The following is a 57,671-nucleotide window of genomic DNA, read 5'->3' on the forward strand; positions in this document are numbered from 1 at the left end:
TAGACAGTCTTTTAAATCGGGCACAATTTACTAAAAAATATGAGTTCTTTTCTAATTTCTTTGAAAAGAAAACGCAACCCAACACTTTTATGCTTGTTTAAATTCTTTAAGCTTCGCGATTAATTGGGGAACTACTTCAAAAGCATCTCCTACAATACCGTAATCTGCAGCTTTGAAGAATGGCGCATCAGGATCGGTATTAATAACTACCTTAACCTTAGATGCATTCACACCAGCAAGATGCTGTATTGCTCCAGATATACCAACCGCAATGTACAAATTAGAAGCTACCGGCTTACCAGTTTGCCCTACGTGTTCGCTATGCGGTCTCCAACCTAAGTCTGAAACTGGTTTAGAACAAGCTGTAGCCGCTCCTAGAACACCCGCTAACTCCTCAATCATTCCCCAATTTTCAGGACCTTTTAAACCTCTTCCTCCTGAAACAACTACATCTGCATCGGCAATTGTTACGGTTCCTGAGGCTTTGTCAATCGCTTCGGATTGCACACCTAAATTTGGTAAGGCAGCTTCAAAACTCTCCACGCTTGCAGATCCCTGATTTTCGTGCGCTCCAAATGAATTTTTTGCAACACCCACAACTTTGATTTCTGTTGAAATTTCAGTGTTGTTAAACCCTTTATTTGAAAAAGCTTTTCGTTTAACCACAAACGGTGTCGTACTGCTTGGTAGTGCAACCACATTAGAAGCATATCCTGCGTCTAATCCAGCAGCAACTAATGGCGCTACTGTTAACCCGTCGATACTAGAATCAATTACGATCACTTTTGCTTCTTTTGCTGCAGCCACTTGTTGTATTATTGCAGCATAGGCTTTTGCATTAAAAGAACTTAAATCGTTTTTAACTTCAACTACAGCCTCTGCTCCGAAAGCGGCTAGCTCTGCGGCATCGGCTCCATTAATAGTTAGGGTAACTAAATTCAACCCTAACTGTTCTGCTACTTTTTTTCCGTATGATACAACTTCAAACGCTGTTTTTTTAAATTTTCCTTCCGATGAATCGGCAAAAACTAATACAGACATATTTACTATTTTTTTGATGTAAGTTTTATAAAATTACTCCCATTTATGATTCGGTATCGCAACTATAAACTCACTTGTTTTACTTACTTTTTTTAAATTGCTTTTGCTTCGTTATGCAATAAACTAATTAGCTCATCCACATTGTCCACTAATTTTACAGCACCTTTTGGAGCTGGTTTCTCAAAAGATTGTGAAACAGATCCAGTGGCAGCACCAGCTGGTTCTACAACAGTTAAAGGTTTTTTACGTGCCATCATAATACCCCTCATATTTGGTATACGAAGATCTTTTTCTTCAACAATCCCTTTTTGTCCTGCAACAACCATTGGTAAGGAAGAGGAAACTTTTTCTTCACCCCCGTCAATTTCTCGCTCTAAAGATACATTAGTACCTTCTACTTCCATTCCAACACAACCATTTACAAAATTAAAATCCAAAAGAGAAGCTAACATCCCAGGAACCATTTGTCCATTGTAGTCTGCAGATTCTTTCCCTGCTAAAACTAAGTCATACCCCCCGTTTTTTACAATCTCTGCTAACTCTTTTGCCACCATTAAACCATCTGTTGGAACCGCATTTACGCGTATTGCATTGTCTGCACCTATTGCCAAAGCCTTTCTCAATGTTGGCTCTGTTGAAGGATCTCCAACATTTACAACCGTTACAGAAGCTCCTTGCTTTTCTTTAAACCACATTGCTCTAGTTAAACTAAACTCATCGTATGGGTTGATAACAAATTGTACTCCGTTTGTATCAAACTTGGTATTGTTATCCGAAAAATTAATTTTTGAAGTGGTATCAGGAACATGACTGATACATACTAATATTTTCATATATTGTTGTTTTAAAGAAACTTATTTTTTGAGCTACGAAGTTAAGACTTTTTTTCTAATTTACTATGCGTGCATAGTAAATTAATTACTTTTTTTACTGAAATTACGATAACAGTAAAATTTATGTTAAAAATTTAATACATACTCATAAATAAAGACTAGTAATCGTAAATACCACTACTAGTTACATAAAATAGTGCGTTATTGTAATTATTAATTTCTACACAATGAGATAATACATCTTTGCATAGCTCTCCTTCACTGCGCCACAGTAAGAAGCTTTTAATTGCTACAATCCTAGATTTAGTAAAAATCTACCTTTTAATTAGCACCAATTTTACTATTTTTGCACTCTTGATAAACAACTACTTTAAAATCATATGAAAACAGTTCAATTTAGAGAAGCCGTTTGCGAAGCAATGAGCGAGGAAATGCGTCGCGATGAAAGCATTTACTTAATAGGTGAAGAGGTTGCCGAATACAATGGTGCCTACAAAGCTAGTAAAGGTATGCTAGACGAGTTTGGTGAGAAACGTGTTATTGACGCCCCTATTGCAGAATTAGGTTTTGGAGGGATTGCAGTAGGTTCAGCGATGAACGGCAATCGTCCTATTGTAGAATATATGACCTTCAACTTTTCTTTAGTTGGAATCGACCAAATTATTAATAACGCCGCAAAAATAAGACAAATGAGCGGTGGTCAATTTAACTGTCCAATTGTATTTAGAGGACCTACGGCATCAGCAGGACAACTTGCCGCGACACATTCACAAGCATTCGAAAGTTGGTTTGCAAATTGCCCAGGTTTAAAAGTTATTGTTCCTTCCAATCCATACGACGCAAAAGGATTACTAAAAGCTGCTATTCGCGATGACGATCCGGTGATTTTTATGGAATCAGAACAGATGTATGGCGATAAAATGGAAATTCCGGAGGGAGAGTATATAATTCCTATTGGAGTAGCAGATATTAAAAGAGAAGGTAAAGATGTAACTGTTGTTTCTTTTGGTAAAATTATCAAAGAAGCCTATAAAGCAGCTGATGTTCTTGCTGAGGAAGGAATTTCCGTTGAAATAATAGATTTGAGAACTGTAAGACCAATGGATCACAATGCAATCTTAGAATCTGTTAAAAAGACAAATAGATTAGTCGTTTTGGAGGAAGCATGGCCTTTTGGAAGTGTAGCGTCTGAAATAACATTTAGAATCCAAGAAGAAGCGTTTGATTATTTAGACGCTCCAATTAAGAGAATTACAACTGCGGACACACCTGCACCGTATTCACCCGTTTTATTAGAAAAATGGTTACCAAATAGCAAGGATGTTATTTCCGCGGTAAAAGAGGTGATGTATCTAAAATAGTAGAACTACTAAAATATCCTGAAAAGCCCATGTAGTCTCAAACTATATGGGCTTTTTAATGTGTAAATTACAACCGCATTGGTAGTAGTACTTTTACATTACCCTGTAGACCAGAAAATGCCCCACATTTACGCTTCACCATAACATCCAAAGACAAACATAAAAGCCCATAAATCGCATTCCTTAATAACTATAACTTAACACTAAAAAAGTACTAATTATAGGCGAATTATGTTAAATTTTAGCTACTTTTGCAATCCGTTTTAAGAATTGAAGTTTTACGTTAAGAATATGACAGCAAAAGAGAAAAAAACAGTAGATGTTTTAATAGAGATACCAAAAGGAAGTAGAAATAAGTATGAATACGATTTTGAATTGGGGAAAATTCGATTTGATCGTATGTTATTTTCATCCATGATGTACCCGGGTGACTATGGGTTTATTCCAGAAACACTTGCTTTAGATGGGGATCCTTTAGACGTTTTAGTATTAGGAGCGGAACCTACGTTTCCAATGTGTGTTATGGAAGTAAAACCTATTGGTGTTTTTCACATGGCAGATGAAAAAGGGCCGGACGAAAAAATACTATGTGTACCAGTTTCAGATCCTATCTGGAACAAGTATAACGACATTACGGATTTAAACCCGCACCGAAAAGAAGAAATTACGCATTTTTTCCAGGTATATAAAGACTTAGAAAAAAAGAAGTAGATGTTGGAGATTGGGGTGATGCCAATGAAGCATACGATATTCTTCAAAAATGCTTAGACCGATACGAAGCTAGCGAACACAAAAAGAATGCTAACTTTGTAATCTAATAAGTAAAAAAGTTACCCTGTAAAAAATGTTTTTGGAATAAACAAAAGAAATTTTTTTTTAAAAGTCAATTAAAAAAGCCTCTTTTAGTAAGAGGCTTTTTTTATACGTTCTAGAAAACTACTAGTATCTGTAGTGTTCTGGCTTAAATGGTCCTTCTACGGTAACACCAATATAGTCTGCTTGCTCTTTACGTAGCTCTGTAAGTTCTACTCCAATTTTTGCCAAATGCAATTTAGCTACCTTTTCATCAAGGTGTTTTGGCAGCATATACACTTCATTTTTATAAGCATCTGCATTCGTCCATAATTCAATCTGGGCTAACGTTTGGTTTGTAAAAGAATTAGACATTACAAAACTTGGATGCCCGGTTGCACATCCTAGATTTACCAGACGTCCTTCTGCTAGAATGATAATATCATTTCCGTTAACAGTATACTTATCTACCTGAGGTTTTATCTCCACTTTAGTACCGCCATGATTATCGTTTAACCAAGCCATGTCAATTTCATTATCAAAATGACCGATATTACACACGATAGTTTTGTCTTTCATTGCTTCAAAGTGTTGCGAACGAACAATATCTTTGTTTCCTGTAGTCGTTATAACAACATCAGCATTAGCGACTACCGATTCTAACCTCTTTACTTCAAAGCCATCCATTGCCGCTTGTAAGGCACAAATTGGATCAATTTCTGTTACGGTTACAATACTACCAGCTCCTCTAAAAGAGGCTGCAGTTCCCTTACCAACATCACCATAACCACAAACCACAACACGCTTTCCTGCCAACATTACATCCGTTGCTCTACGAATGGCATCTACTGCAGACTCTTTACATCCGTATTTATTATCAAACTTAGACTTGGTGACAGAATCGTTAACATTGATTGCCGGCATTGGCAATGTTCCGTTTTTCATACGCTCGTACAAGCGATGTACACCGGTTGTTGTTTCTTCCGATAATCCTTTAATATCTCCTACTAAATGTGGGTATTTATCTAAAACCATATTGGTTAAGTCACCTCCATCGTCTAGAATCATATTCAAGGGTTTTTTGTCTTCACCAAAGAATAAGGTTTGCTCGATACACCAATCAAACTCCTCTTCATTCATTCCTTTCCAAGCATAAACAGCTGTTCCAGCGGCAGCGATTGCAGCGGCAGCTTGATCTTGGGTTGAAAAAATATTACAGGAACTCCAAGTTACCTCAGCACCAAGAGCTTGTAATGTTTCTATAAGTACCGCAGTTTGTATTGTCATGTGTAAACAACCAGCTATTCTAGCACCTTTCAAAGGTTGCTCCTCTTTATACTCTTCACGTAAGCTCATTAAACCTGGCATTTCAGCTTCGGCCAATTCAATCTCTTTCCTTCCCCAATCTGCCAAAGTGATATCTTTAACTTTAAAAGGAACGTATGTTGCTGTATTTGCACTCATATTTTTTGTATATTTATTATCAACTTTCGAACTGCAAAGTTACGGAATAACTTTTTAATTTATGCCGCTATATAAAACTGTAACCGTTAATAAAAATACAAACTTTTGGTATGGAAAATTACAGAAACCTCAGAGGAACTTTTTGAGGGTATTGTACTGACAGAGCAAAGTTTAAACAGGGTAAATAGCATGAAATCTGAACTGCATCAGAAAGGTTTTTTAAGCATTCGCCATTTGTTAAAATTAGCAGGTTATTCCGACGCAGATGTTGTATATGACACCTTCGGTAAACCGCACCTAAGCAACGGAAAATTTATTTCCATTACGCACTCTTTTGAATATACGGGAATTATCATTTCTGAAGACAGTCCGGTTGGCATAGATATAGAGAAGCGCAGGGATAAAATAGTGAAAATCGCAAGGAAATTTACACCGCTTGAAGAGTATAAAACCATTGCCAATCACAGTGCATTAGTAAGTAAGTTAACTATTGTTTGGGGGGCAAAGGAAAGCTTGTATAAAATTTACGGAAAAAAACAGTTACTTTTCAAAGAACACATATATATCGAAGACTTTGCTTTTAAAGATGAAAAAACAATAGGGACTATAAACTTCAACGGAACGAAATCATCGTATACCATTCATTTCTTCGAATTTGACGATTTTACATGTGTCTACGGATATGCCGCCTAAAAAGTTAGGTTTACATCGCACATAGTTTTTGTAATTTTATAAAAATTAGTAGTAAATACCTAAGACATCTAAGATTAGAAACTATCTTTGTTTTTGGAAAACATAATTCGATGCAAACCATGATAGATTTCTTATTCGGTCAGTATACCAACGCTTCTCCTCTAGACATTGGCATGGAAATTACTGCTGTTATCTTTGGTTTTTTATCGGTTTGGTGCTCTAAAAAAAATAGTATTTGGGTCTTTCCTACAGGTATGATTAGTACCGCTATTTTTGTGTATTTATTGCTAAAATGGAGTCTTCTCGGAGACATGATGATTAACGCTTATTACTTTATAATGAGTGTCTATGGCTGGTATATTTGGACAAGAAAAATCAATGAGAATGAAGTAACTCCAATAAGCACAACATCAAAAAAGGAACAAAAAATCAGTGGTGCTATTTTTATTACCACCTTGCTTTTCGTGTACACAGTCTATGTAAGCTTCGACAAATGGAACCATTGGACTGCATATGTGGATACTGTAACAACAGCAATATTCTTCGTGGGTATGTGGTTAATGGCAAAACGAAAAATTGAAAATTGGATCTATTGGATTATTGGAGATATTATCTCGGTTCCTTTGTATTTTTACAAGGGATTTACCTTTACTAGTTTTCAGTATTTACTATTTACTATTATCGCCATTTCAGGATATTTATCATGGAAAAAAATCGTGTATAAAAAAACACTACTTACATAAAATTTGTTAGTCTTTAACAAAGTGAACAAGGGAATTCTCAAAAAAACCACGGACAAAAACTCATCCGTGGCAATGCTTAAAAAAAGCAGTAAACGTTAAAAATAGGGTATTGTACTTAAAAATTACAACGGAATATTTCCGTGCTTTCTATTGGGTCTTTCTATTTTTTTACCTTCCAACATCGCAAAGGCTTTAATTAACTTTCTGCGCGTTTCTTTTGGTAAAATTACTTCATCTATAAAACCTCTTTCTGCTGCTACATATGGATTTGCAAACAAAGAGGCGTATTCTGCTTCTTTCTCTGCTAACTTTTCTTCCTTATTTACGGCATTTGCGATTTCTTTTTTAAATATAATTTCACTTGCACCCTTGGCTCCCATAACCGCAATCTCTGCCAATGGCCAAGCAAAATTCATGTCAGATCCAATATGCTTTGAATTCATCACATCATAAGCACCTCCGTAGGCTTTTCTGGTAATAACGCTAATTCTAGGCACAGTTGCTTCACTCAATGCATACAATAATTTGGCACCATTAGTAATTATTGCATTCCACTCTTGATCTGTTCCTGGTAAAAACCCTGGAACATCTACCAATACTAATAATGGAATATTAAAACAATCACAAAAACGTGTAAATCGAGCCGCTTTTTTAGAACTGTTAACGTCCAAGCATCCTGCAAGACTAATCGGTTGATTGGCAACTATTCCAATACTTCTCCCTGCGATTCTTGCAAAGCCAACGATTATATTATCAGCATAGTCTTTATGAATTTCAAAAAAAGAGTTTGCATCTACGATTCCATGAATAACCTGATGCATATCGTATGGTTTATTTGCATTCTCTGGAACTATGTTATTCAATTCTTCCCGAAGTTCATTTCCAAGCTCGTAGGGCTGCTGTAGGGTAGTTTCTTGATTATTTTGAGGCATGTAGCTTAAAAGACTTTTAATATCCTCTAAACATTGCACATCATTTGCAGCCGTGCGATGTGTAACTCCAGATTTCGTTGCGTGTGTACTTGCTCCTCCTAACTCCTCTGAGGTTACCTCTTCATTCGTAACTGTTTTTACCACATTCGGTCCTGTTACAAACATATAACTGGAGTTTTCAACCATAACGGTAAAATCTGTCATTGCTGGAGAATACACTGCTCCACCGGCACAGGGCCCCATGATTGCAGAAATTTGGGGAATGACACCGGAAGACTGCACGTTTCGATAAAAGATATCCGCATATCCTCCTAAAGATCTAACACCTTCTTGAATTCTGGCACCACCTGAATCATTCAAACCAATTAAAGGAGCACCAACTTTAACTGCTAAATCCATAATTTTACAAATCTTTTCAGCATGTGTTTCAGACAAGGAGCCTCCAAAAACGGTAAAGTCTTGTGCAAAAACATATACTAATCTACCATTTACTGTTCCGTATCCTGTAACTACACCATCTCCATAAAATTTTGGTTTTCCATACCAAAATCATTGGTTCTATGCGTAACCAACATACCTACCTCTTCGAAAGAGCCCTCATCTAATAAATAAGCAATACGTTCTCTAGCGGTTAACTTACCTTGTTGGTGTTGTCTATCAATTCTTTTTTGCCCTCCTCCTTCTTTAGCGGTATGAATTTTAGCTTGTAATTGTTGTATTTTAGATTTCACGAGTTGGTACTTTTAAAATTTGTTTTTCTTTTAAATATAGTTGCAATGCTACTTTAGCAGCAATCTCTGCTTCTCTTTGATAAATGGCTTGTAATTTATCGGTAGCATAATACTTTTTTACAAAATGCGTATCGAAATTCCCTGAAATAAAGGCTTCGTGTTCACAAACGAACTTACCAAAAGATAAGGTAGTTTCGATCCCTTTGATAGTATAAGCAACAATTGCTTTTTTCATTAATTCTATTGCCTCCTCACGTGATTTACCATAAGTTATAAGTTTTGAAATCATCGGATCGTAATAAATTGGCACTTCCATACCTTCCTCAAAACCGTCGTCTACTCGGATGTTCTCTCCTTTTGGAGTCTGGTAAGTTTCTAAAACACCTATACTTGGTTTAAAACCATCTAAAGGATCTTCCGCATATACACGAAGTTCAAGAGCATGACCAGTAATGGTAAGATCTTCCTGTGTAAAAGACAAGCGCTCCCCTCTTGCTATTCTAATTTGTTCTTCGACCAAATCAACACCAGTTATCATTTCCGTAACAGGGTGCTCCACCTGCAAACGTGTATTCATTTCTAAAAAATAAAAATTCATATTTTCATCCAATAAAAACTCAACAGTTCCGGCTCCAAGATAATCACAAGCCTTGGCAACCTTTATTGCCGCTTGTCCCATTTTTTGACGTATCTCTGGTGTTAGAACAGAAGAAGGCGCTTCTTCCACTACTTTTTGGTGCCGTCTTTGCACAGAGCATTCTCGTTCAAACAAATGCACCACGTTTCCATGGCTATCTGCTAAAACTTGAATTTCGATATGGCGAGGAGATCCAACGTACTTTTCTATAAATACAGCTCCATCTCCGAAAGCAGAAGTGGCCTCCGAAATCGCTCGTTGCATTTGTTCTTTTATGTTCTCCACTTTATCTACAACTCGCATTCCTTTACCGCCACCTCCAGCCGATGCTTTTATCAAAATAGGGTATCCTATTTTAGCAGCAATCTCTGTTGCATATGCGATATCTGTAATAGAATGGTCTATTCCTGGCACCATCGGTATGTCGTACTTTTTGACAGCCTCTTTTGCTGCCAATTTGCTTCCCATTACCTGAATAGCCTCTGCCTTTGGCCCAATAAAAGTAATACCGCTTTTAGTAACTGCCTGGCTAAAATCAGCATTTTCACTCAAAAAACCATACCCAGGATGAATCCCATCAACATGCAAGTCTTTGGCTATCTCAATAATTTTATCTCCTAATAAATACGATTGATTCGAAGGAGCAGGACCAACACAAACCGCCTCATCTGCAAAGGCTACATGCGGTGAATTCCTATCTACTTCTGAAAAAATAGCAACTGTTTTTATGCCCATCTTTTTAGCTGTTCGCATGACACGAAGTGCAATTTCTCCTCTATTGGCTACTAATATTTTTTTCATTCTACCCCTCTAATTCAATTAAAATTGTGTTCTTCTCGACCCGATCACCATTTGCTACAGCAATTGATTTTATTACGCCATCTTTAGGAGACACAAGGGTGTTCTCCATTTTCATAGCTTCTAACACCAACAAGCCATCGTTTTCTTTAACCTCTTGACCAACTTCTACGTTTATTGCAACAATAAGCCCAGGCATAGGTGCTTTCAAATCGTTTTCTTTCTTTTCTGCAGTAACCTCCATTCCGAGATCACTAATTAATAAATCTAAAGCATCGGAAATAGCTACATCATAGACGTTGCCATTTATTGCGATAGCATATTTTTTTTTATTAAAATTCTCATACACGACTTCTGCTTTGTACGAGGTTTTATTCTCAAGAACATGATACTCAGAACTAGATTGCGGTACAATGTCGAGTTGTTCAATCTGGTTTTCATCAAAATGAAAATCATAGGATGAATTTACCGTGGTTTTAAAGGATGTTTTCATATGTATTGATATTGCGGTTACTAAATTATTAAAATATTTTAGTACTACACAACTCTAAACTGCATATAAAAACACAAAACGATAATTAAAAAAAGAGAAAATAAAATAAACAATTAAGCTAGAATTCTTCAGGCCAAAAGCTATGGAAATTATATCCATACAATAATTAGATTATTTACTTTTTATAAAAGGAAAGCTCAATAGTACAGAGAAATAACTCGATCTGTTCGTGTTGGCACTAAAGGCATCGGAAAAAGCATCGTTCCAACCATAGTAATAACGCAGGTGAATATGAATCTCCTTATTCGGCTTAAAATCCTTTAATATGTAGGCTATATCGGTGATAAAACCAAAATCTTGCGAATTCATATTCGATTTAAAATTTTCCGTAAATTCTCCTTCTTCCCCAAAATAAACCATATTAGCACTTTGTAAAAATGAAAATTGAGGACCAATACTGTATTTAAAATTCCCTTTTTTATTCATGTAAGAGAACAAGATAGGGATGTCTAAATAATTTAGATTCAAATCGGTAGGAACATTTTGGAAATTTGAGTTCAGACTTGAAGATCCAGTATTTAGGGATAAATTTTCAAATTTCATTTTTCTATTTCCTAGGAAAAAATTGCAGGACTGATATAAAAACGTTCCGAAACCTTAACATTACCGGCAATACCAAAATTGATTCCTAACTTAGTTCTGTCGTAGTTATCTAGGCTGGAATAATGGTTAAAATTACCTCCGATTTCCATACTCAGATTAAACTTTTCAGAGGCTACTTTATCTCCAAAAATAAGTGCTAGTATTGCAGCTTGTCCTTGAACGAGCGAAGGTGCTGCAAATAAAAATAAAATACCAATAACAATTTTTTTCATAACTTTTTTTATTTAATTCCAAATCTGTATTGTAAGCCTGTTAAAATAAAACGTTGGGAACCAGAAATACCATATTCTCCGCGCAACATAAAATGTTTATTCATTTGTAAATTAAATCCAAACTGAAAAGTATAGGTTTGAATCATCTCTTTTTTGATAAAGTAATTTATGGAAGTTGAAAATACATCATTGTCATTTACGGTACTTTGTATTTCTCGTAATGCTAAATTTTGTGCTTTTAACTTTATAATACGATCTGCATCTAAAATGGGGTTTAAGCCCTGGATTTCTTGATTATTACTCTCCACTTTAGAGTTTATTTTTTCATTAAAAACCGTATCAATCTCAGGAAAAACTTCATTGAATTGAATAGATCCTCTACTGCCCTTTGCTCCAACGAAATCTCTATTCATAATACCCACATACGGCGCTAGAAAGAAATCTGGATTCTTTTTAGACAGATCAAACTTATACCCTAACCTAGCCGATAGATTTAAAATTCCTATTTGATTTTCTAACAATTCGGTATCTGTAGCAGAATAATTAAGATCAGTACTTAAAAAATAATTTTGATAACCAAATACAAGTGTTGTACCAATACCGTAGGCTTGTGCTTTAAAATCTACATCCGCACTAAATTCAGGTAATTGCAGAATGATGTTCCCTAACTCATCTCTCCAAGTTGGTTGTAAACTTACGTTTGTACCACCAGAAACATTAGAATATAAACCATAAATATTCATAAATGGAAATAGCCAAAAATCTGCTCTAAGATTAATACCATTAGACAACGCAGAAACTTCTGTAAAATTTAGGGTCTCTATATTGATTATATTAGATACATCTGTATTCCCTACATTAAGCTCAAACTCCGTGATTTTCATATCAATAAACGTATTGACATAATTCAGATTAACACCTAATGGAAGTTGTAATTGGTCTCCATAACCTTTTTCAAAAGCTTTTTGACCCCAAATCGGTAATTTGTATGGGTAGGTTTCTTTTGGAATGGAATCATTAATCTTTGCATCTAATTGAGAATAGCTGAAATAACTAACTAAAAGGACCAAAAAACACAAATATTTTGTCTTATTCATATTTATTTCTTTTCATTTTTTTAAAGATAAAAAAAATATAAAATCCAAGAATTAAAAATCATAAAAAATTAACCATAGATTTATCCTAGTAATTCTTTAGAATCTCCTAAATGCGAAGTATCTTTGCATTGTTCTCAAAAAGGGGTGCCTAAAAGAGGATTTTAATATAGTTAACCTATCAAAATTCAATTGGCTGAGATCATACCCGTAGAACCTAGAACAGGTAATGCTGTTTAGGGAACGCTATATTTTTACTTACATTAGTTGCTAGCGATTGGCGTGTCGTATTATACACGGGTTATAATTATTAATAGTAAAGAATAATAGCCTCTTTTATTCCAAAAAAATTAAAAGAAAAACATGAGTAACCAGTCTTTAATTAGAAAAGTGAAGAAAGTAACTTTTCTAGTGGCCTTATTCACTTGTATTCATGCAAATGCTCAAAAATATTCTATTTCGGGTTCTGTTGTAGACCAAAACCAGGAGCCATTACCGAATGCAAGTATTCGTATCACCGCATTAAATAAGGGAGCAAGCAGCGATTTTAATGGTACTTTTCAGTTTAAGATTCCCAAAGGAACATACCTGATAGAAGCTTCCTATGTGGGGTTTAAAACAGAAAAAAAGCGTATTGAGGTTTATAATAATCAAACGATTAATTTTGTGTTAGTCGAAGGAGACACCATGCTAGATGAAGTTTTGGTTTCTGCAGTTAGAGTAAAGGCGGATGCACCAGTAACCCACTCTAACCTCACAAAAAAAGAAATTGAAAAACGGAATCTTGGTCAAGATATTCCTATTTTACTGAATTATTTACCTTCTGTTACTACTTCGTCTGATGCAGGAGCAGGTATTGGATATACCTATCTTAGAGTTCGTGGTTCTGATGCAAGTAGAGTTAATGTGACAATTAACGGAATCCCATATAACGATAGTGAAAGTCAGGGAACTTTTTGGGTTAATTTAGGAGACTTTGCATCTTCCACAGAAAGCTTACAATTGCAACGAGGAGTTGGAACCTCTACCAATGGATCGGGAGCATTTGGAGCAAGTTTGAATATTTTAACAGACGGCATCTCCGAGGAGGCAGGTGGTGAAATTGCAAATTCTTTTGGTTCTTTTGGAACGAGAAAGCACACGGTGAAATTTACTACTGGGAAAATAAACGATAATTTTGAACTTGCAGGACGGCTGTCTAAGATCTACTCCGATGGGTATGTAGACCGCGCCTTTACCGATCTAAAATCTTATTTTCTTCAAGGTAGTTATACCGATGACACTACTTTAATTAAGGCTATTGTTTTTGGAGGCTCGGAAAAAACCTATCAGGCGTGGGCAGGGCTTACAAAAGAACAACTGGAGGAAGACCGGAGGCAAAATCCATACACCTACGACAACGAAACTGATAATTATTGGCAAGATCATTTTCAATTGCATTGGAATGAAAAACTATCGGAGAACTGGAACAGTATGATTAGTTTAAATTATACTAGAGGTAAGGGATATTTTGAACAGTATAAAACAGAAGAAGCAGCGAGTGATTACAACGACCTAATTAACGAGGATAGTGATGTTATTGTGCAACGGTGGTTAGACAATCATTTTTATGTTATCAATGGAACTTTAACGTATGACGACAAAGATAATTTGGAAGTTATATCTGGAGTTTCATACAACACCTACGACAATGATCACTATGGCGAGGTGATTTGGGGAAGTGACCTATCGGCAGGAACTAGCTGGGGAGATCGATATTACTTTAGTCAATCTAAAAAGACAGACTTTAGTATATTTTCCAAAGCATCCTATAGTATTTCCGAAAAGTTAAAGGCGTATTTAGATCTTCAAGGACGCTTTGTACACTATGAAACTGCAGGATTAACCTCTGATAGAAGCCCAATAGATGTAAATCAAAATTACAATTTTTTCAACCCAAAAATTGGGGTAACTTACTTTATAGATGGCAATCATAGCCTATATGCATCGTATGCAAGAGCGAATAGAGAGCCTAATAGAAGTGATTTTGAAGGAGGAAACTCACAGCACGAGAGCCTCGACGATTTTGAAATCGGATGGCGATTTGCCTCAGATAATTTTAAAGTAAATACGAATGTGTATTATATGGACTATCAAAATCAATTAATTTTAAGTGGAGCCATAGACCCATTAACAGGAGAACCGCTGCGAACTTCTAGCGGAAATAGTTACCGCTTAGGATTAGAAATTGATGCAGATTTAAAATTGGCAGAAAATCTTTCTATGCGTCCTAACATCGCTCTTAGTAAAAACAGAAATCAAGACTACTATCAAAAAATAAATGGTGCGCTTATTAACCTAGGAGATACACCTATTGCCTTTTCACCAGACATTATTTTCGGAAATGCATTTGTTTATGAGCCTGTAGAGAATTTACAAATTGGATTTTTATACAAATACGTCGGCAAACAATACATGAGCAACTTGAATAGCGCCATTTCGGAAAATGATGTCTTGGAGGATTTCTTTACCAGTGATTTAAATCTTATCTATGAAATTCCACTTAATAAAGTTTTTAAATCTATTGTATTTACCACGACTATTAACAACATATTTAACAAAGAATACGTAGATCGAGGCTATTACTTTACCTATGACGATACTTGGTCTGACCCAAATTTTGTAACCACTTTAGATGGCGCTGGGTATTACCCACAGGCTACCATAAATTTCCTAAGTGGTATAACCCTAAAATTTTAATAAAAAATCCGAGTATTAACTCGGATTTTTAATTTTGCCTACTCAATTCAAATACTTTCTCTAGGAGCTTTTGCAAAGGAACTGGTGGTGCTCCTGCATCAAAAGCCTGAGACGAATACGTGCTGTCTCTTAGGTACACGGAAACATTAGCCTGCATAGCTTTGTCTCTAGCCCTTTCGTTTGTAGGTGCTTTAAAGCTTGGTATTTTCGATGCATCAATTTCATTTAATAAATCGGAAAGCTCTTGGTAATCGTTTGCAGTGATTGGATGATTTTTATAGCTATCTCCATTTACGTAAATAATTTTGTCTGGAAATACCGTTAGTTGCGAAAAACTGCCTCTTGCCTTAATTTTATATACAAGTTTATCAAATTTTGGAGTATCTGTTTGAGTATAGCCCATTGCTGTGACTATAAATGTCAAAATAAGTAAATAAAAATATCTCATATCTGTAACAATAGTAAAAATAGAGAAAAAGATTCATATTTAATCGAACTAATAACCATTAAAATTATTTTTTATATGTTGTTGTTAAAAGATATATTTACCAAAACAATAATCAAATATGGAAAACACAATTAATACTAAAGTATTAGTTTCAGAAGTTTCTGAAACGGAAAGAATCGCTTTTTACAAGAAAACTTATGCACATGTTGCAGGAGGGGTTTTACTATTTATTCTCTTTGAATATTTACTCTTACAGAGTGCCACTATAGTAGAGTTTGCCCTTTCAATGACACAAGGCTATCGATGGCTTTTACTTTTAGGAGGATTTATGCTTATTACTAATTATGCGGAAAGCACTGCTTTAAAAACTACCGATAAAAACTTGCAATACCTGGCCTATGCAGGTTATATTTTCGCAGAGGCTTTTATTTTTATCCCATTAATATACATGGCAATCGTATATACCAATAGTGTTGAACTTTTACAACAAGCAGCAATAGTGACCATTGGATTATTTGCGGGTATTTCTTCAATAGTATTCCTTACTAAAAAAGATTTTTCGTTTCTACGAGCAGGAATCACCATAGGATTTTTTATTGCTCTCGGACTTATTATTGCAGGTACTTTATTTGGATTCACACTTGGATTGTGGTTTTCTGTTGGAATGTGTGTTTTGGCTGCAGGATCTATTTTATACCAAACCTCTAATTTAGTCCATAAATTTTCTACCGATGACTACATTCCGGCTGCCTTAGGTTTATTTGCCTCTCTAATGTTGTTGTTTTGGTATGTCATTCAAATATTTATGTCTCGAGATTAATCGTATAAATTAAAATCTCAATAAACTAAAAAAGCAACCTTTTAGGGTTGCTTTTTTAGTGATATAGTTTTTTAACACAACATCATTTGGGCCTTCTTGACGGCATTAACAAATACATCAATCTCTTCTTTGGTATTGTAAAAAGCAAAGGAAGCTCTTACTGTACCAGGTATTTCATAATAATCCATAATGGGCTGTGTGCAATGTTGGCCTGTTCTTACAGCGATCCCTAATTTATCTAAAATAGCCCCTATATCGTATGGATGTACACCATCTATGTTGAAAGAGATTACAGAAGTTTTTTTCGATGTTCCGTATATTTTTAGTCCTTCAATTTTTTCTAATTGCGCAGTTCCGTAGGTTAACAATTCATTTTCTCGAGTTGCAATAGCATCAAATCCAATAGAATTCATATAATCTAAGGCTACGCCAAAGGCGATTCCACCACAAATATTAGGCGTACCTGCTTCAAATTTATGTGGTAACCCAGCATAAGTGGTTTTTTCAAAGGTGACAGTTTCGATCATTTCGCCACCTCCTTGGTATGGCGGCAACATTTGCAACAATTCCTCTTTACCATACAGCATACCAACTCCTGTTGGCCCACACATTTTATGAGCTGAAGCGACATAAAAATCTACGTTAAGCTCCTGTAAATCTGGTTTTATATGGGGGCAAGCTTGAGCACCATCAATTAAAACATAGGCACCAAAGCTATGTGCTGCCGCAATTATTTCCTCAATTGGGTTAATGGTTCCTAGTGCATTGGAAATATGATTACAGAATACTAGTTTTGTTTTTTCATTCAACAAGCTATGAAATACTTCCATCTGCAAAGAACCATCTTGCTGCATTGGAATAACCTTCAGAATAGCTCCAGTTTTTTCACATAGCATTTGCCAAGGAACAATGTTAGCGTGATGTTCAAGAGCAGACACCAAAATTTCGTCTCCTTCGTTTAGTAAAGTAGAGAATCCTGAGGCAACAATATTTATACTATTGGTAGTGCCTGCGGTTAAAATTATTTCATAGGAATGTTTTGCATTAAAATGCTTCTGTATTTTGATACGAGCTTCCTCGTATTTATCAGTTGCTTCCTGACTCAACGTATGTACTCCACGGTGGATGTTTGCATTGTAATTAGAATAATAATCTACGATTGCGTCAATAACCACCTTTGGAGTTTGTGAGGTAGCAGCATTGTCAAAATACACTAAAGGTTTCCCGTGTACTTTTCTATTCAGTACCGGAAAATCTGCTCTAATTTTATCTATTGCAAACATTTTCTATAATTTACTACAAAGATAATACTTGGTTTATTAAAAATCATGTAAACAATTAAATTATTACATTTGTGAAAAATGAATTTCATGAAGTTATTTAAAAGACTAATCCTGCTAATACTTATTGTTATTGGAATTGTAGTTTACCGCAACTATCCTAGACTAAATCTACTAGCTGGATATGCCGCTAAAAACACCGCCTCCTCTGTTTTTCTTGCCAACAGAACATTAACTTTTACAGATAGCACTGACAATAACTTCTCCCCTGTAAACCTGGCTTCTAATACAATTAATACCGAGGAAGAATCTGCCACTAGTTCTGCTTTTGGATTGCTTTCCAGAAAGGCAATTTACAGACGAGGTTTAGGAGCTGTTTTGGTGCCAAAAAACGCAGATGTTTCCAAATCTTATCGAACTCCAAATCGAAATACAAAACCTAAAAATATCCCATATCCATATGGGAATGGAAAACAAAAAGACACTTTATTTCAAAATATTAACTACGATAAAGTAAATAAGGCTGTAGCAAACATGTTTAACGATACCAACAAAACTAGAGCTGTTATCGTAATTTATAAAGATCAGATAATTGCTGAAAAATACGATACTGATTTTACGAAAGAATCTAGAATTTTGGGCTGGTCTATGACAAAAAGTATCACTGCTACTATGTTTGGTATATTACAACACAAAGGTAAAATAAATGTAAAAGACACTCCAAATTTTCAGGAATGGCAAAACGATGCTCGTAGAGATATTACCATTCATAATTTGCTACAAATGAATTCTGGGCTAGAATGGGAGGAAGATTACAATACTATCTGTGATGTTACCGAGATGTTGTTTCTTTCGGAAGACATGACCAAAACGCAAATAAATAAACCATTAATAGGTGAACCAAACAAAACATGGAATTACTCTTCGGGCACTACTAATCTTTTATCTGGTTTACTACGCGAGCAATTTAACAGTCATCAAGAGTACCTTGATTTTTGGTATACTGCCTTATTAGACAAAATTGGTATGCATTCTATGGTTTTAGAGGCAGATATGTCTGGAAATTATGTTGGTTCTTCTTATGGTTGGGCAACACCAAGAGATTGGGCAAAACTTGGTTTACTCTATTTACATAAAGGAAATTGGAACGGAGAACAAATCTTTGCAAAAGAATGGGTCACCTATGCCACTACGCCAACACCCAGCTCAAACGGTTGGTATGGTGCGCAAATTTGGCTTAATGCTGGGAAACGCTATCCCGATGTTCCCGAAAACATGTATTCCTTTAATGGTTATCAGGGGCAAAATGTTTTTATTTTACCCGATCAAGAAATGGTAATTGTTCGAATGGGCTTAACTAAAAATGCAGATATTAATGTATTTTTGAAAGAAATTATTTCTGGTGTAAAAAATTAGCATATGAATCCTTTTTACTACGTACTATCTATCAATGGTTTACTTTTTATTTTCAGTATTCTCTTTTATTTTTTTCCTCCTAAAAACATAAATTCTTTTTATGGATATCGCACCAATAAAACAATGAAAAATGAGACGATTTGGAATTTCGCCAATGATTTTTTCACAAAACAGTTACTAAAGTATGCAGGGTTTTCATTAGCAGCTGCAATTCTTTTCGTTTATCTCGGAAAAGAGGTAACATGGCAACCTATGGCTATTATGCTACTTTCTTTAGCAGTAGCCGTTATAAAAACGGAGCAAGAACTCAGTAAAAATTTTGATGATGATGGAAACAAAAAATAATAACTGCTTACTTATATTCTTCTTTTAATGTTGTAATATCTGCAATAATTTTCTGCATGTTCTCTTTTTTAGTACCGTCATAGATACCTCGGATTCTTCGGTCTTTATCGATGAGTACAAAATTTTCTGTATGGATAAAATCGTTTTCATCACCATTGCCCTCATCTAAAACTGCAAAATAACTTTTACGTGCTAAATCGTAAATATCTTTTTTGTTCCCTGTAGTAACATTCCATTTTCCATCGATTACACCTTTTTATCTGCGTAAGCTCGTAACACGGAAACACTATCTATATCAGGAGTAACCGAATGTGACAAAAACATTACATCCTCATCATTTTTAAAGTGCTCTTGTAGTTCAGCCATATTGTAGGCCATGACAATACAGATAGACTGGCATCTTGTGAAGAAAAAGTCTGCGATGTAAATTTTACCTTTATAGTCATTTTGCGTGACAGTATCACCGTTTTGATTAAGCAAGGTGAAATCAGCAACCGTATGATTTTTGGCTTTATTTCTTACCGAAGCATCCACTAACTTTGGGTTCACATCAATGGGATTATATATTGGTAAACGGGTATCTACTTTTAATAAGTAAAAAAAGATCGGTAATACAACAATTGTAAAAACCGCGAAAAACCGAAGGGTATTTTTAGACTTTTTGAAGAATTTTAAATCCATTTAAGCTAAATTTTAAACAAAAATACAACTTATAAAATCTAATATTTACAGGAAGATTAAAAAGTTTGTTAAATCAACAGCACTCGTGACTTACAAACTTTTAGAACTCTTATGAAAAGCGTACATTTGCAACATTGAAAATTAGAAAAATACTATATGGAGATTTTAATAAAAGCATCTCAATTTATTTTAAGCTTATCGCTTTTAATAGTTTTACACGAGCTCGGTCATTTCATACCTGCCAAGCTTTTTAAAACTAGGGTAGAGAAATTCTACCTATTTTTTGATTATAAGTTTTCGTTATTTAAAAAGAAAATCGGAGAGACGGTTTATGGAATCGGTTGGATACCTCTTGGTGGCTATGTAAAAATATCAGGTATGATTGATGAAAGCATGGATACCGATCAAATGAAAGAGGAACCAAAACCTTGGGAATTTAGATCCAAACCTGCATGGCAAAGACTTATTATTATGCTTGGTGGTGTTACTGTTAATTTTATCCTCGGTATACTTATTTACATCTTATTAATGTATACCTACGGGGAAAAGTACTTACCAAATGAAAGTGTGAAAGATGGTATTTGGGCACAAGATGAACTGGCCACAGAATTAGGATTGGAAACTGGTGATAAAATACTTAGTATCGATGGTAAGTCGGTGCAAAAATTTAGAGAACTCCCATTAGAATTTATTAACGGGTCGGAATACACAGTAGAGAGAAATGGAGAAAACGTACAAAAGAAAATTCCCGTTGACTTTATCTCAAAATTAGTAGATCGAGGTAAAAGTGCTGGGGCTTTTTTATTACCGAGATATCCTTTTATAATTGCAGAGGTAAGCCAAGATTCTATTAATGGTGGAGCAGACATTCAACCAAAAGATATCGTTGTAGGCATTAATGGAACTCCCATAAAATATTACGATGAAGCCAAACCTATCATAGAAACTTTGAAAGGGCAAGACATTACCCTAACTGTTCGCAGAGGAGAAGAAACAAAATCAATACCTGCTAAAGTTTCAAAGCATGGTAATTTAGGCGTAGTTTGGTCGGCAGTTTCCTTACCTGATTTGGAAAAATTAGGATACTATCAATTGGCCGAAAAATCCTATTCCTTTGCCGAAGCAGTTCCTGCAGGAACAAAGAAAGCCTGGACAACACTAACCAATTATGTAAAACAGTTAAAAAAAATAGTTAATCCAAGTACAGGAGCATACAAAGGTCTCGGTGGGTTCATCTCTATTGGAAGTATATTTCCATCGCAATGGAGCTGGCAAACATTTTGGAGCATTACCGCATTTTTATCCATTATGCTTGGTTTTATGAATCTACTTCCAATTCCTGCTTTAGATGGCGGACATGTTGTATTCACCTTATGGGAAATGATCACGGGTAAAAAACCTAGCGATAAGTTCTTAGAATATGCACAAGTAACTGGTTTTGTAATTCTTGTTGCATTACTGCTGTTTGCCAATGGAAATGATATTTTTAGAGCTTTTAAATAGGCATTAATCTAAAAACCATAAAAGGAATCTCCCAAGTTAACAATTGCCTCGGTAGTTTTTTTAATTTCAAAATTGTGCTGTATTTCGTAATTTTGTAGGATGGAATTGCAGCCCCCATTTAAGAAAATTATTCATGTGGACATGGATGCTTTTTATGCTTCCGTAGAACAACTAGACCATCCAGAACTTAGAGATAAACCTGTGGCTGTTGGGGGAAATGGAATTCGAGGAGTGGTGTCTGCTGCAAGTTACGAAGCAAGAAAATACGGTGTCCGTTCAGCCATGAGCGGTACCCTTGCAAAGCAAAAGTGTCCGGAGCTTATTTTTGTCACACCGAGGTTTGAAAGGTATAAAGAAATTTCAACTAAAATAAGAGCTATTTTTTTCGATTACACGGATTTAGTAGAGCCATTATCTTTAGACGAAGCATATTTAGATGTCACACAAAACAAAAAAAAGAATCCTTCTGCAAATGCCATAGCGCGTGAGATTAGACAGCGAATTTGGGACGAATTGGAACTGCGAGCCTCTGCAGGAATATCGATTAACAAATTCCTCGCTAAAGTAGCCTCAGATATCAATAAACCTAACGGACAAAAAACTATTCACCCTTCTGAAGTAATTTCATTCTTAGAAGAATTACCCGTGCATAAATTTTACGGTGTAGGAAAGGTGACTGCTGCAAAAATGCATAATAATGGAATTTTCAAAGGCAATGATTTAAAGCAAAAACCCCTTGCGGAACTTACCAAACTTTTCGGAAAAACTGGCGTACACTATTACAACATAGTTCGAGGCATTCAACGCAGTGCCGTAAAACCAAATAGAGTTCAAAAATCAATAGCAGCAGAAAGAACATTTCAAAAAAATATATCTTCAGAAATATTTCTTCTAGAGCGTTTGGAAATCATAGCAGAAGAACTAGAACGAAGAATGGCAAAAACAAGAACTAAAGGAAAAACCATTACCCTAAAGATAAAATACAGCGATTTTACCCAACAAACAAGAAGTAAAACTACTACGAATTTTATGAGTCAAAAGAAAGAGTTTTTCCCGCTCGTAAAACAATTATTATACCAAGACAACTTACACAATTCGGTTCGATTACTAGGCCTTTCTTTTAGTAACTTAAACACCAAAAAACAAGCCCCTTTATGGGTTCAATTAAAATTTGAATTCTAGTTAAACTATTGGTAATCTCAAAGTAACCTTGGTACCATTGGCATATTGGCGTCATCATACAAATCGGTATATTCTAAGAAAAACTTATTCTCGAATTCATAGGAAAATATTTGGAGTCGTTGCTTGGTAAGCTCAATTCCGATAGACTCCCTTTGTAAAGATTTACTATTTTTTATTTTGAGAGCCTCTTCCCTTCCGATTCCATTATCGGTGATTGTTATCTTTATGAATCCTGACCCTATTTTTGTTACTGCTAAAGCTACTTTTTTTTCTCCTTTTTTAGAAGATAATCCATGCCATATCGCATTCTCTAAAAATGGCTGCAGAATTAATGGTGGTACCTTAATCTTATCTAAATTTATAGTTTCATCAATGGATTCTGTGTATTGAATTTCGTTCAAAAATCGAATGTTTTCAATACTCATATATATATCCATAGTTTTGAGTTCTTCTGAAAGAGATATCTCTTTAGCCTTTGAAGATTCAAGTATACTTCGAATTAACTTCGAAAATTTATTGAGATAATAGACTGCATTTTTTTGTTCATTGTTAATAATGTACAATTTTATCGAATTTAAAGCATTAAACACAAAATGTGGATTCATCTGCGTTTGTAATGCCTCCTGTTCCAGCATAAGTATTTTCTTTTCATTGTTTAGTAATCTTTGCCCATAAAAAGCATATAACAACACCCCAAATAACGCGATAGAAACCAATGCGATTGTTAATACATTTCTGTTTTGGGTTAGCTTTAACTTCGTAATTTCATTTTCTTTGCCTAAGCTCCTTTTCTGATTTGTTTTTACCTCATCGTCGAACCAATTAATTAAATTATTTACATATGCTGAGTTTTGACTATTAATTTTATCATTTTTTCCTTTCACAGATTTTTCATAATACACATAGGCATTTTCAAAATCCTGTCGCTCTCGATACACTTCTGAAAGATATTCATACGATTGGCTCACATTGTCAGCAATATTATATTTTAGTGCAACAGTTAATGCGTTTTCAATAGTTACTTGAGCAGAATCAATCGCACCAACTTTTAATAGAGAGTACCCTAATGTATTCCCTACTAGAGACCTGTAATAATTATTCCCAAGCTTTTGCGAGGCTTCCTTTACCTCTGAAATAAAGCGAAGTGCCTCGTTGAATTGTCCTTTCAAAATTAACACGCTACTAATTCTGTTGTGACATATAATTTTACCCAAATCAGAACCAATTTCGGTGTTGTAATTAAGAGACTCAAAATAATGTTTTAATGCTTTATCTAAATCGTCTAAATTTTGATGTACAACCCCAATACTTTGGTGTACTATTGCCAATCCTCTATTGTCTTGAAGTTCCGTTTGAATCTCCAAAATTTTCGTAAATTTTTCCAAGGCAAGTGGATACTGTTGCAAATCCATATAGATATTTGCTATCCCACTCTCTGCAATAACCTTACTCTTTTTTAAATCGATAGTCTTTAACTTATACTTACTAATTAAATCTAAAGCATATTGATGGTAATTTAACGCCCTTCTAATTTTATCTTGACGCCGATATACAACGGCTATTTGGTTTAGAGTAACAATCTCTGCAAAAACAAGTTTCTCCTTACGAGAAATTTCTAAAGCCTTAAAGTGATAAGTTAAAGCATCCTCATACAACAAGTTAGTTCTGTTCAATCTTCCCAGAAAGTTATACGCATATATTTGTCCAAAATCATTAGAGGTAACTTTACTCTTTGACAATAATAAATTAATGGATGATTCGTCTAAGTCGTACTGTCTAAAAAATGATTTTACTTGGTAAAAGTTATTATAATTAATATATAAGAAATCATTAATTACGGAAGGATCTTGCTGCGAATACTCCTTTCCAAAAGCAAACGAAAATGATAAAAAAAACAAAAGTGTATACAAAAAACCTTTCATACACTTAAAATTTATCGAGAAAGTCTGCCTTTTTTTGCCTAGATACAGGAATCTTATAATTACCTTCTAAAATCACATAGCCGTCCGATTTCAAAAATTCTTTTATTTTATTAAGATTGATAATGAAGGAATTATGAATTCTAAAAAAATGATCTTGTGGAAGCAATAAGTTAACTTCTTTAAGCTTTTTGGTAACTACTATTTTTTTTTGACTAGAGGTATGAATAGAGCAATAATTGCCATCCGATTCGACATACAGTATTTCTCCTTCTTCTAGAAAGATAAGTTTTCCGTCTGTGTTAATAGTGATTTTTCGTCGATCAAACTTTTCATTAAAACTATGTAGTATTTTATCGAACTTATTTTTACTACTATTTTTATGGAAGTACTTTTTTACACGAGTAATTGTATCGGCTAAGTCATCACTGTCAATTGGTTTTAGCAGATAATCAATAGCCTGACTTTTCAATGCTTTAATTGCGTATTCATTATATGCTGTTGTTATTACAATTGCAAAATCTTGAGCATCAATTTGTTGTAACAATTGAAAACCATCTATTGTAGGCATCTCAATGTCTAAAAATAAACAATCGAATTCATTAGAATTAATAAATCTAATTGCCTCATCAGCATCGTTAAAGGTTTGGATAACCTCTATGTCTTCTTTGAAACTTGATAATTCCCACGATAGAATTTGAATAGCTTTTGGCTCATCATCAACAATAACTGCTTTTAACATGATTGGTACTTTATTTCAAAAATAAACTTTATAATTATAAAATTGCTACACAACATCATAAATATTAACACAGCCCTGTATCATAACGTAATATACCAAAATATAAACTATCTATACAAGATTTAAGACCAATTACACATAAAGCATTGAGTAATAGTTTATTTGTTTACATATTTGCACCGTAGTACACATAAAAAAATCATTATGATGATTGGGGGATTTAATCAGTAATGATGATTACAAATAAAAGCACTTTATATTAAAGTGCTTTTTTTATAAAAATAGATATAAAGTATACTACTATTAACACTACTTTATTCCATTATTGTATAAAGTTCTACAACATAGAATTTCTATGTGTTAATGACAAGGTAATTTAAATCCTTTAACGTATTTTATGAAATAGTTTTAGATTTAAAATTATGAGTTTGTATATATAAAAAAACTGCCTTTAAAAAGGCAGTTTTTTATTTTTCTAAATCGAGTTAGTATTAAGCCTGAAACGGTTCAATAGAAACATATGATTTATTATCTCTTTTCTTTTGGAATTTAACAACACCATCAACTTTAGCATGCAATGTGTGATCTTTACCCATGTAAACATTTTCACCTGGATTGTGTTGTGTTCCTCTTTGACGAACAATTATATTACCTGCAATAGCAGCTTGTCCTCCAAAAATTTTTACTCCTAATCGTTTCGATTCCGATTCACGACCGTTTTTCGAACTTCCGACACCTTTTTTATGAGCCATCTTAATTGAGTTTTATATGGTTAAACTTACGGATTTATTTTTCAACGCCTCCGTCTAACTTGTCTTGTAATTCTTTTAATTCATCCCACTTTCCAGCAGCAGCTAATCCAGCTTGCATTGGCCAAGTATCTGTTACGTGGTTTCCACGAACATTTGCAATAATTTCAGCAATTTTTGCAGGCTCAGATTTAGCTAAAGCAGCAAAGGTTTTAATTCCCGCTTCTGCCAATGTTTCAGCAATTTTAGGACCTATACCCTCAATTTTCTTTAAATCGTCCCCTTTTTTAGTCGCTTTTTTTGGCGCAGCTTTTTAGCTTCTTTTTTGGTTCCGGCACCTGATGCAGCGATATCTTCAATCTGAATCTCTGTTAGGTACTGTCTGTGACCATTTTTCTTTTTGTAACCTTTCCTTCTTTTTTTCTTGAAAACGATTACTTTGTCACCTTTTAGGTGTCCTAATACTTTTGCAGTTACTCCTGCTCCTTTTATAGCTGGGGCGCCAATAGTTACATCACCACCATTGTCAATAAGCATCACTTTGTCAAAAGTAATTTTTGCTCCTTCTGCTTCTTGTAAACGGTGTACGTATACCTTTTGGTCTTTTGCTACTTTAAATTGCTGCCCTGCTATCTCTACGATTGCGTACATACTTTTTGTTTTGCGTTTATACTTTTTGCAATAACTTAGTGAAATTGCGGGTGCAAATATAACAAATAATAATCATTAAACAATTCAATTACAGGTAAAAATAAAAACAAAAGGTAGCATTTTAATCTAACTCCGCACAATTGTTCATTTTTAACAATTTTTATGACATATTTTCGTAACGAATAGTAATTTTAAACGTCCAAACAAAAACTAAATATTAACCAATGAAAAATCAAATATTAACTCTAACAACTTTAGTATTGTTCGCATTTTCTTCTAATGCACAAAAAGTAGAGTTTGAAGAGTACGATCTCAACAACGGAATGCACGTTATTTTGCACCAAGATAATACAGCGCCTGTGGTAACAACATCAGTGATGTATCACGTAGGAGCCAAGGACGAACAACCAGACAGAACTGGTATGGCTCACTTTTTTGAGCACCTTTTATTCGAAGGAACAAAAAACATCAAAAAGGGAGAATGGTTCAAAATTGTTTCTTCCAATGGAGGAACCAATAATGCAAATACAACCGATGACAGAACCTATTATTACGAAGTTTTTCCTTCTAACAACCTAGAGCTTGGTTTGTGGATGGAATCGGAGCGTTTATTACATCCAATTATAAAGCAAGGCGGGGTAGACACCCAAAACGAGGTTGTCAAAGAAGAAAAGCGTCTTCGCGTAGACAACCAACCGTATTCTCGTTTCCTAGAGAACGTAAAGAAAAACATGTTTAAAAAACATCCGTATAAAGGCACCACCATCGGGAAAATGGAACATTTAGATGCTGCAACCTTAGAAGAATTCTTAGCCTTTAACAAAAAATTCTACGTACCCAATAACGCTACTCTAGTAGTTGCTGGTGACATTAATATAGGAAAAACTAAAAAGCTGATTGAATCTTATTTTGGTCCAATTCCAAGAGGTAAAGACATCGTTAGGAATTTCCCTAAGGAAGATCCTATAACGGAAGAGTTTTTTGCAAAAGCTTACGACCCAAATATACAGATTCCTGCTATTGTACAAGCATACCGAACTCCTTCGATGAAAACTCGTGACGCGAGAGTTCTTGATATGATATCTTCTTACCTAACAAGTGGAAAAAGTTCTGTATTGTACAAAAAATTAGTAGACACAAAGAAAATGGCCCTTCAAGCAGGTGCATTTAATCTCAGTCAGGAAGATTATGGAACCTATATCGTCTTTGCACTTCCATTAGGAGAAACTAAACTAGACGAAATCACCAAAGAGATTGATGCCGAAATTCTTAAAATGCAAACGACGCTGATATCTGAAAAGGACTATCAAAAATTGCAAAACAAATTTGAAAACGACTTTGTAAATTCCAATTCCAGTGTAGAGGGAATCGCAAACTCGCTCGCTAGATACAACGTATTATACGGAGACACCAACTTGATCAATAGTGAAATTGAAATATACAGATCTATTACACGAGAAGACATTAGAGCAGTAGCAAAAAAGTATCTTAACAAAAACCAACGTTTGGTGATGGAATATTTACCAGAGGCAAAAAAATAATTCAGTAACAAGACAATATGATGAAAAAAATAATAGTATCAGCAATCGCAATTGTAACCATGTCTTTTGCTGCAATAGCACAAGAAATTGATAGAAGTGTGCAACCAAAACCGGGTCCTGCACCAAAAATAAAAATGGGAAAAGCTGAAAAATTCAACTTATCCAATGGTTTGCAGGTTATTATGGTTGAAAACCACAAATTACCTCGTGTGTCCGTTTCGTTAACTATCGATAACGATCCAATTTTAGAAGGAGACAAAGCGGGTCTTTCAAACCTAACAGGAAGTCTCATGGGGAACGGAACTATTTCGATGTCTAAAGATGAATTTAACGAACGAATTGACTTTTTAGGCGCGTCTTTATTCTTTAGTAGTAGAGGTGCCAATGCTAATTCCTTGACCAAATATTTTCCTGAAATTTTAAGTTTAATGGCGAAAGGTGTAAAAGCGCCGCTATTTACCCAAGAAGAATTCGACAAATCGGTGAAGCGGACCTTGGACGGGATAAAATCAGATGAGAAAAGTGTAACTGCAGTAGCGGGAAGAGTTGAAAATGCTTTAGTGTATGGTAAAAACAATCCTTTCGGTGAATTTATCACCAAAGAAAGTATAGAAAACATTACGTTAAACGATGTTAAAAACTTTTACAATACTTATTATAAACCTAACAATGCCTATCTAGTAATTGTAGGAGATATCAGCCCGAGAACCACCAAAAAAATGGTGAAATCACTTTTTGGAGATTGGAAAAAAGGAAACATTCCTGCTACCAATATTAGTACGCCTACCAATGTAGTAACTACAGAAATTGACTTTATCAACATGCCAAATGCAGTACAGTCTGAAATCGCAGTAGTAAATACTGTTGATTTAACACTTGGTGATAAAGATTACTACGCTGCCTTATTGGCAAACAATATTTTAGGTGGTGGTGGAACGGCACGTTTGTTTATGAACTTGCGTGAAGACAAAGGATATACCTATGGTTCCTACTCACGAGTCTCTCAAAATAAAATGGAAGGATTTGGTAAATTTAAAGCAAGTGCAGCAGTAAGAAATACAGTAACCGATAGTGCGGTAGTTGAATTACAGAAAGAAATCAATAAAATACGCTATCAAGAAGTATCGGCCGAAGAACTCAAAAATTCTAAGGCACAATACATTGGTGATTTCGTAAGAAATGTCCAAAAACCAGAGACTGCAGCAAGATTCGCACTTAATATTGCGAGATACAACTTACCGACATCTTTTTATGAAAATTATTTAGAAAACATAAATGCCGTAACTGTAGAAGACGTTCAAAATGCTGCGATGACCTATTTCCGTGGAGACAAAGCAAGAATTATAATAACCGGTAAGGGAATCGAAGTGTTGGATAACCTGGAAAAAACAACAGATTACAAAATCAATTACTACGACGCCTATGCAAACCCAACCAATAAGCCAGAAATGACAGCTCCAATTCCGGCAGGTATAACGGCTAACTCTGTAATTGATAATTTCTATGCTGCCATTGGTGGAAAAGAAAAAGTAGCTGCGGTAAAAACCCTATATATGGTTTCCAATGCAAGTATTCAAGGTACTCCTGTAAAATTAACTTCTAAATCTTCAGCTCCAAATAAGCAATCTAGTGTTATATCTGTAATGAATAATGTAATGCAAAAATCTGTATTTGATGGCAGCAATGGATATACAGAATTGAGAGGACAACGTAAAGATCTTGCAGGGGATGAACTTACAGAGGCAAAAGATACAAAAGCACCTTTTGCTGATGAAAGCTACAGAACGGGGAAATTAGACAGAATAGAGCCAATTGATGGAAAAAATGCCTATGTTATAAAGCATGGTAAAAGTGAAATATACTACGATGTAGAGACTGGGTTAAAAGTAAAAATGGTAACTACTGCTAAAGGCCTCAAGGGGAAGTAAAAGTACCTGTATATTTTTCGGAATATAAAGAGGTAAATGGCATTAAATTCCCACATAAAGTAGAGCGCTCAATGGGGCCGATGAAAATGGAGTTTATAACAGAAGAAATTAAAGTAAACGAAGGCGTTAGCGAAGAGGACTTTAAATAATTTTTAAAATACTAATTACAAAGGTCTAATCTTTACAGATTAGACCTTTGCTTTTTTATTTACCAAATACACGCCAAACAAAATAATAACTGCAGCAATTAACTGGTTAAAGCTTAGCTTTTCACCGTCAATAACACCCCAAATAACTGCTACAATAGGAATCAAGTACGTAACAGAGGAACTAAAAACCGGTGTGGATATTTGAATCAGTCTATTAAATAAAATTTTTGCAACACCCGTTCCTACCACCGAAAGAATAGTGATATAGAGTAACGCAGACTCCGTCTTCTCATTTAGTGTAAAAGAAGAAAAAAAATCAGTAAACACTAACACTAAAAGAGCAGGTATAGTAATCCAAATAAAACTTCCAACAGCTATCGAAAAGGCATCCAAATCTTGTAAATGTGCTTTTATTATATTTACATTTAGTGCATAGCCTAAAGAAGAAACTATTGGCAGTAAAGCATACCAATAATTTTGGTGAGGATTTAATTCAGCACCCGCCATTATAAGCATTATAGTTCCAAGTAATCCAATTAAAATACCCAATAACTGTTTTCGCTGAAATACGACGCCGAAAAACAATACTCCAATCCAAAGGGCATTAAATGGAGTGACAGAATTTAATATGGACGCTATCGAACTATCAATACCTTTAATTGCAAATGCATATAAAAAAGATGGAAAAAAAGTTCCAATCGAGGCACTTAACAACAACCACTTCCATTGTTCTTTTCGGATCTTTAACACTCTTTTAAAACCTAGTAGAATAAGAAAAATAGCGGTAATTAAAACGCGCAAAGCTCCTAGTTGGACAGGAGACACTCCTAATAGAGCTTTTTTCATCAAAATAAAAGAACTTCCCCACACTAAAGAAAGTGTAAGTAAATAGAGCCATTTGTAATTTAATTTACCCATACGTAATGTAAAAAATGACAAATTTCGACTTTTTAAAAAGTATTTACATGATATTATTGGTAAATTTGCATTTTAATTTAATAATTTAAAAGATGAAATTTTCTAAGATTATATTAGCAGTTGCTATTTTAAGCTTTGTTGCAATAGGCTGTAATAATGAAGCAAAAAAAGAAGTAGAAAATCAAAAAGAAGCGATAGCAGGGACAACAGAGGAAGCTAACTTTACTATTTCAGGGATGACTTGTGAAATGGGCTGTGCTAAGACAATAGAATCAAAACTAGCTAAAAAAGATGGAGTAATGGAAGCTACAGTAATATTCAATGATAGTACTGCAGTGGTAAAGTATGACGCAAACAAAACTAGTAAGAAAGAACTTATTGAATTTATCGATGGTATTGCAGATGGAGAAACGTATAGAACTTCAGAAAAAATTTTAAAATAATTATTGGAGTAAAATAAATCACAAAAAAGATTGTACATGGTACAGTCTTTTTTTTACACCACAGGTAAAAATTCAAGCATACCCTATAATTTGTATAAGGAAAATTATTTGTCTTTATTATTTTCTCATGTAACTGTAGACTAGGTAAAAAAGTATAGAAATCTTGTAGAGCAAGAAGCTTCTTCTCGGAATGGAACCACGATATACTTTTAATTTATTTGCTCCAAAAATGAGTATTTATTCTATGTTGAAAAGATATCGTGCAATTCTTTATACCTAGCCTCCCATACACATAGAAACATACAAAGCAGCATGTATATGAAAACCCATACTTTTTTATGCTAAACAGAAATATTACTAGTACAAATTTTAAACTTACATTCGTTTTTTAACATGTACGATTGGAAACGACTACTTTGCAGTCTCAGCAGCTTTTCGTTCCAATTCTTCTTGGAACTCCTCCATGACAGGTTTTACAGTACTCTCCGGGATATCGGAAACTTTTATATACATTAAACCATCAACCGCATTGTTAAACTTTGGGTCTACATTGAAAGCAACTAGCCTAGCATTTTGCTTTACATACTTTTTAATTAAAACAGGGATTCGAAGTGCTCCTGGCTCAATTTCGTCAATAAACTTATCAAACTTTTGCATGTCTGATTTTGTCGCATCAAAAACGAAATCTTTATCTGCATCTTTCAACTTTACCTTAAATTCCTTTTTTGGATAGATATACTGCGCAATATATGGATCGTAATAATGAGACTTCATAAACTCGATCATTAAAGATTTGGAGAACTCCGAAAACTGGTTACTTATACTTACCCCTCCAATTAAAAACTTATGGTCAGGATAACGTAAAGTAACGTGGACAATACCTTTCCAAAGTAAAAAAAGAGGCATCGGTTTTTGCTGGTATTCTTTCACGATAAATGCCCGTCCCATTTCAATAGAAGATTCCATCATTGGGTGTAGTTCAGGCTCTATTCGAAAAAGTGTTTGAATGTAGAATCCATCGATTCCATATTTTTTGTAAATTTCTCTACCAAGCCCCATTCTATAGGCGCCAACTAAGCAATCATTTTCACGATCCCAAAGAAACATATGATAGTAGTATTTGTCGTACTTATCTAGATCTAGCGAACCATTGGTTCCCTCTCCAACCTCTCTAAAAGTTACCTCACGCAATCTTCCAATCTCATGCAGTAAATTTGGGATTTGTTTAGCGTTAGCAAAAAAGACCTCATAATTTTTAGTACTCAAAAGCCTAGCGTCTAAATCTCTTAACTTGGCAACCTCTTTAATAAACAAATCTGGAAGTCTTTGCGAAGAAATTTTCTTTGCTTTTTTAGGGATTTTAAGATTTTGTGAAGATAGAATCTTTTGCGAACTTTTTTCAAAAGGATTAGCCAACATATACGTTTTGGTTCGCAAAAACTGGTAAAAATCGGGGATTTCAGGATATTCATTTTGATCCTGAACAGAAATGGGTTTACCAATTCTAACTTTTATGGTTCTATTTTTTTGTGATAATAATTCGGAAGGTAGTTTTGCGGTTCTAAGTGTATCATTAATTCTTGATAGCACATAAAATAACCTACTGTTTTTTGCATGAAAGTATATTGGTATTACAGGCACCTTCGCTTTTTTAATTAAACGAACAGCCCCCTGCTCCCACTCTTTGTCTACCATTAATTTTCCATCGCGATAGGTAGAAACTTCCCCTGCTGGAAAAATCCCAAGAGGTTTACCCTCTCTAATATGAGATAACGCACTTTTAATACCTGCTACACTAGATTTAGCGTCTTTATGATTTTCAAAAGGATTCACAGGCATTACGTAAGGCTTGAGTGGATCCACTCTATGCAGTAAAAAATTTGCAATTATTTTGTAATCAGGACGGTGTTCTACTAATAATTTTAGAAGTAGAATTCCGTCAATCCCGCCGAGTGGATGATTGGATATGGTAATAAATGGTCCCTCCTTTGGAATTCGTTTTAAATCTTCTTCTGGAATCTCAAACGAAATTTGAAATTCGTCTAATAATCCGTTTAAAAAAGGCAAGTCTTTTTTATGCTTGTGTTTATTGTAAACTTCATTTGCTTTTGAAATACGAAGAACTTTCATTAACAGCCAACCTGAAAATGTACCCAAAAAACCATATTTGTCAGCACCAATTGCCTTGGCAATTTCTTTAGGCGTTACTAATCCCATAAATTACAAACACTTTGAAGTAGGGACAAATATAACTCAAATTATGTGATTATATATTTTCTTGCAATACTAATTGCGCGGTTTTAGTATTTATCTGGCGTAAAATTGCCTTTCCTCTATTTCTAATTGAGGCAATCGCTTTATCATCAAAATGACGTATAGTATACAGACTTACATCCTTGTAGGACTTAATGGTATATTGTGCTTTAAGCTCTTGGTGAAAATGTTCAAAATTTCCATATTTATCATCTACACAAACTGAAAAACTAAGCGCTGAGTTTTGAATCATATTTACTTTCAACTTGTACTCGTGTAATTTACGAAAAACATGACTAATATTATCTTCCACCATAAACGAAAAATCCTTGGCAGAAATACCAATTAATATCTGTTTCTTTTTTACAATGAAACATGAAACTAATGGTTTTAGTAAAACACCCTTGCTAACTTTGGTACCTTTATTATTTAAATCATAAAAAGAACGAACAAACAAAGGAATTTCCCTTTTTTCAAGTGGTTGTATCGTTTTAGGATGAATTACTGACGCACCATAAAATGCCATTTCAATAGCTTCTGCATAGGAAATTTCTTTCAATAAATCCGTCTCTTTGAACACTCTTGGATCTGCGTTGAGAACTCCCTCTACATCTTTCCAAATAGTTACACTCTCCGCTTGCAAACAATAGGCAAATATTCCTGCAGAATAATCCGAACCTTCCCGACCAAGTGTGGTGGTAACATCATCATTACTACCGATAAAACCCTGTGTAATATTTAATTGCTTGGTATCCACATTTTTTTGAATTAAATTTTCAGTAACCTCCCATTGCACCTTGGCATCCCTGTAATTTTTATCTGTTTTAATTACCTCTCTTACATCCAACCAGGTATTTGAAATACCTACTGACTGCAAATATTCACTTACAATAGTTGTAGATAAAAGCTCTCCATAGCACACCATTTGATCGTACACATAATTGTAATCGCGTATTTTATTCCGAATCATAAAACCATTTAATTCGCCGAATAAATGGTGTACTTTATCAACGATAGCACTGTGGCCTTGATCTGAAAATAAGGTAGCAATGATATCGAGGTGATAATTCTGAATAAAATCTAAAGCCTCTTGTAAGAAATCTGTACCATCAAAATATGCTTGAATTAACTTTTCAAAAGCATTTGTCATTTTACCCATCGCAGAAATAACCACCAAGGTATTTTCTGTACCCTCGTGCTGCAATACTCGAACAACATTTCTTACCGCCTGGGCGTCTTTAACAGAAGCACCACCAAATTTAAATACTCTCACGATTACTTATTCTCTATAAATTCTTTTAAATTCTTTTCTTTCATTTTCACAACATACCAACCCTTATCAATAACAGCACCTGTGCTTTCGTAAAAAGCAATAGCATTAGAATTCCAATCTAATACTTCCCAACAAACCCTTTTCAAATTACGTTCATACGCATAGTTTAAAACTGCAGTATATAAAGCTTTCCCTGCTCCAATTCCTCTTTTATTTTGAGTTACCATCAAATCTTCCAGATGAATAACAGTGCCTTTCCAAGTGGAATAACGTTCGTAAAACAGTGCCATCCCAAAAACATAACCTTCTTTATCTTCCGCGACGAAAGTTTCAAATTTTGGCGTTTTTGAGAAACCGTCTATACGTAAATCATCAATGGTTATTTCTACCTCTTTGGGTAACTTTTCAAACACCGCTAATTCATGAATTAAATCTAAAATAGCTTGTGCGTCCTGTATCTCTCCTTTTCGAATTATAAAGTCCATTGAATTTTTCTGTAAATATAGTTGGAATACTTTTGCTTAAAAATAAATCTAAAAATTAAAACATATCATTTTTATTTGTTGAAAATTAAAAAAGGATAATCGTTGTAGAAACGTAAAAAAGGTAAGATATTTGTAGTAAATTCAAATATATATCATGAATAACAAGCACATGACCCTCGGTGAATTTATCATCAGTAACCAAAATTATTTCAAGTATTCTTCTGGTGAATTATCTCGTTTAATCAATTCGATCCGATTAGCTGCTAAAGTTGTTAACCATGAGATAAGAAAGGCTGGTTTGGTAGACATTACAGGAGCAGCCGGTGACATAAACATCCAAGGAGAAGCACAGCAAAAATTGGATGTTTTAGCAAATGATTTATTCAAACAAACTTTAATTAACAGAGAAATAGTTTGTGGTATCGCCAGCGAAGAAGAAGATGATTTTGTAATTGTAGAAGGAAAAAATAAAACCAATGAAAATAAATATGTGCTACTGATGGACCCCTTAGACGGTTCTTCCAATATTGACGTTAATGTTTCTGTTGGAACAATCTTTTCTATCTACAGAAGAGTATCTCCTATTGGAACTCCAGTGACAATTGACGATTTCTTACAAAAAGGTAGTGAACAAGTAGCGGCAGGATACGTTGCATATGGTACCTCAACAATGTTGGTCTTCACAACGGGAAATGGCGTAAACGGATTTACTTTAAACCCGGCGATTGGAACATTTTATTTGTCGCATCCCAACATGCAATATCCAGAAATTGGAAAAATCTATTCGGTTAGTGAGGGATATTTTACCCATTTTCAAGAAGGAATGAAACGCTTTTTAATCCACTGTAAAGAATTAAACAAAGAAGACAACAGACCATACACAGCCAGATACATTGGTTCGTTGGTTACCGATTTTCATAGAAATATGGTAAAGGGAGGAGTATATATTTATCCGGCTACCGCCATTGCTCCTAACGGAAAATTACGACTTTTATACGAGTGTAATCCGATGGCATTCATATGCGAACAAGCAGGAGGAAAAGCCTCCGATGGATTTACGCGAATTCTAGACATACAACCATCAGAATTACACCAACGCGTTCCCTTCTATTGTGGAAGTAAGAAACTAGTTGATAAAGCGGAAGGTTTTATGCAGGAATTTTCTATAGAAGAAAAACCTAACTATTCGTGATTAATAAATAGTTTTTAGTTATCGTTAGATAAGCATACAATTTACGCAGGGGTTGTTTGCATGAGTTTTTTCATTTAAATTTACCGCAGGAAAAATATAAAATAAACCATTTAAAAAACAAATACTTATGGCTTTTGAACTACCAGAATTAGGATATTCTTACGATGCTTTGGAACCAAATATAGATGCTAGAACTATGGAAATTCACCACAGCAAGCATCATAACGGATATACCACTAAATTAAATGGAGCTGTAGCTGGTACAGCATTAGAAAATAAATCTATTGAGGATATCCTTGAAAATCTAGACATGACGAACATGGCTGTTAGAAATAATGGTGGTGGCTATTACAACCACTCTTTGTTTTGGTCTGTGATGAATCCGGAAGGAAAAGGACGTTTATCAGGAGAATTAAAAGATGCTATTGAAGCAGAATTTGGATCATTTGATGCTTTTAAAGATGCTTTTTCGAAAGCTGCTGCAACGCAGTTTGGTTCAGGTTGGGCGTGGCTATGTGTACACAAAGGTGGAAAAGTGGAAGTGTGTTCGACACCAAACCAAGACAATCCATTAATGCCTGGTGTTACTTGTGGAGGAACTCCTATTTTAGGTTTAGATGTTTGGGAACATGCGTATTACTTAAACTATCAAAACCGTCGTCCGGATTACATTGAAGCTTTTTTCAATGTTATCAACTGGAACGAGGTAGAAAGAAGATATGCTGAAGCGAAATAATTTTCACTAAACTAGTATAAAAAAGGACTTCCAATCATGGAAGTCCTTTTTTATGATATCAGCTTTTCTATACTTTTTTACAAACCATTCGCCTTATTTGTTTTAATTATAGCCTGTGCATTTTTCCAATCAATCCAATTTTGTCCTTTCATACGTCGCATGATATTATCAATAGTTCGCATCACAAAAACATTGTAAATTGCTTTGGAAAGATTTTTAGGCTTTCTAGCAATAGCACGTAAACTCATTGAAAAACCCGGTGTGATATATCGCATATAATGCCAATACCCTTCTGGCATATATAATACGTTCCCGTGCTCTAATTCGGTAACAAAACCTTTGGCATTTTTTAACGCTGGCCATTTTTCAAAATCCGGATTGTTAAAATCTATATCTTCTCGGGTGATTAAAGAATGTGGAATCTTATACAGATACTTGTTCTGTTGTTGATCAAATAGTATACATTTCTTCTTTCCTTCAAAATGAAAATGGAAAATATTTGCCAAATCAATATCATAGTGCATGAAAGTATAGGAGTCTCTGCCTCCAAAAAACAACATTGGTAGTCCTTTCATTAAACGCAATCCAAAGTCTGGAAATGTAAAATCTTTCTGTAGTTGAGGCACTTCTTTTAAAACATTCCACAAGAATATTCTAAATTTAGTAGGCTCTCGCTTTAATAAATCTACATATTCACTCATTTTCATGGTAGCGTGCGGTTCGTTAAAACCATCTTTATAATCTACAGGTCTATCGTCGTATAGAGGAACAATTTTATCTCCTGCAACCTCTTTCATATAGTCTAAAGACCATTTAGAATAGGCAGGCCAATCTTCAATAAAACGCTCAATAACAACAGGCTTTTGAGGTTTAAAATAGTTGTTTATAAAATCTTCTTTGGTAATGGTTGAAACTCTATCGATACTTTCTAACTGTAGTCCCATAATTCAATTATTCAATTGTAAGTAGCAAAGTTAAGAAATTGTTATGAAGATAAATGTAAAATGAATTGCCAAAAAAAACCTGCAGAAATCTACAGGTGTTATTGGATATATAAATTAAAAGTTCTTTTATTTTCTTCGAATAGCCAAAGCTTCTTTTTTCTTAAGCTCGTTTCTTTCAATCTTGTGCCCAGGTCGCGTCCATTTTGGTTTTTCACCAAGGGCCTTAAACTGAGATGCCTCCTGCGCGACAGATTCACGTTGTTCGTGTTTGTAAAATGCTTTCTGTGGATTTAATCCTAGATCTTCAAACATTTTCATATCTTCTTTAATATCCGGATTTGGTGTTGTTAACAACTTGTCACCAGCAAATATAGAGTTTGCTCCTGCAAAGAAACACATGGCTTGCCCTTCTCTGCTCATTTGTGTTCTTCCGGCAGATAATCTTACTTGTGATTCTGGTAAAACAATTCGTGCTGTAGCAACCATTCGAACCATTTCAAAAATATTCACTGGAGGTTGCTCTTCCATCGGCGTCCCCTCTACGGCAACTAAAGCGTTAATTGGCACCGATTCCGGATGCGGTGAGAAGCGTGTTAATGTCTCTAACATTCCCGCTCTATCCTCTAAACTTTCTCCCATTCCAATAATTCCTCCAGAACAAACGGTAACGTTCGTTTTACGGACATTTTCAATCGTATCAATTCTGTCTTTAAAGGCTCGTGTAGAAATCACGTCGTCATAATAATCTTCTGAAGTATCGATATTGTGATTATACGCATACAAACCTGCTTCTGCCAATCTTTTTGCTTGATTTTCTGTAACCATACCTAAGGTACAACACACCTCCATATCTAGTTGGTTTATCGTACGCACCATCTCCAAAACCTGATCAAACTCCGGTCCATCTTTTACATTTCGCCATGAAGCTCCCATACAAACTCGAGAGGAACCACCAGACTTAGCTCGTAATGCTTGTGCTTTTACCTGGTTAACCGTCATCAAATCATTCCCTTCTATTCCAGTATGGTATCTTGCTGCTTGCGGACAATACCCACAATCTTCCGAACATCCGCCTGTTTTAATCGATATCAGGGTAGATACTTGTACCGTATTAGGGTCGTGATGTTTTCTATGGATTGAAGCGGCATCGTATAACAATTCCATTAAAGGTCTATTATAAATCGCTAAAATCTCTTCTTTTGTCCAGTCATTTCTTACTTCGCTCATAAACTTATGTTTATTAGTTAGTTGTTTGTTTGAGGTTCCAAAAATAGTAATAATATTATAGGTTTTCTATTTTTTACACAATAATACAGATACTGCATTGCCTCCAAAACCAACCGAATTTACTAAAATTTTTTCGATTCGTTTCGGTCTTTTTTGTTTTGTTATAAACGGTACATGGATAACCTCCTGATGCTGTAGCATTAAGATTGCTAATTCGATACTCAATAGCCCTGAAGTAGCAAAAGTATGTCCTAACTTCCATTTATTTGTAGTTAAGAAAGGAACGGAGTCCCCAAATACCTTTTTAATTGCATTCCATTCCGAAAGATCGCCTTTAATGGTTCCCGGTGCATGCATTACGATGACATCGACCTCGGAAGGCACAATGTCTTTTAGTGCCATCGTCATGGATTTTTGAAAACACATGGCATCAGTAGAAATCGATATATTGTGCTTTAAAACCTCTGTAGCATAACCGATCCCTTCAACTAAAGCTATAGCATTATCTGTGTTCCCATTTTCTAAACAGAGAACAGCAGCCCCTTCACCTAAAACCATCGTATTTTGTTTCTTTTGCAAATCAAACGCCTTACATGGATATGGGTCTTTGTTCTTGGCATATACTTTCAAAGCTTGCATCTGTGCGATGGTAAAACCTGTAAGTGATGCTTCACTAGCCCCTACCAAAAACGTATCTGTCATATCCGACTGTAACCAAGCGATTCCATTTAAAAGAGAGTGCAACCCGGTTGAGCAAGTTATTGAATGGGATATTTCAGGACCTTCAGTTTGTAGGTCATGTGCTACCCAAGAAGAAATATTCCCTAAAGTGGTAGTGGGCGAACTCAACGTAGAAGAAGTATTAGTTTCGATAAACTCTTTGTGATATTTTTCAAATAGGGAAGTAGCCCCTCGAGAAGAACCTATATTTATTCCAAAATTATGCTTATTATCCCATCTAGCCTGTGCAACTGCTTTTCTTGACACATATATAGCATACAATACAGAAGCGTCTAAATCTTTATACTTTATATCCTCCTGACGAAGCTTTTCAATTTTAGCAAGCTCCGGTGTTTGGACCGCAGCAACCCAAGCTTTAAAGTCACCGAAGTCTTTAACCTTCAAATATGGAATATCGTTAGAATACTGACTCCAGATAGTTTCCAATCCACTTCCCAAAGCCGAAACAGAAGCCATCGCTGTTATGGAAATACTATTTTTCAAATTTTGAAATTTTGGCAAAAATAAAACTATTTATACCGAATTTAAGAGTAAAGAGGTAGAGTTTTCAGGTTTTTTTTAAATTAAACATATTTTCATAATCTATTTGAATTTATACTTAATTCTACATTATTTTTTAAGTATTCACGCTAAAATTTAGCAAGGTCTTAAAGGAGACAAAGTAAAAAACTGGTATAAACGAAAGCATTACCGTTAAAGACGATGACAGGGTTATAGTCGAATGCCTTCCTTAATAAGTAATACTAAACTAAATTTAGGTAATGGAAGCAGCATTAGAACGTAGCTAATACTTTTTCAATAGTAGCATAAATTTTATGTAGCTGTTTTTTGGTGATGACGTAAGGTGCTAAAATATAAATTGTATTGCCGAGTGGACGCAGGCAAACGCCGTGTTGCATAAAAAAATCAAACAACTGGTATCTCAAATTACCATAACGCTCTATAGTAACATTTAAATCAATAGCATAGATAACACCATACTGACGTGTTTCTTTTATTTTCGGATGGTTTCTTATTTTAGCATCAAAAGCTGCATGTGAAGCAATAATTTGTTGTATGTTCTCTTGAATTTCCTCCGATTGTAACAAGGCAATTCCCGCTAATGCAGCCGTGCAAGAAATAGGGTTCGCTGAGTAGGTGTGCCCGTGAAAGAAACCTTTACTCATATCATCACTTAAAAAAGCACTGTATATTTCTTCAGAGCAGGTAGTAATTGCCATCGGAACTAAACCAGCTGTAAGTGCTTTAGAAAGGCACATAATATCCGGTTTATTCTCCATGTGCAGGGATGCAAAATGTTTTCCAGTTTTTCCAAAACCAGTCATCACCTCATCTGCAATAGTTACAACGCCATAATCTTTGGCTATTGCTAGTAATGTGTTTAAGCATTCCGGGTCAAACATTTTCATTGCTGCTGCCCCTTGCACGAGTGGTTCGTAAACAAATGCAGCTACATCTCCTTTGGATAACAGCTTTTTAAACAAGTCTTCTACGAGCGGCATATTAGCTTTTGTCGGGGCCGGAATTCTTGCCACATCAATAAAAAAGTCTTCAAATGGCCCATTATAAACAGACAACCCAGAAACAGACATTGCTCCGAAAGTATCCCCGTGAAACCCGTCTTCTAAAGCGATTATTTTACTTCGTTTTCCCCCTTTATTGAAATGGTATTGTAATGCCATTTTTATGGCAACATCGACCGCAGTCGAACCATTATCTGAAAAAAATACTTTTTCCTGATTTTCTGGTAAAATAGCAATCAATGCTTCCGATAGCTTAATAGCGGGTTCATGGGTAAAACCTGCAAAAACAACGTGATCTAATTCTTGCATTTGCTGGGCTACTCTATCGGTAATAAAACTATTGCAATGACCATACATACAGGTATACCATGAAGCGATGCCATCAATATATTCGTTTCCTTGATCATCATACAATAAAGCCCCTTTCGCACTGGTAATTGCAATATGATCTGGATGCAACTTGTGTTGAGTTAATGGATGCCAGAGATGTTTTTTGTCTCGCTCTTTTAGTGTCATCATAATTTATCCTTAAATATTGCTGCGTATTCCTTTACGACATTACTGTCGAAATAAGGTTCTTCGTCAATTCTTCCAATAACAGGAACACCTGTCTTCTTTTTTAGTATTTCTTCGGTCGTTTGGTGTTCTTTTCCAGAAAAAATAATAGCTACGTCATATCCTTTTTCTTTCAATAGATCTACCGTTAATAGTGTATGATTTATACTACCTAAATAATGACGAGAAACTACAATTACTTTGTATTCGTGTTTTATTATATCGAGTATAGTTTGCGATTCATTTATGGGTACTAATACCCCCCCTGCTCCTTCAATAACTAAATTATTCGTTGTTTCTGGCTCCTTAATTTTATCCAATTCTATACGCACACCATCAATTGCAGCGGCGGCATGCGGACTCATTGGGGTACGCAAGGCATAAGAGTTTTGGTGGACTGTTGTTTTGGAATTAGATATAAGTTTAGCTATTTTATCTTTATCCCCGAATTCTAATTCTCCTGCTTGAACTGGTTTCCAATAATCTGCCTTTAATGCTTCCGTTAAAATCGCGGAAGCGATTGTTTTTCCGACCTCTGTGGATATTCCTGTTACAAAATATTTTTTCTGCATTAAAAAATAGTTTTACATTCATTACATATGAGTTTCCTTTTTTCAAAAAAAGGAAATAACATAAAAAATAGTGTTCTTCTTTGTGGTGGTGCTACTAAAATAGTTGTTGCATCACAGTTAGGGCAAGGTATTGGGTTGCCTTTCTGATCTTTCTCATAATCGCGAACGGCATTGAAAATTTTAATAGCCTTATCGCTATCTTTCTCATGTACAAGCACCTTAACCCCACCGATTGCTTGGCTAATTAAAGGATCGGCATCAATAGTTTTTTCATCCATGAGCATCGAAGTTACACCCTCCGAATCTAACTTTGATTTTAACAACTGTGCTTCGGTAGAATATTCAAAAACTGTTAAAAGTACGTAGTCACTTCGCATCCTTTTCCTAATTATGAACAAAGGTAGTGAGGTTCACTAAAACTTGAGTAATTTCTGCTCTAGAATTAGTGCTATGTAGACAAAATCTAAGACGCTCCTCTCCTTTTTTTACTGTTGGATGTAAAATAGCCTTCACATCAAAGCCAGTTTCTTGAAGTTGCAATGCTATTTTTTGGTATGTGTAGTTCCCTGTATCACAGTACACTGGATTGCTGAGGCACTTGGAATAAAAGATAGTCCTAATCGGGCTACTTCTGAATTAAAATGTTGTATGTTGCACCGCAGTTTTTGCATTTCTTGCACCCCTTCGGCGCCTCGTAAGAATTGGTAGGCGATCTTTATGGTAGCTAAGGCATGTGGGGAAATCCCTGTGGTGTAAATAAAACTTCTAGAAAAATTTACTAAAAACGAAATCAATTCCTTACTTCCAAGCACCACGGCCCCATGGCAGCCTAAAGCTTTTCCAAAAGTTGCTATTCTTGCAAAAACTTTCTCCTCTAGTTCTAATTTTTGTACCAAGCCTAGCCCATTCTGACCGAAAACACCTAAAGCATGTGCTTCATCTACAATCAAATAAGCGGAATTTTCTCTACAAATCGCTGCTATTTTTTGCAAGTCAGGAGTATCTCCATCCATAGAAAATACAGACTCCGTAACCACGTATAAAGTAGCGTTGGCGTACTTTAAACTTCCTTTTATATTTGCAATACGTTTTGCTAAGTCTTGCAGATCATTGTGACGAAACTTATAGGAACTAGCATGTGATAGTTGCACTCCATCGCGGATAGAAGCATGAATAAATTCGTCGTAAAAGATAACATCCCCTTTTTGAAGCACCGCAGAAAAGAAACCAACATTAGCAGAATATCCCGAATTAAAAAGCAAAGCTGCTTCCGAATTATGATAGAAACTCAGTTCTTGTTCTACTTGTGCGTACAAAGAATAGTTTCCTGATAAAAGGCGAGAACCTGTGGCTCCATTTTCACAAATACCCGTATCGAGCATATACTGATGCGTATTTTCAAATATGGTTTTAGATTTTGAAAAACCTAAATAGTCATTGGAGGAAAAATCAATTAAATCTGTATTTAAACCCAATTTTCTAAAAGCATTTTTCGCCTTTCTCTCTGCTATTTTCTTATGTAGCTTGTCTGGTAACTTCACCGAACAAAAATACAAGAGTTTTTAGAAAATAGGAACATCTTCAGCAAGATAGTTCTTTAAGTAAAAGATCAAGCAAAGCACTATTAATTGCTATTTATTGCGAAAAACCTATAAAGGGATATGAAATCTTAATACAATTACTTTTGTGATAGCATACGAATTTTAATTCTAAAAGCTGCAAAAAGTAGTGTCATGAATGGACTCAACCAATTAAACATGGCATACATAGCGTAATCTACAACAGGAACACCCAATACTCCTGAGTGATAGGCTCCACAGGTATTCCAGGGGATTAAAACAGAAGTCACCGTTCCGGAGTCTTCTAGGGTTCTACTTAAATTTTCTGGAGCTAGTCCCTTGTCTTTGTATGCTTGTGCATACATTTTACCCGGAACAACTATAGCTAAATACTGGTCTGATGCAGTAAAATTTAAACCAATACACGTTCCTACTGTACTTGCAAATAAACCAAACACAGAATCAAACAAACCCAACATAAAACTACTTATTCTGGCCAAAGCACCGATGGCATCCATAATACCTCCAAAAACCATTGCAAGTAATATTAGCCACACTGTACCTAACATTTTTTTCATACCGCCGGCTGTAAATAAATCTTTTAAAACTTCATTTTCTGTGGCAACAGAAGTCTCTACAGTAATAGCTTGCATTACTCCTTTATATGCAGAAGAAAAGTCTAAACGTTCTACCCCTGTTAACTGAAGCAACACCTGAGGTTGAAAAATAATAGCAAATATACCTCCTAAGATAGTTCCGGCTAGTAGTGCAATTAAAGGAGGCGTCTTTTTTATAATTAAAATAATAACTAGTACTGGAACTAAAAACAACCAAGGCGTAATATGAAAAGCTTTTTCAATATCTGCCAACATAACTTGCGTGTTTGCTTCTCCGGTAGCTTGTTGAGTAAATCCTAAAATAACAAAAAAGAACATGGTAACCACAAAAGTTGGTACCGTGGTGTATGCCATATATTTAATGTGGGTAAACAAATCGGTCCCTGCCATGGCTGGCGCTAGGTTTGTAGTGTCTGACATCGGGGACATTTTATCTCCAAAATAAGCACCTGATAAAACAGCACCTGCAGTCATTCCTAGGGAAATTCCTAAGGCCTCTCCAATTCCAACAAGCGCGATTCCTACCGTTGCAGCGGTGGTCCAAGAACTACCTGTGGCAATGGATATTACTGCACATATTACCAAACAAGCCACCAAAAAAATTGTTGGATTTAAAACTTGAAGCCCATAATAAATCATCGAAGGGATTATCCCGCTAATGAGCCAAGTTCCTGCTAAAGATCCAACCATTAGCAATATTAATATTGCACTTGCCGTTGACTTAATATTTTCAGCAACCTCCTCCATCATTTTTTTATAAGTAACCTTATTCCTAAAACCAATGACAGCAGCTACTGCTCCTCCCAAAAGTAAAATAAACTGATTACTACCACTCAAAGCATCATCCCCAAAAACATACACGTTGTAGGCAAGCATTAGGATTAATGCGAAAACAGGAATTAAAGCTTCCCAAATACTTAATTCTTTATTCTCAATAATTTGCTCTTGTGCTACTTTGTTTTGTAATGGTTTATTACCTGCTTCCATGAATTCGTTTTTTGTGAGTGTAATGTTACGATTTTGAATAGAATTACACAAGTAGAAAACTAGTTGACATTGCTGTTGCATTAGAGAAAAAATAAATTTCAAACGTGTAATAAACACCTTAGTAAAAGTACGATTATATCCTACTGCTCATTTTAGGAATAGGGATAAAAAAAAGCCTTGCTAATGCGAGACTTTTTGTTCCGTGTAAAAAGCTAATTTACAACGACAGCTCTTCTTTCAAAACTCCAACGGCAATCATACACTGTTTCATCATTGCATACGTTCTTTCAATGTCATTATCTAAACCTATTGAAAATCTAATCAGACCATCCGTTAGTCCCATTTCTTTTTGTTCCTCTTCCGGAATTTCAGAGGAAGTTGAGGTACCTGGGGCAGAAAAAAGAGTTTTATAAAACCCTAAACTTACCGCTAAATAACCTAAATTTTTATCTTGCATTAATTCCATGAGAGCATTCGCTTTCTCTAAGGATCCTGCATCTATAGTAAGCATTCCTCCATACCCGTATTCTGCATTCATCATAGATTTAAAAATTTCATGAGAAGGATGTGAGGCCAATCCTGGATATACTGTTTTAACGCCATCCTCTTCAAACTTTGTGGCTAAATACATGGCATTTTTACTGTGTTGTTTCATGCGAATATGTAAGGTTCTCATATTTTTCAAAATGGAAGCAGAACGCAATGAATCCATAGAAGACCCCAACAACATACTAGCTCCATCAATAACACTTTTTTGTGCATTTATAAATTCTGCAGAACCGCACATTACACCGCCCATAGTATCGGAACTTCCATTGATAAACTTGGTCAAACTGTGAATTACTATATCCGCTCCGAGTTGCGCTGGTGAAATAGACAGAGGAGAAAAGGTATTGTCTACGACCAACATTAAATTGTATTTTTTTGCCAGTTTTGCTAGACCTTTTATGTCTGCTACCTCCAATAGAGGATTACTCACTGTTTCGCAATAAATCATTTTGGTGCTTTCTTGTATTGCAGCCTCTACCGCATCTAACTTTGTGATATCTACAAAGGAAGTTGCAATGTTCATTCTTGGTGTAAAATTCTTTAAAAAAGCATAGGTTCCTCCGTAAATAGTTCTACTAGATACCAAATGATCCCCAGCACCACAAACTTGCATAATAGTAGGTGTAATTGCACCCATTCCAGACGCGGTTACATTCGCTGTTTCTGTTCCCTCCATCGCTGCCAATGCTTCTCCCAAGTACAAATTAGAAGGAGATGTGTGGCGGGAATACAAATAACATCCATCAGTATTACCTTCGAAAGTATCAAACATTGTTTTTGCTTCTAGAAAAGTATAGGTTGATGAATCTGAAATAGATGGATTAACTCCTCCGAATTCTCCGAAATATTGTAAATCTTGAATATTATTTGCTGGCTTAAATCCCATAACTTATTAATTTTGTTGTTTATTTATTACAAAAAAGCTATTTTTTTGATTAAAAATCAATAGTTTTGAATATATAAAGAATTATTTTCGGTATTTTTTTATTTTAAACTAAAAATTATCCTAAAAAATTTACCTTCCTCTTCGTATTTAGAATATTTTTCAGATGAAAATAGACAGTATAGACAAACATTTACTAACAGAACTACAAAGCGACAGCAAACAAACTACAAAAAGCTTATCGTTAAAACTAAACTTATCTGTAACAGCCGTATACGAACGTATAAAAAAACTTGAAAGAGAGGGGTTTATCAAAGAATATGTAGCCATTATCGACAAAAATAAAATCGAAAAATCATTGCTAGTTTTCTGCCACGTCAAACTCATTAAACACAGCAAAGAATTTATTGCAGATTTTGAAAAAGAAATTAAAAACTTACAAGAGGTTTCGGAGTGCTTCCACGTCAGTGGAGAATACGATTACGTCTTAAAAATCTACATTAAAGACATGCTCGCCTACAGGGAATTCATGCTTAATAAAATTACCGGTCTAAAGCATATTGGAAGTACACATAGTATATTTACTATAGGTGAAGTAAAAAACACAATAGCTATTTCGCTGTAAACTTAAAAAGGTAATCGTATAACCTTTTTTCTCTTGTGTCTTTTAAGGTATAAATGTTTTTTTGGTAATCAATAAATGCTTTTCCAGACTCCAACACATCTGCTCCAATGATACCGTGAACTTCTTTTGCATTGTGCTGAGTTAATGCTGTGTTAACATGAGACAAATCAAACAAAACTAAATCACAAGTACGCATTTTCCATTTTCCAATACGAAGGATATTATTAGAAGATTTTTTCGTTTCCATATTCATGGCTCCTGCTCCTGCTGCTTTAATTTCACTGTCTTCAGAAATCAATTGGAAATACTCTATCAAATCAAGACCAACACAAGAGTTTGAAGCACCTGTATCTAAAATAAACCTCCCTTTCACACCATTTATGGTAGCCTTTAACTCTAGGTGGTTTGTAGCAATTTTTTTTAGTTTTACTTTTAGGTACTTCTTTTTCTTCAATACTTTTTTCAAACTTGCCATTTCTCGTACTTTTGTACCGCAAAGATACAACGCAAATATTGAAAATGATTACCGATACCCACACACATTTATACTCGGAGCAATTTGATGAAGACAGAAAAGAGATGATAGCTCGTGCAAAAGAGGCTGGTGTTTCTCGTTTTTTTATTCCCGCTATTGATAGCACATACACAAAAAGAATGCTAGAACTGGAAAAAGACTACCCAGAAAGTATGTTTTTAATGATGGGCTTGCATCCAACCTCTGTAAAAGAAAATTATCAAGAGGAGCTTGCTTTAGTTAAAAACTGGATCGACCAACGAAATTTTTACGCACTAGGAGAAATCGGAATTGATTTATATTGGGACAAAACATATTTGACACAGCAACAAGAAGCCTTTAGAATTCAAATACGGTGGGCAAAGGAAAAAAACTTACCAATTGTTATTCATTGTAGAGAAGCATTTGATGAAATTTTTGAAATTTTGGAAGAAGAAAAAGGAGAAAATTTACGTGGTGTTTTTCATTGCTTTACCGGAACCTTAACACAAGCAAAAAGAGCACTATCTTTCAATATGAAATTAGGTATTGGTGGTGTAGCTACTTTTAAAAATGGTAAAATCGATCAGTTCTTACAGGAGATTAACTTGAACCATATCGTTTTGGAAACCGATTCTCCGTACCTCGCTCCAAAACCTTATCGAGGAAAGAGAAATGAAAGCAGCTATATAACAAGAGTAATCGATAAATTAGTAAGTATCTATGGGGTTCCGTATCAGGATATTGTGGCAATTACCACGAAGAACTCTAAGGATATTTTTGGTGTTTGACCAGAAATTTTTAATTTAAATTTCGTTTTTCAATAAAAAATTTTTTCAAAAGAAATGCACAATCTTCTTCTAGAACTCCGGAAACAACCTTAGTTTTAGGGTGCAACTTTGTCTGCAAAACACGAAATCCTAATTTAGGTTCACTTGCACCGTAAACTATTTTTCCTATTTGTGTCCAATAACTCGCACCAGCACACATTTGACAGGGCTCCAAGGTTACATATAAGGTACAATTTTTTAAGTATTTACCCCCTAAAAAATCAGCAGCAGCAGTAAATGCTTGCATTTCTGCGTGCGCTGTAACATCGTTTAGGGTCTCTGTTAAATTGTGTGCTCTTGCAATTATTTGATTGTTAAACGTAATTACAGCACCAACAGGAACCTCCCCTTTGTCAAAGGCAAATTGTGCCTCTTGAAGGGCTCTTCTCATAAAATAAACATCGTCAAAAACATCCACAAATAAAAAGATTTAGGCGAAAAACAAATGTAACTAAAATTTTACGGAGCAGACTCTTGTCAAAATACTTATTTTTGCTAAAATTATTCAGTTTGACAACAATCGAAATTCCAAATACTAAAAAAGTTTATTTTGCATCCGACCAGCACCTAGGCGCTCCTACCCCTGAGGCAAGTTTTCCACGAGAAAAACTCTTTGTAAAGTGGCTCGAAGAAATAAGAAAAGATGCAGGAGTAATTTTTTTATTAGGAGATTTATTTGATTTTTGGTTTGAATATAAAACTGTGGTTCCTAAGGGTTTTGTTAGAGTATTGGGAAAACTAGCTGAGATTCGAGACAGTGGCATACCAATATATTTTTTTGTGGGAAATCACGATTTATGGATGCAAGATTACTTTGAAAAAGAATTAAATATTCCGGTATACCACAAACCGAAAGAATTTCAACTTAATTCTAAAACTTTTTTAATCGGACACGGAGACGGACTTGGCCCAAATGACATAGGATACAAACGAATGAAAAAAGTATTTACATTTCCATTGTTTAAATGGATGTTTAAATGGTTACATCCAGATCTTGGAGTAAGACTAGGGCAATACATGTCTGTGAAAAACAAACTTATATCTGGTGACGAGGATGCCAAATTTTTAGGTGAGGATAAAGAATGGCTGGTACAGTATTGTAAACGAAAATTAGAAACAAAACAATACAATTATTTTGTTTTTGGCCACAGACATCTTCCTCTAAGCATCTCCCTAGGTAAAGAAAGTGACTATATTAATCTTGGCGATTGGATTGTTTATTTTACCTATGGGATATTTGAAAATGACACCCTAACTTTGAAAAAATACCTTCAAGAACACGAAATCTAACAGTAAAGAGTTCTCGTCCTTTAACACGATAAAAACACCACTAATTTAACTGCCTTTATTCAAGAACATCTATTTCTTACTTGAGAGAGTTCCACTTATATTTAATGAATAAAAATTAGACCATAGCTCATATTTTTAGTCCATTTATAAAAAAAAACAACTTTTTTTGTAAGTATTATGAATTTTTATGTTTAACCATACTTTAACACATGTAAAAGTGTTAATATTGTAGCTTTGTGAGACAAAAAGCTAAAATAAAATTGAGTTTACCATGGATGTAGATGTTAGAGCAATTAACGAAAAAATAGAACAAGAAAGTGCCTTCATAGATTTGCTAACCGCTGAGATGAATAAAGTAATTGTTGGTCAAAAACACATGATCGAACGCTTGCTTATTGGCCTTCTGGGAAATGGCCATATTCTATTAGAGGGAGTTCCTGGTTTGGCAAAAACACTAGCTATAAACACCCTATCCAAAGCAGTACAAGGTAGTTTTAGTAGAGTTCAGTTTACACCAGATTTATTGCCGGCCGATGTAGTTGGGACCATGATATACAACATTAAAGAAAATGATTTTTCGATTAAAAAAGGTCCGATTTTTGCCAACTTTGTTTTGGCAGACGAAATAAACCGTGCACCGGCAAAAGTACAATCTGCTTTGTTAGAAGCAATGCAAGAACGTCAAATCACCATTGGAGATGAAACCTTTAAACTGGATGAGCCTTTCTTGGTAATGGCAACACAAAACCCTGTAGAACAAGAAGGAACCTACCCTTTACCAGAGGCTCAGGTAGACCGATTCATGTTAAAAACAGTCATAGACTATCCAAAACTACAAGACGAACAAACTATTCTACGCCAAAATTTAAGTGGAGGATTCCAAAAAGTAAACCCTGTAGTATCTATAGCGCAAATTATAAAAGCGAGAGCCATAGTAAACGAGGTGTATATGGATGAAAAAATAGAAAAATACATCCTTGATATTGTTTTTGCTACGAGGTACCCTGAAAAATACAACCTTGAAAAGCTGCAAGGGTTAATTAGTTTTGGTTCTTCACCTCGTGGAAGTATCTCTTTAGCAAAAGCTGCAAAATGCTATGCATTTATTAAAAGAAGAGGATATGTAATCCCTGAGGATGTGAGAGCTGTTGTATACGATGTTTTAAGACATCGTATCGGAATTACCTACGAGGCAGAGGCAGAAAATATCACATCTGTTGATATTATCAACACTATTATCAACGAGGTTCAAGTACCCTAAGCAAATAAAACAAACTAACACCGCTAGAAGTTTTAGCCCCCTTTAAAAAAATCTAGAGATGCCAAAATTTAAATTAACGACTTATAAAACACTAAAAGGAACACAAGAATTTTTAGAATTAACAGAAAAAAAATCTACAGAAGCCATTGTGTACCAAGATGACGAGCCTAAGTACTATGTAAATTGTTTTGACTTACAGACAGAGTCTAACATTATCATGAATAGTTTAGTTTTAGGGCAGAGTCAAAAAATGGAAGATGTTATCAAAAAAATCGCCCAAAAAAACAATGTAAATATCGCAATCAAAAAGGTGCCATTATTTTCAATAGAAAAATCTTTTGAATACAAACATTTGGATTTACCTCCATTGCCCGAAAATTGGTTAAGCTAATTAATGGATACAAAAGAATTACTCAAAAAAGTTCGAAAAATAGAAATAAAGACACGTAGGTTGTCTAATCATATTTTTGGAGGAGAATACCATTCTACTTTTAAAGGAAGAGGTATGACTTTTTCTGAAGTAAGACAATATCAATTTGGAGATGATATCCGTGCTATTGACTGGAATGTCACTGCGAGATACAACGAGCCATATGTTAAAGTTTTCGAGGAGGAACGAGAATTAACCATGCTACTGATGGTAGATATTTCAGGTTCAGAATTCTTTGGAACATCGCAACAGTTCAAAAAAGATACTATTACTGAAATTGCAGCGACTTTGGCATTTTCGGCAACGCAAAACAATGACAAAGTTGGCCTACTCTTGTTTTCAGATCAAATAGAGCTCTTTATTCCCCCTAAAAAAGGAAGAAGTCACGTATTGCGAATTATTCGTGAACTTATAGAGTTCCGCCCTAATAGCAAACAAACTAGTATTAATGGGGCGCTAAAATACGTGTCTAATGTGGTTAAGAAAAGAGCAATTGTATTTGTCCTTTCTGATTTTATGGACGAAGCATACGAACATTCCCTGAAGATTCTTGGAAACAAGCACGATGTCACGGGAATAAGAATTTACGACAAGCACGACATGGAAATACCCAATTTAGGTATGGTCCCAATGATAGATGCAGAAACAGGAAGAGTACAACTAGTAAACACCAGTTCCTCCGCAGTTCGAAAGCAGTACAAAACGAATGCAATACGCTTAGAATCATATTTTAAGACAACCTTTAAAAAAAGCGGAGCTGGAGTAATTAACATGGCAACTGATGAGAGTTATGTTAAAAAATTACTGGGATACTTTAAACAAAAAGCATAGAATTCATTTGTTCAAAAGACAAAGCCGACAATGAAACACACTATATTTTACATATTATTTCTCGCCACGTTATCTATTTGCAATGCACAATCTGAGCTAGTAAAGATAGAGGCAGACACTACCAACATTAGAATTGGAGAACAATTTGAGATAAAGATATCGGTAGGAGAAACAGAAAATGTAATTATTCCGAAATTAAGTAAACTAAACGGTTTAGAGGTAATCGATTCCTTAAAAACAGATACGCTTAAAAATACAATTTCAAAAAAATACATACTTACTGGGTTCGATAGTGGTGCTTTTTATGTGCCTAAACAGCAAATATTTATTAAAAATCAAGTTTACGAAACAGACAGTCTTTTAATCAATGTTGCTACGGTAAAAATTGACACAACGAAGGTTAAAAAATTCCCTATTAAGGGAATTAAAGGAGAACCGTATCAATTTGACGACTACAAAAATATAGTCCTAATAGCGTTGCTTTTAATAAGCATCGTGCTCACTACTTTATATTTTGCGCTTAAAAGATCAAAAGATGACCAAGTAAAAACTTTTGTACCAAAACTTGCTCCTTACCAGGAAGCTTTGCGCAATCTTAAACTTTTAGATGCTAAACTACTATGGCAAAACAATAAAATAAAACCCTATTACAGTGAACTAACGACTATTGTTAGAAATTACATTGAAAGAGAATTACACGTACCCGCGCTAGAGCAAACTACCAATCAAATTATTGAAAGTTTATTTGATTTTAGTGACGCCAAGGTAATTGAAACGGAAAGAGATACCATAAAAAAATTAAAACGGCTTTTTGAACAAGCCGATCTCGTAAAATTTGCCAAAGCTAAGCCGCTTGCAGAGGACATTACCTCCGACAGAAAAATAGCAGAGTACATAATAAATAACATGCAACCAATTCTTGAAGAAGAAAATTCAGAAGTGAGTTACAGCACACCGGTGGTTATTGTGCAAAAGCCAGTAATTGAAAAGCCAAATACTCTTGCTAAAGTAGTACTTATCCTAGTTACTGCAGCCGTAATTTTAATACTATCTATTGGTCTGGGAAAAGTAATTTCGATGTCAAAAACTTCAAAAAATCAAATGGAAAATGTTCAGTAATTTCGAATTTTACACACCCCAATTTTTATGGTTATTGGTATTGATTCCATTATTCGTTATTTGGAAATTTTTGACCAATAAAAAGGATAAAGCAATTTTAAAAATAACCAGTCTGAAAGGATTTTCAGCAGAGACATCTTGGGTTACTAAATTAGAACCACTGCTTTATGTTTTGCGATTATTAGCACTTTCGGCTATCATAGTTGCATTGGCGAGACCGAGAAATGTTAGTATTAGTAAAAAGACAAAAACAAACAGAGGTATAGATATTGTTATGGCCATTGATGTTTCTGCCAGTATGCTTGCAAAAGACCTAAAACCAAATCGACTAGAGGCTTTAAAAAGAGTTGCTACCGATTTCACCAACAGAAGGCCAAACGACCGAATAGGAATCGTGGTATATGCCGGAGAAAGCTTTACACAAACACCAATAACCAGTGACAAATCAATCGTAAAAAGAACTATATCTGAAATAAAATGGGGCCAATTAGAAGGAGGAACTGCCATAGGAATGGGACTTGGTTCTGCAGTAAATAGGTTAAAAGAAAGTAAAGCAAAAAGTAAGGTTATAATTTTACTTACAGATGGTGTAAACAATGCAGGGTTTGTAGATCCTAAAACCGCAACAGAACTAGCAAAAGGCAACAATATAAAAGTATATACCATCGGAATTGGAACCAATGGAATGGCTCCTTTTCCGTATGCTAGAGATCCAAGAACTGGACAAATTTCTTTTAGGAACCAGCAGGTTGAAATTGATGAAGATTTACTGAAATTTGTAGCAAAAGAAACAGACGGTAGGTATTTTAGAGCAACCAACAACAATAAACTCAAAGCGATTTATGATGAAATTGACAAATTAGAGAAGACAAAAATAGAAGAATTTAAATACTACAACTACACGGAACAGTTTCGTTTTTGGGTATTCTTGGCGGGAATATTTTTGTTACTAGAATTTATTTTAAAGAATACAATTTTTAAAAGTTTTATTTAAGAAAACATTGATATGTATAAAATTGAGGCACCTATATACTTTTACTTGTTGGCAATTATCCCAGTGTTACTTGTTATATATGCACTTGTGTTTTGGTGGAAAAAGAAAGCTCAGAAAAATTTTTCTTCCAGTGAACTTTTGGAAAAATTAGCTCCAAATACATCTTCCTTTAAGCCAATTTTAAAATTGGTGTTTTTCAGCCTAGGATTATCCTTTTTAATAATTGCCTTAGTAAACCCTAAAATGGGAACTAAATTAAAAACAGTAAAAAGAGAAGGGGTGGATATTGTTTTTGCTTTAGACGTATCCAAAAGTATGTTAGCAGAAGATATTGCTCCAAACAGATTAGATAAAGCGAAACAAATTATTTCACGAATTATAGACAATCTAGGTAGTGACCGAATAGGAATTATAATTTATGCTGGCAATGCTTATCCATTATTACCTATTACGACCGACCAAGCAGCTGCTAAAATGTTTTTACAAAACGCTAATCCGGATATGGTCTCTAGTCAGGGAACCGCAATTAATGAAGCTTTGGAACTAGCAAAAACATATTATAACAATGAAGAACAAACAAATAAATTCTTAATTGTAATTTCCGACGGAGAAGATCATCAAGAAGAAACAAAGCAAATAGCACAAAATACCACAAACGAAGGTATTAAAATTTACACCATTGGCGTAGGTACTGAAAAAGGTGCTCCTATTCCTCTGAAAGTCGATGGATCATTAATTGGATACAAGAAAGATCGAAAAGGAGAAACAGTAATTACACAAAGAAAAACGAATATATTAAAGGAAATAGCTCGGATTGCAAACGGAGCGTATGTAGATGGCAATAAAACGGACACCCCTGTAAATGAAATTACAAAAATCATTGGAAATGCACAAAAAAGTGAATTTGAAACCAAACAATTCGCAGACTACAAAGACCAATTTCAATGGTTCTTAGGATTTGGATTACTATTTCTTATCATAGATGTTTTCTTGTTTGAGAGAAAAACAAAATGGATTAAAAGTATCGATTTATTTAATGAAAAAAATAAAAGATAGTGTTATGAAAATTAAAATATCAAAACTTTTATACGCTCTAATTGGATTAATGCCACTGCTATGTAGTGCTCAGAAAGATACCATACAAGCAAATAGAGAGGCACGTGCTTTTGTTCGTGAAGGAAATAAACTATATAATAAACAAAATTACAAAGAAGCTTCCATTTCATACAGAAAAGCACTAAGTCAAAATAGCACCTATGACAAAGCGAGTTATAACTATGGAAACGCCTTGTACCAAAACAAATCCTTTAAGGAAGCAATTTCACAATACGAATTAACAACCAAAGCGACCACAAATAAAATTGAAAAAGCAGAAGCTTTCCACAACATTGGAAATGCAATGTTAGAACAAAAACAATTTGGCGCTGCTGTGGAAGCCTATAAAAATGCATTGCGTAACAATCCAAATGATGATGAAACACGATATAATTTAGCAGTAGCACAAAAAGAATTGGAGAAAGAGCAGAATAAAGACAACAAGGATAACAAGGATAACAAGGATAACAAGGATAACAAGGATAACAAGGATAACAAAGATAACAAAGATAACAAAGACAACAAGGACAACAAGGACAACAAGGATAACAAGGACAACAAGGACAACAAGGATAACAAGGATAACAAAGACAACAAGGACAACAAGGATAACAAAGACAACAAAGACAACAAGGATAACAAAGACAACCAGGATAATAAGGACAA

General features: G+C 34.8%; 52 protein-coding genes and 4 pseudogenes (1 of these 56 running past the window's edge). 25 read left to right on the forward strand and 31 right to left on the reverse strand.

Annotated elements, in window-relative coordinates; genetic code table 11:
• Nucleotides 1-87: 87 nt before the first annotated feature.
• Nucleotides 88-1,041 (reverse strand): electron transfer flavoprotein subunit alpha/FixB family protein, encoded by a 954-nt coding sequence (locus BSU00_RS05975; protein WP_105003571.1) that lies wholly within the window; start codon nt 1,039-1,041, stop codon nt 88-90.
• A 92-nt stretch (nt 1,042-1,133) separates the two neighbouring features.
• Nucleotides 1,134-1,874, reverse strand: a complete 741-nt coding sequence (locus BSU00_RS05980; protein ID WP_105003572.1) for an electron transfer flavoprotein subunit beta/FixA family protein — start codon at nt 1,872-1,874, stop codon at nt 1,134-1,136.
• A gap of 380 nt (nt 1,875-2,254) precedes the next feature.
• Here BSU00_RS05980 and BSU00_RS05985 point away from each other — a divergent pair, with 380 nt between their 5' ends.
• Both BSU00_RS05985 and BSU00_RS05990 read left to right on the forward strand, forming a co-directional pair.
• Nucleotides 2,255-3,235, forward strand: a complete 981-nt coding sequence (locus tag BSU00_RS05985) for a pyruvate dehydrogenase complex E1 component subunit beta (protein WP_105003573.1) — start codon at nt 2,255-2,257, stop codon at nt 3,233-3,235.
• Between the two features lie 291 nt (nt 3,236-3,526).
• A pseudogene (locus BSU00_RS05990) lies at nt 3,527-4,053 on the forward strand (inorganic diphosphatase).
• A 121-nt stretch (nt 4,054-4,174) separates the two neighbouring features.
• On the opposite strand, the gene ahcY reads toward BSU00_RS05990, so the two are convergent.
• A complete protein-coding gene (ahcY, locus tag BSU00_RS05995; RefSeq protein ID WP_105003574.1) occupies nt 4,175-5,491 on the reverse strand; it encodes an adenosylhomocysteinase in 1,317 nt (438 codons plus the stop codon).
• 105 nt (nt 5,492-5,596) lie between these two features.
• On the opposite strand from ahcY, the gene BSU00_RS06000 reads away from it, so the two are divergent.
• Both BSU00_RS06000 and pnuC read left to right on the forward strand, forming a co-directional pair.
• Nucleotides 5,597-6,184, forward strand: coding sequence for a 4'-phosphopantetheinyl transferase superfamily protein (locus tag BSU00_RS06000; protein WP_369820276.1), 588 nt, complete (start codon nt 5,597-5,599; stop codon nt 6,182-6,184).
• A 110-nt stretch (nt 6,185-6,294) separates the two neighbouring features.
• The gene (pnuC, locus tag BSU00_RS06005) at nt 6,295-6,927 is read left to right on the forward strand and encodes a nicotinamide riboside transporter PnuC (RefSeq protein WP_105003575.1); all 633 of its coding nucleotides are present in this window, start codon (nt 6,295-6,297) and stop codon (nt 6,925-6,927) included.
• A gap of 122 nt (nt 6,928-7,049) precedes the next feature.
• Here the strand turns inward: pnuC and BSU00_RS06010 are convergent.
• The 6 genes and pseudogenes from BSU00_RS06010 to BSU00_RS06035 all read right to left on the reverse strand — a co-directional run bounded on the left by BSU00_RS06010 (nt 7,050) and on the right by BSU00_RS06035 (nt 12,490).
• A pseudogene (locus BSU00_RS06010) lies at nt 7,050-8,590 on the reverse strand (acyl-CoA carboxylase subunit beta).
• Complete coding sequence (accC, locus tag BSU00_RS06015; RefSeq protein ID WP_105003576.1) at nt 8,580-10,028, reverse strand: acetyl-CoA carboxylase biotin carboxylase subunit; 1,449 nt, start codon at nt 10,026-10,028, stop codon at nt 8,580-8,582. The pseudogene BSU00_RS06010 and the gene accC overlap by 11 nt, the downstream one beginning before the upstream one ends.
• Nucleotide 10,029: 1 nt before the next feature.
• Nucleotides 10,030-10,518, reverse strand: coding sequence for an acetyl-CoA carboxylase biotin carboxyl carrier protein subunit (locus BSU00_RS06020; protein ID WP_105003577.1), 489 nt, complete (start codon nt 10,516-10,518; stop codon nt 10,030-10,032).
• A gap of 171 nt (nt 10,519-10,689) precedes the next feature.
• Nucleotides 10,690-11,121, reverse strand: a complete 432-nt coding sequence (locus BSU00_RS06025; RefSeq protein WP_105003578.1) for an outer membrane beta-barrel protein — start codon at nt 11,119-11,121, stop codon at nt 10,690-10,692.
• Nucleotides 11,122-11,132: 11 nt separating this feature from the next.
• Nucleotides 11,133-11,393, reverse strand: a complete 261-nt coding sequence (locus BSU00_RS06030; RefSeq protein ID WP_105003579.1) for a hypothetical protein — start codon at nt 11,391-11,393, stop codon at nt 11,133-11,135.
• Nucleotides 11,394-11,401: 8 nt separating this feature from the next.
• The gene (locus tag BSU00_RS06035) at nt 11,402-12,490 is read right to left on the reverse strand and encodes a hypothetical protein (protein ID WP_105003580.1); all 1,089 of its coding nucleotides are present in this window, start codon (nt 12,488-12,490) and stop codon (nt 11,402-11,404) included.
• Between the two features lie 360 nt (nt 12,491-12,850).
• Between BSU00_RS06035 and BSU00_RS06040 the strand changes: the two genes are divergently transcribed.
• On the forward strand, nt 12,851-15,226 hold the full coding sequence (locus BSU00_RS06040; RefSeq protein WP_233188614.1) for a TonB-dependent receptor: 2,376 nt from the start codon (nt 12,851-12,853) through the stop codon (nt 15,224-15,226).
• A gap of 28 nt (nt 15,227-15,254) precedes the next feature.
• On the opposite strand, the gene BSU00_RS06045 is transcribed toward BSU00_RS06040, so the two are convergent.
• Nucleotides 15,255-15,629, reverse strand: coding sequence for a hypothetical protein (locus BSU00_RS06045; protein ID WP_105003581.1), 375 nt, complete (start codon nt 15,627-15,629; stop codon nt 15,255-15,257).
• Between the two features lie 163 nt (nt 15,630-15,792).
• Here BSU00_RS06045 and BSU00_RS06050 point away from each other — a divergent pair, with 163 nt between their 5' ends.
• A complete protein-coding gene (locus BSU00_RS06050; RefSeq protein WP_105003582.1) occupies nt 15,793-16,494 on the forward strand; it encodes a Bax inhibitor-1 family protein in 702 nt (233 codons plus the stop codon).
• Between the two features lie 71 nt (nt 16,495-16,565).
• Here the strand turns inward: BSU00_RS06050 and BSU00_RS06055 are convergent, their stop codons facing one another.
• Nucleotides 16,566-17,777 (reverse strand): aminotransferase class V-fold PLP-dependent enzyme, encoded by a 1,212-nt coding sequence (locus tag BSU00_RS06055; protein WP_105003583.1) that lies wholly within the window; start codon nt 17,775-17,777, stop codon nt 16,566-16,568.
• A gap of 87 nt (nt 17,778-17,864) precedes the next feature.
• Here BSU00_RS06055 and BSU00_RS06060 point away from each other — a divergent pair, with 87 nt between their 5' ends.
• Both BSU00_RS06060 and BSU00_RS06065 read left to right on the forward strand, forming a co-directional pair.
• Nucleotides 17,865-19,190, forward strand: a complete 1,326-nt coding sequence (locus BSU00_RS06060) for a serine hydrolase (protein WP_105003584.1) — start codon at nt 17,865-17,867, stop codon at nt 19,188-19,190.
• A 3-nt stretch (nt 19,191-19,193) separates the two neighbouring features.
• Complete coding sequence (locus BSU00_RS06065) at nt 19,194-19,535, forward strand: SdpI family protein (protein ID WP_105003585.1); 342 nt, start codon at nt 19,194-19,196, stop codon at nt 19,533-19,535.
• Between the two features lie 7 nt (nt 19,536-19,542).
• Here BSU00_RS06065 and BSU00_RS06070 read toward each other — a convergent pair.
• Nucleotides 19,543-20,216: pseudogene (locus BSU00_RS06070) on the reverse strand (SCO family protein).
• 156 nt (nt 20,217-20,372) lie between these two features.
• Between BSU00_RS06070 and rseP the strand changes: the two are divergent.
• On the forward strand, nt 20,373-21,719 hold the full coding sequence (rseP, locus tag BSU00_RS06075) for an RIP metalloprotease RseP (protein WP_105003586.1): 1,347 nt from the start codon (nt 20,373-20,375) through the stop codon (nt 21,717-21,719).
• A 99-nt stretch (nt 21,720-21,818) separates the two neighbouring features.
• Entirely contained in the window at nt 21,819-22,901 is a 1,083-nt protein-coding gene (dinB, locus tag BSU00_RS06080) for a DNA polymerase IV (RefSeq protein ID WP_105003587.1), read from the forward strand.
• A 17-nt stretch (nt 22,902-22,918) separates the two neighbouring features.
• Here the strand turns inward: dinB and BSU00_RS06085 are convergent, their stop codons facing one another.
• The 4 genes and pseudogenes from BSU00_RS06085 to rplU form a co-directional block, all read right to left on the reverse strand.
• Nucleotides 22,919-24,823 carry a tetratricopeptide repeat protein gene (locus tag BSU00_RS06085; RefSeq protein ID WP_105003588.1) on the reverse strand — a complete coding sequence of 635 codons (1,905 nt, stop codon included), beginning with the start codon at nt 24,821-24,823 and terminating at the stop codon, nt 22,919-22,921.
• Between the two features lie 4 nt (nt 24,824-24,827).
• Nucleotides 24,828-25,562, reverse strand: a complete 735-nt coding sequence (locus BSU00_RS06090; RefSeq protein ID WP_105003589.1) for a LytTR family DNA-binding domain-containing protein — start codon at nt 25,560-25,562, stop codon at nt 24,828-24,830.
• A gap of 491 nt (nt 25,563-26,053) precedes the next feature.
• Nucleotides 26,054-26,314: a 50S ribosomal protein L27 gene (gene rpmA, locus BSU00_RS06095; RefSeq protein WP_105003590.1), complete on the reverse strand. Its 261-nt coding sequence runs from the start codon at nt 26,312-26,314 to the stop codon at nt 26,054-26,056.
• A 34-nt stretch (nt 26,315-26,348) separates the two neighbouring features.
• A pseudogene (gene rplU / locus BSU00_RS06100) lies at nt 26,349-26,962 on the reverse strand (50S ribosomal protein L21).
• A 224-nt stretch (nt 26,963-27,186) separates the two neighbouring features.
• Here rplU and BSU00_RS06105 point away from each other — a divergent pair.
• Complete coding sequence (locus BSU00_RS06105) at nt 27,187-28,503, forward strand: pitrilysin family protein (RefSeq protein WP_105003591.1); 1,317 nt, start codon at nt 27,187-27,189, stop codon at nt 28,501-28,503.
• A gap of 17 nt (nt 28,504-28,520) precedes the next feature.
• Nucleotides 28,521-30,431, forward strand: coding sequence for a M16 family metallopeptidase (locus BSU00_RS06110; RefSeq protein WP_369820277.1), 1,911 nt, complete (start codon nt 28,521-28,523; stop codon nt 30,429-30,431).
• 188 nt (nt 30,432-30,619) lie between these two features.
• On the opposite strand, the gene BSU00_RS06115 is transcribed toward BSU00_RS06110, so the two are convergent.
• Complete coding sequence (locus tag BSU00_RS06115; protein ID WP_369820278.1) at nt 30,620-31,519, reverse strand: DMT family transporter; 900 nt, start codon at nt 31,517-31,519, stop codon at nt 30,620-30,622.
• Between the two features lie 71 nt (nt 31,520-31,590).
• Between BSU00_RS06115 and BSU00_RS06120 the strand changes: the two genes are divergently transcribed.
• Nucleotides 31,591-31,941: a cation transporter gene (locus BSU00_RS06120; protein WP_105003593.1), complete on the forward strand. Its 351-nt coding sequence runs from the start codon at nt 31,591-31,593 to the stop codon at nt 31,939-31,941.
• A gap of 411 nt (nt 31,942-32,352) precedes the next feature.
• On the opposite strand, the gene BSU00_RS06125 is transcribed toward BSU00_RS06120, so the two are convergent.
• Genes BSU00_RS06125 through BSU00_RS06135 form a run of 3 tightly spaced genes read right to left on the reverse strand, consistent with a single transcriptional unit; the run spans nt 32,353 to nt 35,952 of the window.
• Nucleotides 32,353-34,158, reverse strand: a complete 1,806-nt coding sequence (locus BSU00_RS06125; protein ID WP_105003594.1) for a lysophospholipid acyltransferase family protein — start codon at nt 34,156-34,158, stop codon at nt 32,353-32,355.
• A gap of 49 nt (nt 34,159-34,207) precedes the next feature.
• Nucleotides 34,208-35,467: an aspartate kinase gene (locus BSU00_RS06130; protein ID WP_105003595.1), complete on the reverse strand. Its 1,260-nt coding sequence runs from the start codon at nt 35,465-35,467 to the stop codon at nt 34,208-34,210.
• 2 nt (nt 35,468-35,469) lie between these two features.
• Nucleotides 35,470-35,952, reverse strand: a complete 483-nt coding sequence (locus BSU00_RS06135; RefSeq protein ID WP_105003596.1) for a GNAT family N-acetyltransferase — start codon at nt 35,950-35,952, stop codon at nt 35,470-35,472.
• A 154-nt stretch (nt 35,953-36,106) separates the two neighbouring features.
• Between BSU00_RS06135 and fbp the strand changes: the two genes are divergently transcribed.
• Entirely contained in the window at nt 36,107-37,144 is a 1,038-nt protein-coding gene (gene fbp / locus BSU00_RS06140; RefSeq protein ID WP_105003597.1) for a class 1 fructose-bisphosphatase, read from the forward strand.
• Nucleotides 37,145-37,271: 127 nt separating this feature from the next.
• Nucleotides 37,272-37,880 (forward strand): superoxide dismutase, encoded by a 609-nt coding sequence (locus BSU00_RS06145; protein ID WP_105003598.1) that lies wholly within the window; start codon nt 37,272-37,274, stop codon nt 37,878-37,880.
• A 77-nt stretch (nt 37,881-37,957) separates the two neighbouring features.
• On the opposite strand, the gene BSU00_RS06150 is transcribed toward BSU00_RS06145, so the two are convergent.
• From BSU00_RS06150 to BSU00_RS06190, 9 genes are all read right to left on the reverse strand, one after another.
• Nucleotides 37,958-38,824 (reverse strand): cupin-like domain-containing protein, encoded by an 867-nt coding sequence (locus BSU00_RS06150; protein WP_105003599.1) that lies wholly within the window; start codon nt 38,822-38,824, stop codon nt 37,958-37,960.
• Between the two features lie 126 nt (nt 38,825-38,950).
• Nucleotides 38,951-40,051 (reverse strand): biotin synthase BioB, encoded by a 1,101-nt coding sequence (gene bioB / locus BSU00_RS06155; RefSeq protein WP_105003600.1) that lies wholly within the window; start codon nt 40,049-40,051, stop codon nt 38,951-38,953.
• Nucleotides 40,052-40,117: 66 nt separating this feature from the next.
• Entirely contained in the window at nt 40,118-41,275 is a 1,158-nt protein-coding gene (locus BSU00_RS06160) for a beta-ketoacyl synthase N-terminal-like domain-containing protein (RefSeq protein WP_105003920.1), read from the reverse strand.
• A gap of 290 nt (nt 41,276-41,565) precedes the next feature.
• On the reverse strand, nt 41,566-42,831 hold the full coding sequence (gene bioA / locus BSU00_RS06165; RefSeq protein WP_105003921.1) for an adenosylmethionine--8-amino-7-oxononanoate transaminase: 1,266 nt from the start codon (nt 42,829-42,831) through the stop codon (nt 41,566-41,568).
• Nucleotides 42,831-43,442 carry a dethiobiotin synthase gene (gene bioD, locus BSU00_RS06170; RefSeq protein ID WP_105003601.1) on the reverse strand — a complete coding sequence of 204 codons (612 nt, stop codon included), beginning with the start codon at nt 43,440-43,442 and terminating at the stop codon, nt 42,831-42,833. The genes bioA and bioD overlap by 1 nt, the downstream gene beginning before the upstream one ends.
• Nucleotides 43,442-43,819, reverse strand: a complete 378-nt coding sequence (locus tag BSU00_RS06175) for a DUF2007 domain-containing protein (protein WP_105003602.1) — start codon at nt 43,817-43,819, stop codon at nt 43,442-43,444. The genes bioD and BSU00_RS06175 overlap by 1 nt, the downstream gene beginning before the upstream one ends.
• Before the next feature lie 165 nt (nt 43,820-43,984).
• Nucleotides 43,985-44,983 (reverse strand): aminotransferase class I/II-fold pyridoxal phosphate-dependent enzyme, encoded by a 999-nt coding sequence (locus BSU00_RS06180; RefSeq protein ID WP_369820279.1) that lies wholly within the window; start codon nt 44,981-44,983, stop codon nt 43,985-43,987.
• Between the two features lie 137 nt (nt 44,984-45,120).
• Nucleotides 45,121-46,605, reverse strand: a complete 1,485-nt coding sequence (nhaC, locus tag BSU00_RS06185) for a Na+/H+ antiporter NhaC (protein WP_105003922.1) — start codon at nt 46,603-46,605, stop codon at nt 45,121-45,123.
• Nucleotides 46,606-46,822: 217 nt separating this feature from the next.
• The gene (locus tag BSU00_RS06190) at nt 46,823-48,040 is read right to left on the reverse strand and encodes an aminotransferase class I/II-fold pyridoxal phosphate-dependent enzyme (RefSeq protein ID WP_105003603.1); all 1,218 of its coding nucleotides are present in this window, start codon (nt 48,038-48,040) and stop codon (nt 46,823-46,825) included.
• A gap of 163 nt (nt 48,041-48,203) precedes the next feature.
• Here BSU00_RS06190 and BSU00_RS06195 point away from each other — a divergent pair, with 163 nt between their 5' ends.
• Nucleotides 48,204-48,662, forward strand: a complete 459-nt coding sequence (locus BSU00_RS06195; RefSeq protein ID WP_105003604.1) for an Lrp/AsnC family transcriptional regulator — start codon at nt 48,204-48,206, stop codon at nt 48,660-48,662.
• On the opposite strand, the gene BSU00_RS06200 is transcribed toward BSU00_RS06195, so the two are convergent.
• Nucleotides 48,649-49,137: a retropepsin-like aspartic protease gene (locus tag BSU00_RS06200; RefSeq protein WP_105003605.1), complete on the reverse strand. Its 489-nt coding sequence runs from the start codon at nt 49,135-49,137 to the stop codon at nt 48,649-48,651. The genes BSU00_RS06195 and BSU00_RS06200 overlap by 14 nt on opposite strands.
• Before the next feature lie 44 nt (nt 49,138-49,181).
• On the opposite strand from BSU00_RS06200, the gene BSU00_RS06205 reads away from it, so the two are divergent.
• A complete protein-coding gene (locus BSU00_RS06205) occupies nt 49,182-49,946 on the forward strand; it encodes a TatD family hydrolase (RefSeq protein ID WP_105003606.1) in 765 nt (254 codons plus the stop codon).
• A gap of 10 nt (nt 49,947-49,956) precedes the next feature.
• On the opposite strand, the gene BSU00_RS06210 is transcribed toward BSU00_RS06205, so the two are convergent.
• Nucleotides 49,957-50,376 (reverse strand): nucleoside deaminase, encoded by a 420-nt coding sequence (locus BSU00_RS06210; protein ID WP_105003923.1) that lies wholly within the window; start codon nt 50,374-50,376, stop codon nt 49,957-49,959.
• Between the two features lie 128 nt (nt 50,377-50,504).
• On the opposite strand from BSU00_RS06210, the gene BSU00_RS06215 reads away from it, so the two are divergent.
• The 8 genes from BSU00_RS06215 to BSU00_RS06250 form a co-directional block, all read left to right on the forward strand.
• Nucleotides 50,505-51,275 carry a UDP-2,3-diacylglucosamine diphosphatase gene (locus BSU00_RS06215; protein ID WP_105003924.1) on the forward strand — a complete coding sequence of 257 codons (771 nt, stop codon included), beginning with the start codon at nt 50,505-50,507 and terminating at the stop codon, nt 51,273-51,275.
• 271 nt (nt 51,276-51,546) lie between these two features.
• On the forward strand, nt 51,547-52,536 hold the full coding sequence (locus BSU00_RS06220) for a MoxR family ATPase (protein WP_105003607.1): 990 nt from the start codon (nt 51,547-51,549) through the stop codon (nt 52,534-52,536).
• 58 nt (nt 52,537-52,594) lie between these two features.
• A complete protein-coding gene (locus BSU00_RS06225; RefSeq protein ID WP_105003608.1) occupies nt 52,595-52,927 on the forward strand; it encodes a hypothetical protein in 333 nt (110 codons plus the stop codon).
• A gap of 3 nt (nt 52,928-52,930) precedes the next feature.
• Entirely contained in the window at nt 52,931-53,797 is an 867-nt protein-coding gene (locus BSU00_RS06230; protein ID WP_105003609.1) for a DUF58 domain-containing protein, read from the forward strand.
• Nucleotides 53,798-53,827: 30 nt separating this feature from the next.
• Nucleotides 53,828-54,916: a hypothetical protein gene (locus BSU00_RS06235; RefSeq protein WP_199176766.1), complete on the forward strand. Its 1,089-nt coding sequence runs from the start codon at nt 53,828-53,830 to the stop codon at nt 54,914-54,916.
• A complete protein-coding gene (locus BSU00_RS06240) occupies nt 54,906-55,910 on the forward strand; it encodes a VWA domain-containing protein (RefSeq protein ID WP_105003610.1) in 1,005 nt (334 codons plus the stop codon). The genes BSU00_RS06235 and BSU00_RS06240 overlap by 11 nt, the downstream gene beginning before the upstream one ends.
• A gap of 12 nt (nt 55,911-55,922) precedes the next feature.
• Nucleotides 55,923-56,966 carry a VWA domain-containing protein gene (locus BSU00_RS06245; RefSeq protein WP_105003611.1) on the forward strand — a complete coding sequence of 348 codons (1,044 nt, stop codon included), beginning with the start codon at nt 55,923-55,925 and terminating at the stop codon, nt 56,964-56,966.
• A protein-coding gene (locus BSU00_RS06250) for a tetratricopeptide repeat protein (RefSeq protein ID WP_233188615.1) crosses the window boundary here: on the forward strand, nt 56,947-57,671 show its 5' portion. 178 nt of this gene lie beyond the right edge of the window; the window shows 725 of its 903 coding nt (coding positions 1-725); the start codon lies at nt 56,947-56,949; its stop codon lies beyond the right edge, outside the window. The genes BSU00_RS06245 and BSU00_RS06250 overlap by 20 nt, the downstream gene beginning before the upstream one ends.

It is taken from the genome of Tenacibaculum sp. SG-28, from assembly GCF_002954385.1.
Lineage (GTDB): Bacteria > Bacteroidota > Bacteroidia > Flavobacteriales > Flavobacteriaceae > Polaribacter.

Coding starts and splice junctions, on each gene's coding strand:
- BSU00_RS05975 (WP_105003571.1), bottom strand. CDS start 1,041: ATGTCTGTATTAGTTTTTGCCGATTCATCGGAAGGAAAATTTAAAAAA.
- BSU00_RS05980 (WP_105003572.1), bottom strand. CDS start 1,874: ATGAAAATATTAGTATGTATCAGTCATGTTCCTGATACCACTTCAAAA.
- BSU00_RS05985 (WP_105003573.1), top strand. CDS start 2,255: ATGAAAACAGTTCAATTTAGAGAAGCCGTTTGCGAAGCAATGAGCGAG.
- ahcY (WP_105003574.1), bottom strand. CDS start 5,491: ATGAGTGCAAATACAGCAACATACGTTCCTTTTAAAGTTAAAGATATC.
- pnuC (WP_105003575.1), top strand. CDS start 6,295: ATGCAAACCATGATAGATTTCTTATTCGGTCAGTATACCAACGCTTCT.
- accC (WP_105003576.1), bottom strand. CDS start 10,028: ATGAAAAAAATATTAGTAGCCAATAGAGGAGAAATTGCACTTCGTGTC.
- BSU00_RS06020 (WP_105003577.1), bottom strand. CDS start 10,518: ATGAAAACATCCTTTAAAACCACGGTAAATTCATCCTATGATTTTCAT.
- BSU00_RS06025 (WP_105003578.1), bottom strand. CDS start 11,121: ATGAAATTTGAAAATTTATCCCTAAATACTGGATCTTCAAGTCTGAAC.
- BSU00_RS06030 (WP_105003579.1), bottom strand. CDS start 11,393: ATGAAAAAAATTGTTATTGGTATTTTATTTTTATTTGCAGCACCTTCG.
- BSU00_RS06035 (WP_105003580.1), bottom strand. CDS start 12,490: ATGAATAAGACAAAATATTTGTGTTTTTTGGTCCTTTTAGTTAGTTAT.
- BSU00_RS06040 (WP_233188614.1), top strand. CDS start 12,851: ATGAGTAACCAGTCTTTAATTAGAAAAGTGAAGAAAGTAACTTTTCTA.
- BSU00_RS06045 (WP_105003581.1), bottom strand. CDS start 15,629: ATGGGCTATACTCAAACAGATACTCCAAAATTTGATAAACTTGTATAT.
- BSU00_RS06050 (WP_105003582.1), top strand. CDS start 15,793: ATGGAAAACACAATTAATACTAAAGTATTAGTTTCAGAAGTTTCTGAA.
- BSU00_RS06055 (WP_105003583.1), bottom strand. CDS start 17,777: ATGTTTGCAATAGATAAAATTAGAGCAGATTTTCCGGTACTGAATAGA.
- BSU00_RS06060 (WP_105003584.1), top strand. CDS start 17,865: ATGAAGTTATTTAAAAGACTAATCCTGCTAATACTTATTGTTATTGGA.
- BSU00_RS06065 (WP_105003585.1), top strand. CDS start 19,194: ATGAATCCTTTTTACTACGTACTATCTATCAATGGTTTACTTTTTATT.
- rseP (WP_105003586.1), top strand. CDS start 20,373: ATGGAGATTTTAATAAAAGCATCTCAATTTATTTTAAGCTTATCGCTT.
- dinB (WP_105003587.1), top strand. CDS start 21,819: ATGGAATTGCAGCCCCCATTTAAGAAAATTATTCATGTGGACATGGAT.
- BSU00_RS06085 (WP_105003588.1), bottom strand. CDS start 24,823: ATGAAAGGTTTTTTGTATACACTTTTGTTTTTTTTATCATTTTCGTTT.
- BSU00_RS06090 (WP_105003589.1), bottom strand. CDS start 25,562: ATGTTAAAAGCAGTTATTGTTGATGATGAGCCAAAAGCTATTCAAATT.
- rpmA (WP_105003590.1), bottom strand. CDS start 26,314: ATGGCTCATAAAAAAGGTGTCGGAAGTTCGAAAAACGGTCGTGAATCG.
- BSU00_RS06105 (WP_105003591.1), top strand. CDS start 27,187: ATGAAAAATCAAATATTAACTCTAACAACTTTAGTATTGTTCGCATTT.
- BSU00_RS06110 (WP_369820277.1), top strand. CDS start 28,521: ATGATGAAAAAAATAATAGTATCAGCAATCGCAATTGTAACCATGTCT.
- BSU00_RS06120 (WP_105003593.1), top strand. CDS start 31,591: ATGAAATTTTCTAAGATTATATTAGCAGTTGCTATTTTAAGCTTTGTT.
- BSU00_RS06125 (WP_105003594.1), bottom strand. CDS start 34,158: ATGGGATTAGTAACGCCTAAAGAAATTGCCAAGGCAATTGGTGCTGAC.
- BSU00_RS06135 (WP_105003596.1), bottom strand. CDS start 35,952: ATGGACTTTATAATTCGAAAAGGAGAGATACAGGACGCACAAGCTATT.
- fbp (WP_105003597.1), top strand. CDS start 36,107: ATGAATAACAAGCACATGACCCTCGGTGAATTTATCATCAGTAACCAA.
- BSU00_RS06145 (WP_105003598.1), top strand. CDS start 37,272: ATGGCTTTTGAACTACCAGAATTAGGATATTCTTACGATGCTTTGGAA.
- BSU00_RS06150 (WP_105003599.1), bottom strand. CDS start 38,824: ATGGGACTACAGTTAGAAAGTATCGATAGAGTTTCAACCATTACCAAA.
- bioB (WP_105003600.1), bottom strand. CDS start 40,051: ATGAGCGAAGTAAGAAATGACTGGACAAAAGAAGAGATTTTAGCGATT.
- bioA (WP_105003921.1), bottom strand. CDS start 42,831: ATGACACTAAAAGAGCGAGACAAAAAACATCTCTGGCATCCATTAACT.
- bioD (WP_105003601.1), bottom strand. CDS start 43,442: ATGCAGAAAAAATATTTTGTAACAGGAATATCCACAGAGGTCGGAAAA.
- BSU00_RS06175 (WP_105003602.1), bottom strand. CDS start 43,819: ATGCGAAGTGACTACGTACTTTTAACAGTTTTTGAATATTCTACCGAA.
- nhaC (WP_105003922.1), bottom strand. CDS start 46,605: ATGGAAGCAGGTAATAAACCATTACAAAACAAAGTAGCACAAGAGCAA.
- BSU00_RS06190 (WP_105003603.1), bottom strand. CDS start 48,040: ATGGGATTTAAGCCAGCAAATAATATTCAAGATTTACAATATTTCGGA.
- BSU00_RS06195 (WP_105003604.1), top strand. CDS start 48,204: ATGAAAATAGACAGTATAGACAAACATTTACTAACAGAACTACAAAGC.
- BSU00_RS06200 (WP_105003605.1), bottom strand. CDS start 49,137: ATGGCAAGTTTGAAAAAAGTATTGAAGAAAAAGAAGTACCTAAAAGTA.
- BSU00_RS06205 (WP_105003606.1), top strand. CDS start 49,182: ATGATTACCGATACCCACACACATTTATACTCGGAGCAATTTGATGAA.
- BSU00_RS06210 (WP_105003923.1), bottom strand. CDS start 50,376: ATGAGAAGAGCCCTTCAAGAGGCACAATTTGCCTTTGACAAAGGGGAG.
- BSU00_RS06220 (WP_105003607.1), top strand. CDS start 51,547: ATGGATGTAGATGTTAGAGCAATTAACGAAAAAATAGAACAAGAAAGT.
- BSU00_RS06225 (WP_105003608.1), top strand. CDS start 52,595: ATGCCAAAATTTAAATTAACGACTTATAAAACACTAAAAGGAACACAA.
- BSU00_RS06230 (WP_105003609.1), top strand. CDS start 52,931: ATGGATACAAAAGAATTACTCAAAAAAGTTCGAAAAATAGAAATAAAG.
- BSU00_RS06235 (WP_199176766.1), top strand. CDS start 53,828: ATGAAACACACTATATTTTACATATTATTTCTCGCCACGTTATCTATT.
- BSU00_RS06240 (WP_105003610.1), top strand. CDS start 54,906: ATGTTCAGTAATTTCGAATTTTACACACCCCAATTTTTATGGTTATTG.
- BSU00_RS06245 (WP_105003611.1), top strand. CDS start 55,923: ATGTATAAAATTGAGGCACCTATATACTTTTACTTGTTGGCAATTATC.